Here is a 55383-nt window from a genome sequence, read left to right on the forward strand (position 1 = left end):
GGCACACGGTTGAAGTCTTTACCGGGCAACCTAATTACCCGGACGGTGAGACTTATCAAGACTATGATCAATCGGCTTGCAGCGAGCAGGTGTACAAGGACAGTATAAAAATACACCGTGTTCCGTTGAGGCCGCGAAAGTCAGGCGGTGCCCGGAACCTGCTTCTCAACTATCTCTCCTTTGTGAAAAATGGAATCAGGTATTTTCCCAAGCAGAGTGCCGGTAAGCAGTTCGACGCGATTATTGTCTTTGCGGTCTCGCCGATTACCGCCGCTATTCCAGCCATCGTATTGAAGCGTTCCAGCAACGCTCATTTGATGGTTTGGGTGCAGGATTTATGGCCCGAGACGCTTAAGGCGACGGGGTTCATCACTAATTCGCTGCTGTTGAAGGCCATCGGCGTTTTAGTCCGTTTTATTTACGCCAAGGCCGACACGGTGCTGGTGCAGTCCGAGGCGTTTATTTCCTCGGCATCCAAATATGTGGCAAAAGACAAGCTGGTCTACTACCCCAACTCTTACCGTGTTCCTGCCGCTCAGACAGACCCTTGCGACCGTCTGCCGCTGGAGGTCAGCCGATTATTGTCGTCCAATTTTTGTGTGGTCTTCGCCGGGAACCTCGGGTTTGCGCAGTCCTTGGAAACGATAGTCGATGCCGCAAAAGCACTGCTTCATTTGGACTGCAAGATTGTCGTGGTGGGCAGTGGCAGCCGTTTGGATTGGATGCATGAGCAGAAGCGTCAACACAACCTGCATAATCTTGAGCTCGTAGGGCGTTTGCCTTCCTCGGTCATGCCTGAACTGTTTTCAAAAAGTGAGGCGCTACTGGTCACACTCAAGCGCGAGGAAATATTCGCGTTGACCATACCCAGTAAGATCCAGGCGTATATGGCAGCGGGCAAGCCTATCCTGGCCGCCCTGGATGGAGAGGGCGCGAGAATAGTGGAGCAGGCAGGTGCCGGGTTGTGTTCTCAGGCAGAGGACGCAGCAGCGCTTGCCAGGAACATCGAGTCGCTCTACGAGGCTTCGCCGGAAAAAAGAGCCGCCTACGGGGCGGCGTCGTTCAGCTTTTTCTGTAACAATTACGAAATGAAAACGCAGTGCCGTCGATTGGTACAGATTATTAAAGAACGAATTGGCAACCTTTAGAGATAAACCATGAAAATATTAGTGTTGGGCGTGACGGGAATGCTTGGTAGTGCGGTGTTCAAGTATCTTTCCAATCACACATCACATAGTGTTTTCGGCACTATGCGTGGGCAAAGCGGGGCAGCGTATTTTGAAGAAAGGCATCGCGGCAGCTTTTATTCAAATGTTGACGTTCTGGATTACGAGTCGCTGGTCTCGGTGTTTGAAGACAATCGTCCGGACGTGGTGATCAACTGCGTCGGCTTGATCAAGCAATTAGCCCACGCCAACGACCCGCTGTCGACGTTGCCGCTCAACTCTATGTTGCCCCATCGGTTGTCCAAATTATGCAAGCTGGCCAACGCGCGGCTGATTCATATCAGTACCGATTGTGTATTTACCGGCTCGAAGGGCATGTACCTCGAGTCGGATATTTCCGATGCCGTCGACTTGTATGGGAAGTCCAAGTTTATTGGCGAGTTGAATGATCAGCCTCACGCGATCACCTTGCGCACCTCTATCATCGGCCATGAGTTAGCGAGCACGGCGTCTCTGGTTGATTGGTTTCTGTCCCAGGAAGGGTCGGTAAAGGGGTTCACGAAAGCTATTTTTTCGGGCGTGCCTACTGCAGAACTGGCGCGCATCATTGTTGAGTATGTGCTGCCGAACGAGCAGTTGTTCGGCCTCTATCACGTCTCGGTTAACCCTATTGATAAGTTCACGCTGCTGAATGAAATCGCCAAGGTCTATCAAAAGGAAATTGATATTATTCCCGATGATAAATTGGCGATTGATCGTTCCCTTGACTCGACACGCTTCCGTGAGGCCGTGGGTTACCTCCCACCGTCATGGCCGGACTTGATTCAGTTTATGCGTGCACAGCGATAGTTAGGAGTTTGTATGTTTGATAATAAAGTATTGATGATCACCGGTGGCACCGGTTCTTTTGGTAATACCGTGCTGAAGCGTTTTCTCGACACGCAAGTCAAAGAAATTCGTGTGTTCAGTCGCGACGAGAAAAAACAGGAAGATATGCGCATTGCGCTCGGCAATGACAAAGTCAAATTCTATATTGGTGATGTGCGCGATTACGCCAGCATTTCCCAAGCCATGGTCGGTGTGAACTATATCTTTCACGCGGCGGCACTCAAGCAGGTGCCGTCGTGTGAGTTCTACCCGATGGAAGCGGTTAAAACCAACGTTCTGGGTACGGAAAATGTGCTCAATGCAGCCATTGCCAACAACGTAGAACGTGTCGTGGTGTTGAGCACCGACAAGGCGGTATACCCGATCAATGCCATGGGGATTTCCAAGGCCATGGCGGAAAAGTTGGTGGTGGCCAAATCCCGGATGATCCCGCAAGGCGGCCCGGTTATTTGCTCCACGCGGTACGGCAATGTGATGGCTTCACGGGGCTCGGTGATCCCGTTGTTCATCAATCAATTGAAACAGGGCAGTGAACTCACGGTCACCGACCCGAATATGACCCGCTTCCTGATGTCGCTGGAAGACTCCGTTGACCTGGTGCTGCATGCGTTCGAATTCGCCCAGCAGGGTGATATTTTCGTGCAAAAAGCACCGGCGTCGACCGTGGCGGATCTGGCGCAGGCACTCAAGGAACTCTTCAACCGCTTAAACGCAATTAAAGTCATTGGCACGCGTCATGGCGAGAAGCTCTACGAGTCGCTGATTTCTCGCGAAGAGATGGCCAAGTCCGAAGACATGGGCCGCTACTACCGTATTCCGGCGGATAACCGCGACTTGAACTATGAAAAGTATTTTGTCGAAGGTGAAACGCACATCTCCGAGCTGGATGATTACACCTCGCATAACACCGAGCGCCTGGACGTCGAGGGCGTTAAAGCGCTGCTGTTGAAGTTGGAATTTATCCAGGAGCAGCTCAATGCTTAAGGTTATGACGCTGGTCGGCACGCGCCCGGAACTCATCAAGATGAGCCGCGTGATCGCTGAGCTCGATAAGCAAACTCATCATATTCTGGTTCACTCGGGGCAGAATTATGACTATGAGCTTAATCAGGTCTTCTTTGACGACTTGGACATTCGCAAACCCGATCATTTCCTGGGCGCCGTGGGCGACACTGCAGCGCAGACAATTGCACAGGTCATCGCCAAATCCGACGAGCTTTTCGAATTGGAAAAGCCGGATGCCCTGCTGCTTTACGGTGATACGAATACTTGCCTGGCGGTCATTTCCGCCAAGCGGCGCAAAATCCCGGTTTTCCATATGGAAGCGGGAAATCGCTGTTTTGATCAGCGTGTGCCTGAAGAGCTCAATCGCAAGGTGCTTGACCATTTGAGCGACATCAATATGGTGCTGACCGAGCATGCTCGTCGTTATCTGCTTGATGAAGGCGTGCGTCCTGAAACAATCATCAAGACCGGCTCGCATATGGCCGAAGTCCTGGATCACTACATGCCGAAGATTCAAGCCTCGGATGTTCTCGCACGGGAAGGCCTGGCAGCAGGGGAGTATTTTGTTGTCAGTGCGCACCGCGAGGAAAACGTTGATACGCCCGACAACCTGAGAGACTTGCTGGCGTCGCTGAAGGCCTTGGTCGACAAATACCAATACCCGGTCATCGTGTCGACTCACCCGCGCACCCGTAAACGCCTCGAGGCACTGGGCGAGTCGCTGGATCATCCTTTGATTCGCTTCGTTAAACCGTTTGGCTTGCTCGACTACATCAAGTTGCAGATGGAAGCGTTTTGCGTGCTGTCCGACAGCGGCACTATCACCGAAGAGGCTTCGCTGCTGAACCTGCCCGCGGTCACCATCAGGAACGCGCATGAGCGCCCGGAGGGCATGGATGAAGGCACGCTGATCATGTGCGGGCTGAAAGCTGAGCGCGTGCTTGATGCGGTGCGTGTCGTCACGACACAACACGTGCGTGGCGAGCGGGTAATGTCGGTGGTCGGTGATTATCTTGGCGGTGCCGTCTCCAAGAAAGTCGTGCGTATTGTGCACAGCTACACCGATTACATTAACCGCACCGTCTGGTCCAAATCGTAAGCAAGGAGCTTTGCGTGCACATATTCGTGACTGGGGCTTCGGGATTCGTGGGAAGCCGGTTGGTCCAAGTGTCAGCCGCCCGCAATGATGTTCGCGTCACTGTTGCAGCAAGAGGCAGCCGTTTTACCTGTGCAACGGCTGCGCGCGTGGTTCGATTCGATGACCTCTGCACTGCAGACTTTTCCGCTGGACTTGCCGGCGTGGACGCGGTGGTTCATTGCGCCGCTCGCGTGCACGTCATGAACGAGCTGGACGCAGACCCGCTACAGGCCTTCCGCCATGTCAACGTCGAGGGCACGCTTAACCTGGCTCGCCAGGCCGCAGCGGCCGGGGTGCGCCGATTTGTGTTTCTCAGCTCGATCAAGGTCAACGGCGAAGGCACAGAGCCCGGCGTACCGTTCACAGCGGATCAGCCAGCCAACCCCGCAGATCCTTACGGCGTTTCAAAGATGGAAGCCGAGCAGGGCCTTCGGGAACTGGCCGTGGCCACCGGTATGGAAGTCGTGATCATTCGGCCCGTACTTGTTTATGGGCCAGGGGTAAAAGCCAATTTCCTCAGCATGATGCGTTGGCTGCACAAAGGTGTACCGTTGCCTTTCGGCGCCATTCATAACGCTCGTAGCCTTGTGGCCCTGGACAACCTGGTTGACCTGGCCCTGCTGTGCACGAGCCATCCAGCCGCAGCCAATCAGACCTTTATGGTCAGCGATGGCGAAGATTTGTCGACCACCGTTCTGCTACGCAAGATGGCGTCAGCGTTGGGCAAGCCGGCACGTCTTCTGCCTGTCCCGGCGGTTTTGCTGAGCGCCGCTGCAAGGCTGCTGGGCAAGCGCAGCCTTTCTCAACGTTTGTGTGGCTCATTGCAGGTTGATATCGCCAAGACGCGCGCTGTTTTGGATTGGACGCCGCCGCTGTCAGTGGACCAGGCGCTGAAAGTGACAGCCTCCGATTACATGGAAAATGAAAAGACATGAGTGAGTGGTGGATCGTTCTTGCTGTTGCATTGATTTCATTTTTGATGACTGCTGTATTAAGACGCTATGCGCTTTCGCGCAGCATAATTGACATCCCGAATGCACGCAGTTCCCATTCGGTGCCCACCCCGCGAGGCGGTGGTGTCGCGATTGTCCTGGCGTTTCTGGTGATGATCCCTGTGTTGGGGTGGCAGGGGCTGGTGGGTGGCGACATGTTGATCGCAGTGGGAGGCGCGGGTGCGCTGGTGGCCGTCCTGGGTTTTATGGACGATCATGGTCATATTGCTGCCCGCTGGCGCCTGGCAGGCCATTTTGCAGCGGCGGCATGGGCGTTGTTCTGGATGAACGGGCTTGCGCCGCTGACGGTATTTGGCTGGGACCTGCACCTGGGGCTGATCGGGAATATCCTGGCTGCGATCTATCTGGTCTGGATGCTCAACCTCTACAATTTCATGGATGGAATTGATGGGATCGCCAGTGTAGAAGCGATCTGCGCCTGCCTTGGCGGCTGTCTACTTTATGCGCTGAGTGGTCAGCAGGGCATGATTTGGCTGCCGCTGCTGTTGGCCGCGGCGGTAGGTGCGTTCCTGGTGTGGAATTTCCCGCCTGCCAAAATCTTCATGGGCGATGCCGGCAGTGGGTTCCTGGGCGTTGTCCTGGGCTGTTTCTCTATTCAGGCCGCCTGGGTTCATTCTTCTTTTTTCTGGGCGTGGTTGATTTTGCTGGGCATATTCGTGGTCGACGCTACGTTTACGCTTGTGCGCCGCCTGCTACGGGGCGATAAGGTCTATGAAGCGCATCGCAGTCATGCCTATCAGTTTGCTTCACGCAAGTTCGGTAAACACCTGCCGGTGACGTTGGCAGTGGCGGCCATTAACCTCGTTTGGTTATTGCCCATTGCACTCGGTGTTGTTCTGTATGGATGGGATGGAGCGTGGGCACTGGTTCTCGCTTACGTGCCGCTGATCCTCCTGGCAATCAAGTTTCACGCTGGCGAGCTTGAGCGGTAACGGTAGCAACTGAGTCGCAGGTGCAGCCAGCCTTAAAGCCTTCAGAGGGTTCATGGATGGCCTTACAAAGGCAAAGTAATAGGATGTTAAGAGGTGTTTGAAACCGCTATGGATAAGTTACGGGCCTATTTGGTCGCTTTGCCCAGACGAAAAAAACGACTGATTCAGGTCGGCACGGATGTGTTTGTCGTTTGGGCTGCCTTGTGGCTTGCGTTCGTTGTACGCCTGGGCATTGATGAATTGGTCAACCCGGTTCGTCTTCACCTCTGGTTGTTCATTGCCGCTCCAGTGATTGCCATTCCGCTGTTCATCCGCTTCGGCATGTACCGGGCAGTGATGCGCTACTTCGGCAACGACGCATTGATCGCGATTATCAAGGCGGTCAGCTTGTCCTCGCTCATCCTTGGCGTGGTGGTTTACTGGTACAGCAACCATCAAAATGTGGTGCCGCGCTCCATTATCTTCAACTACTGGTGGCTCAGCCTGATCATGGTGGGCGGCGTGCGGTTGGCCATGCGCCAATATTTCATGGGCGACTGGTTCTCCGCGGCACAACATGTGCCGTTTACCAACCGCGAGGATGGCCTGCCGCGTGTCGCCATCTACGGCGCAGGTTCTGCCGGCAATCAGCTGGTAGCAGCCTTGCGAATGGGCCGTGTGATGCGGCCGGTGGCATTTATTGACGATGATTCAAGTATTTCCGAGCGCGTGATTTCCGGGCTGCAAGTGTATAAGCCCAAGCACATCCAACGCATGATCGACGCGACGGGCGCGCAGGAAATATTGCTGGCGATTCCTTCCTCCAACCGCGGGCGTCGCCGTGAGATCCTCGGGTTTCTTGAAGGTTTCCCTCTGCATGTGCGCAGTGTTCCCGGGTTCATGGACCTGGCCAGTGGCAGGGTGAAGGTCGACGATATCCAGGAAGTCGATATTGCAGACCTTTTGGGCCGGGACACGGTGCCTGCCCAGCACGAATTGCTCGAACGCTGTATCAAAGGGCAGAACGTGATGGTAACGGGGGCGGGCGGCTCAATTGGTTCAGAACTGTGCCGGCAGATCCTGACACTGCGCCCGACATCGTTGCTGCTGTTCGAACACAGTGAGTTCAATCTATACAGCATCCTGTGCGAGCTGGAAGAGCGTATAAATCGCGAGTCGTTACCGGTCAAAATCTTGCCCATCCTGGGTTCGGTGCGCAATCAATCCAAGTTGCTGGATGTGATGAAAGCCTGGCACGTCAGCACGGTTTATCACGCTGCCGCGTACAAACACGTGCCGATGGTCGAGCACAACATCGCCGAAGGTGTGTTGAACAATGTCATGGGCACACTGAACACTGCGCAAGCTGCATTGCAGGCAGGCGTGGCCAATTTCGTGCTGATCTCTACCGACAAGGCGGTGCGCCCGACCAATGTCATGGGCAGTACCAAGCGCCTCGCCGAATTGACCCTGCAAGCCCTTAGCCGCGAAGTAGCCCCGGTATTGTTTGGCGACAAATCGAACGTCTCGCGCGTTAACAAGACCCGATTCACCATGGTGCGTTTCGGCAATGTTCTCGGCTCCTCCGGTTCGGTGATTCCGCTGTTTCATAAGCAAATCAAGTCGGGTGGCCCGGTGACGGTCACTCACCCGAAGATAACCCGCTACTTCATGACCATCCCGGAAGCTGCGCAGCTGGTGATTCAGGCCGGTTCAATGGGCCTGGGCGGTGACGTATTCGTGCTGGACATGGGCGAGCCGGTGAAGATCGTCGAACTCGCTGAGAAGATGATTCACTTGTCTGGCCTGAGTGTGCGCTCGGATAAAAACCCGCATGGCGATATCGCCATCGAGTTTTCAGGCCTGCGCCCTGGTGAAAAGCTTTACGAAGAGTTACTCATTGGCGACAACGTAGTTGCCACTCAGCACCCGATGATCATGAGTGCCAATGAAGACCACCTGGCCTGGGATCTGCTCAAGGTCAAGTTGAATGAACTGCTGGGGGCCGTGGATCAGGACGATTACTCCCGCGTTCGACAGCTGCTGCGCGACACCGTAAGTGGCTACTCGCCGGACGGTGAAATCGTCGATCTGATTTTCCAGCAGCGCCGTTTGGAGCCTTAAACTCACACTCTGTAACCCCTGCGTTTTTGACTCCTTCCAGACATCGCCTAAGTTTGAAAAGCAGCTTCGGAAAGCTGCTTTTCTTCTACCGATGTCATGGAGCGTCACCAATGCAAAACACTTACATCTCTTCCCTGATCTTTGCCTTCCTCACCACGTTCTCAGTTGCCGCCAACGCAGCGCCCTCTATCAAACCCGAAGCCCCAACCCCCATCGCCGCGCAGATGAACAAGGCCGAGCAATCCGCCAAGGTCAACCTGAACGCCGCCGACGCGGAAACCCTGCGTCGCGACCTCTTCGGCATCGGCGCGGCCAAAGCCAAGGCGATCATCGCTTATCGCGAAAGCAATGGCCCGTTCACGGCAGTGGATGAGTTGTTGGAAGTTAAAGGCATCGGCAAGGCGTTGCTGGAGAAGAACCGCGACAGGCTGGCGATCAATTGAGGATGTGAACGTTGCCAGGGAGGCCGGTCATTGACCGGCCTTTTCAGCCTCTGCAACCTGCGCCTTCAAACTGGCGCGTACCACGTCCAGGATGCGCGTCGCCAACTGCGTACTTTCGACACTGCGGGCCAGTACCAGCGCGCCCACGAGCGTAGACATCAACACCAGGCTTTGTTCATCGGCATTCGCGCTGCCAAGCGCCGCCTCGACTTGTTTCAACCGAGCCCCAAGTACCGCATCCGTGGTCGGACTATGTTGGCCTTTGAGGCCAAGTTCCGAAGACATGGTCGTTAGCGGGCAGCCCTGATCCGGCGAGGTCTGGTGCCATTCGGACAGGTAGCTGTCGATAAACGCATCCAGCGGCCGTTCCTGGCTGAACAGCATTTCGCAATGTGCATCCAGTTCTGCAGCGGCTGCCTGCAGGGCTTTTTCCACCAACTCGTGTTTGGATTTGAAATGGGCATAAAACCCGCCGTGCGTCAGGTCCAGCGCTTTCATCAACGGCTGCAGGCCAGTAGCGTCAATGCCGTCGCGGCGAAAGCGCACCGAGGCTTCCTTGATGATGCGTTGGTGAGTCTGGGCTTTATGGTCTGACGAATAACGCATAGGACTGCCTCGTGAACAAGCGCGCATTTTAACGGGTAACGCTGTTTTAAACATCCAGAGAAGCCCGAGCGCGTTGGCATGAAAAGTGATTACATCTTACCCAGTGATTGTTCAACAATCGTGAGGTAGTCATGACGCTCAGCTTGTCTTTAGCCGATCAGATAGCGCTTGAATTGCGTGCCGACATCATTGGCGGGCGGCTGTTACCTGGCATGGCGTTGGTCGAGGCGGACCTGGTCAAGGCCTATAACGCCTCGCGCAATACCATCCGCGAGGCCCTGCATCGCCTGGGGCAGGAGGGGCTGACACGCTACGTGCGTAACAAAGGTGTGATGGTGCGACGGTTAGAGCGAGACGAGGTGCGTGATCTGTTCGTCGTGCGTCGTACCCTCGAATTACAGGCCATCACCCAGAGCGGCGCGCTCACCGACGCTCAGTCCGAGCACATGCAAAACGCCATTGAGGCCACCACGCTGGCCCGCGACCGTGAAGACTGGCGCGCCGTGGCGACGCACAGCCTGGTGTTTCACCAGCAGATTGTCGGCCTGATGCGCAGCCGATTATTCGATGAGTTCTTCGCCCAGGTCATTGCCCAACTGCGCCTGGTGTTTTGTTCCGCCATTGATGAACAACGCTTCCAGTCGCCCTGGTTGGAGCGAGACCGCGAGATTTACGCGTTATTGGTGCAAGGGGACAAACCGGCGGCAGGTCAAGCGATGAGCTTGTACCTGGATGATTCGGAGCGCCTGACATTGGCCCTGTTTACTCAACCTGATCGAGGATCGCAGCATGTACAAAGACTATCCGGCCGCTTACCAGGTCAGTAAAGGTTCGGCCCTGCAGGTGGACACGGCGTTCTACGAGCGCATTCGTGACCAGGCGGATAAACGCACGTTGGTCGAGCAGTTCGAAGTGCCGATTCGCACGGGCAGGGCATGGAAAGTGCCGGCCGGGCATGTGTTCCGTGTCACCACGCCGGTGGGGCCGCAGGTCGGCGACTTTAATGTGTGGAACGCCAACGACCCGCGCGAACGCTTGTGGGCGGCGCGCACCCGGCAGTTGCAAGGCGCGCATGTCAGCACCCATGACCGGCTGTGGTCGAACCTGCCGTTTCTGCGGCCTTTGGTCACCATCACCGATGACAGCCTGGCGAGCTACGGCATCGATGAGCATGGCGGGCGCCTGCATGATTTGCTTGGTACGCGTTGCGACCCGTATGTGAACCGCATGCTCACTGGCGAAGACTTTCACCACCATTGCCATTCAAACCTGACGCGCGCTGTACTGCCCCATGGCCTGACCGAATTTGATGTACATGACGTACTGAACATCTTCCAGTGCACGGGCCTCAACCACGACGACATGTACTTCATGAAGGCCTGCCCGGCGCAGAAGGGCGACTACCTGGAGTTTTTTGCCGAAATTGATTTGTTGTGCGCGCTGTCGACGTGCCCCGGCGGGGATCTGTCGCTGCCGATGTGGGGGCCGGACGCGCAAGACCCGCTGACGGTATGTCGCCCGCTGGGTGTGGAGATTTATCGGTTGGAGGATGAGTTGCTCAAGGGCTGGAGCCAACCCGAGCGTGCGGCCTATAAAGGCCAGCACGGGTTGCATATCGCCAAGGCGGCGTGGGAGTAGCGGCAGGTTCAGCGGTCCTGGGCGTCCTTTGAGTCCGCTTGGGCGTTGCGCTCGGCCACGCGTTTGCGTTGTTCGTCGGTGAGTTCCACCTTGTTGGCGCTGTCACGCAGCATCAATAAACCACCGACGATCGAACCGATCGCGACCACTAAAATCAACCAGGCATACCACGGCATAGGGCTCTCCTTGAGGCAGCAAACCGTGGGGGAATTTCCCACGGTAATAGCTGCTTTGAGTAACGGGCTTTCTTAGTAGTTCATTGTAGGCCCGTTCTGCTCCAGTAGCCTCACAACCCGGTCAACATCGCATCCGCCGGTGCATCGGCGCGGTCCTGTGCGGTCAGTTGGAAGTACACAAACCCCACCACCATGAAGCCCAGGAAAATCAGCCCGATCAGCGCGTTGAACCAGGCCATGGCCACCAGGCACACCAGCGCCAGTACCAGCGCAATGCCCGGCACAATCGGGTAGCCCGGCGCACGGAAGGTACGCTCCAGCAGCGGTTCGGTCTTACGCAGCTTGAACAGGCTGAGCATGCTCATGATGTACATCACGATGGCCCCGAACACTGCCATGGTGATCATCGCCGCCGTCAGTGTCATGCCGCCCAGGTTGATCAGACCGTCGCTGTAGATGGCCGCGATACCGACCACGCCACCGGCGATGATTGCCCGGTGCGGTGTCTGAAAGCGCGACAGTTTGGCCAGGAAAGACGGCAGGTAACCGGCGCGGGCCAGGGCGAAGAACTGGCGCGAGTAACCGAGGATGATGCCGTGGAAGCTCGCCACCAGGCCGAACAGGCCGATCCACACCAGCATGTGCAGCCAGCCGGAGCTGTCGCCCACCACGGTTTTCATGGCTTGCGGCAACGGGTCATTGATGTTCGACAGGGTGCGCCAGTCGCCCACGCCGCCGGCGAAGAACATCACGCCCATGGCCAGGATCACCAGCGTCAGGATGCCGCTGATGTAGGCTTTTGGAATGGTGCGTTTAGGGTCTTTTGCCTCCTCGGCCGCCATGGCTGCGCCTTCGATGGCGAGGAAGAACCAGATGGCAAAGGGAATGGCGGCGAACATCCCGGCAATGGCCGGGGCGCTGAAGGTGTCAGAACCGGCCCAGCCATTCAGGGCAAAGTTACTGAAGCTGAACGCGGGCGCGACCACGCCCATGAACACCAGCAACTCGGCGACGGCCAGCACGCACACCACCAGTTCGAAGGTGGCGGCGAGCTTCACGCCGAGAATATTCAAGCCCATGAATACGATGTAGGCGCCGACCGCCGCGTGTTTGGGGTCGAGTGCCGGAAACTGCACATTCAGATAGGCGCCGATAGCCAAGGCAATGGCGGGCGGGGCGAAGACGAATTCGATCAATGTGGCGAGGCCGGCGATCAGGCCGCCTTTTTCGCCGAAGGCACGACGGCTGTAGGCAAACGGTCCGCCTGCGTGGGGAATCGCCGTAGTCAGCTCGGTGAAACTGAAGATAAAGCAGGTGTACATGGCGGCGACCATCAGCGAGGTCACCAGAAAGCCCAACGTACCGGCCACGCCCCAGCCATAGCTCCAGCCGAAGTATTCGCCGGAAATCACCAGCCCCACGGCAATGCCCCACAAGTGCAGAGTGCCCAAGGTGGGTTTGAGTTGTGTGTTCATCGTGTTGCGCTCCCTGAACGGTTTGGAATGATTCAGGGTGTTGCAGCGGCCATGCCAGTGCGCCATTCATTGTCGTAAAGACGCCGAACTGTCGCCGAGGAGACGGTTTGGCGTTTGAAATCTTCTGTCATTGCACCAGTTAAGTGCGTGGGTGTTTGAACTGCCGTCATCGCGGGCAAGCCCGGCTCCCACAGGGGGTTGCGGTTACCTGTGGGAGCCGGGCTTGCCCGCGATGAGGCCCCAACAGCCACCACCGACCTCTGTAAACCCCGCATAAACCCACTCTTTACGCCGTCTTTACGCCCGGCCCCCACCGTCGCTCTCGTTCCTTTACGCCACTCCTGCGGACAATTGCCCCACACGCGGCAATCGCCGCAAAACGGAGAGACTTCCATGAGCGTTCTGGACGGGGTGTCACTGCTATTGGCCGTGGCGCTGTTCATTTATCTGCTGGTTGCGCTGTTACGCGCGGATCGGAACTAGGAGCAGGCTATGCACAGTTATGACTATTGGCTGATCATCGCCTTCTTTGCCGTGGTGCTGGTGCCGGCGCCGTTCCTGGGGCGGTTCTACTACAAGGTGATGGAAGGCCAGCGCACCTGGCTCTCGCCGGTGCTGGGCCCTGTCGAGCGCGCGTGTTATCGCTTGTCGGGCGTGGATGAACATCAGGAACAGAGCTGGCAGAAGTACACGCTGGCGCTGCTGGCGTTCAACCTGGCGGGTTTTGTGTTGCTGTTCTCGATCCTGCTGTTCCAGGACTATCTCCCACTGAACCCGCAGAAATTGCCGGGGCAGGAATGGACCTTGGCCTTCAACACTGCGGTCAGTTTCATGACCAACACCAACTGGCAGAACTACAGCGGTGAAGCCTCCCTGAGCTACCTCAGCCAGATGGTCGGCCTGACCGTGCAGAACTTCGTCAGCGCCGCTACTGGCTTGGCGGTACTGGTTGCGCTCTGCCGTGGCATCGGTCGCAAATCCACCAAAACCTTGGGCAACTTCTGGGTCGACATGACCCGCGCCACCCTCTACGGCCTGTTGCCGTTGTGCCTGGTGTTCGCGTTGTTCCTGGTGTGGCAGGGCGTGCCGCAGACCTTCGCTCACTATGTAAACGCCGTGACCCTGCAAGGCGTTGACCAGGTGATCCCACTCGGCCCGGCAGCCAGCCAGATTGCGATCAAGCAACTGGGCACCAACGGCGGCGGCTTCTTCGGCGTCAACTCGGCGCACCCGTTTGAAGACCCGACCGCATGGGCCAACTTGTTCGAGCTGTCGGCGATCATTCTGATCCCGGTGGCGCTGGTGTTCACCTTCGGCCATTACGTGAAGGACCTGCGTCAGAGCCGTGCGATCCTCGGCTGCATGCTGGCCCTGTTCCTGATCGGCGGCGCAACTTCGCTGTGGGCCGAATACCAGCCCAACCCGACCCTGAACAACCCGGCCGTCGAGCAAACCGCACCGCTGGAAGGTAAAGAGGCACGCTTCGGCACCACCGGCACCGTGTTGTGGTCGGTGGCCACGACCGCTGCGTCCAACGGTTCAGTCAATGGCATGCAAGACAGCCTTAACCCGCTGAGCGGGATGGTGGCACTGATCAACATGATGGTCGGCGAAGTGATCTTCGGCGGCGTCGGCGCCGGCATGTACGGCATGTTGCTCAACGTGTTGATCGCGGTGTTCCTCGCCGGCTTGATGATCGGCCGCACACCGGAATACCTCGGCAAGAAGTTGCAGGCCAAGGAAGTGCAGTTGCTGGTGGTGACCCTGCTGGTAATGCCGGTAGGCACATTGGTGCTGGGCGCCATCGCCGCCAGCCTGCCTGGCCCGGCGGGCGCCATCAGTAACCCTGGCCCGCACGGTTTCAGCCAGTTGCTGTACGCCTACACCTCGGCCAGTGCCAACAACGGTTCGGCGTTCGGCGGCTTCAGTGCCAACACCACGTTCCACAACCTGATGATGAGCCTGTCGATGTTGCTTGGCCGCTTCGGCTACATCCTTCCGGTACTGGCCCTGGCCGGCAGCCTGGCGATGAAAAAGACCGCACCAATCGGCCAGAACAGCTTCCCCACCCATGGCGCGCTGTTCGTGACCCTGTTGACCGTGACCATTTTGCTGGTGGGCGGCCTGACCTTCCTGCCGACACTGGCGCTGGGCCCAATTGCTGAACACCTGAGCATGGCTGCTTCTAGATGAAGAGCCGAGGGATATGAAAATGAATATGCCTGCAAAAAACGCCGCCCCTGTGACCACTCAGGAGTCGCCAAAAACCGCCATCTCTGCGCTATGGCGCCCGGCGCTGGGCCAGGCGTTCGTCAAGCTCGACCCACGCCAGCTGCAACGCTCGCCGGTGATGCTGGTGGTCGAACTGACCGCCATCCTCACCACCGTGTTGTGCTTTGTGCCCGACACCAACGTGCCGACCTTCGTCGCCGTGCAAATCGCCGTGTGGCTGTGGTTCACCGTGCTGTTCGCCAACTTCGCCGAAGCCTTGGCCGAAGGCCGCGGCAAGGCCCGCGCCGACAGCCTCAAGGCCGGCAGCGAAGGCCTCAGTGCACGCCGCAAAGAGGCTGACGGCAGCTTCAAGGTCGTGCCGGCCACCAGCCTGCGTAAAGGTGACGTGGTACGTGTTGCCGCCGGGGAAATGATCCCCGGCGACGGCGAGGTCATCGAAGGTATCGCGGCGGTCAACGAAGCGGCGATTACCGGCGAATCCGCGCCGGTCATCCGCGAATCCGGTGGCGACCGTTCCGCCGTCACCGGCAACACCCGCCTGGTGTCGGACTGGCTGCTGATCCGCATCACCGTCAACCCCGGCGAGTCGACCCTGGACCGCATGATCGCACTGGTGGAAGGCGCCAAACGCCAGAAAACCCCCAACGAAGTCGCGCTGGATATCCTGCTGATCGGCCTGACGCTGATCTTCCTGCTGGTGGTGGTGACCCTGCAGCCATTCGCCCACTTCGCCAATGGCAGCTTGCCGCTGGTGTTCCTGGTCGCACTGCTGGTGACGCTGATTCCAACCACCATCGGCGGCCTGTTATCGGCCATCGGTATCGCCGGCATGGACCGTCTGGTGCGCCTCAACGTGATCGCCAAATCCGGGCGTGCGGTGGAAGCCGCGGGTGACGTGCATGTATTGCTGCTGGATAAAACCGGCACCATCACCTTCGGTAACCGTCGCTGTGCCGCAGTGATCGCCGCGCCGGGTGTCAGTGGCCGTGATTTGGCCGAAGGCGCGCTGCTGGCCTCGCTGGCGGACGACACGGCGGAAGGTAAATCCATCGTCGAATACCTGCGTGCCTTGCACCCACAGGCCGAGCCGACCCTGGACCAACTGACCTCGGTGCCGTTCAGTGCTGAAACGCGCTTGTCCGGTGTCGACTACCAAGGCCGTGTGTTCCGTAAAGGCGCCGTGGATTCGCTGCTGGCGTTTATCGGCCAACAACGTCGCGACCTGCAACCGGCACTCTCGCGGGAAATCGACAAGATCGCCCAAAGCGGCGGCACACCACTGCTGGTGTGCGCTGACGGCAAATTGCTCGGTGCGATCCATCTCAAAGACGTGGTCAAGCCCGGCATCCGCGAACGTTTCGCCGAGCTGCGCAAACTGGGGATTCGCACCGTGATGGTGACGGGCGACAACCCACTGACCGCCGCGGCGATTGCTGCCGAGGCGGGCGTGGATGACGTGCTGGCCGAAGCCACACCGGAGAAAAAACTCGCGCGCATTCGGCATGAACAGAATGACGGTCGCCTGGTGGCAATGTGTGGCGACGGCGCCAACGACGCCCCGGCACTGGCCCAGGCCGACGTCGGCATGGCGATGAACGACGGCACCCAAGCCGCCCGCGAAGCCGCCAACATGGTCGACCTCGACAGCGACCCGACCAAGCTGCTGGACGTGGTGCAGATCGGCAAGGAACTGCTGGTCACGCGCGGCGCCTTGACGACGTTCTCCATCGCCAACGACGTGGCCAAGTACTTCGCGATCCTGCCGGCGCTGTTCGCCTCGATCTACCCGCAACTGGGCGTACTCAACGTGATGCACTTGCAGAGCCCGCAAAGCGCGATTCTCTCGGCCATCGTGTTTAACGCACTGATCATCGTGGTGCTGATTCCGCTGGCGCTGCGCGGTGTGCGCGTGCAGGCGGCGAGTGCGGCGGCGTTGCTGCGGCGCAACCTGCTGATCTATGGGCTGGGCGGGATTCTGGTGCCGTTCGTGGGCATCAAGGCGATCGACATGCTGCTGACGGCGCTGCACCTGGTGTAACCCGGATCGTTCCCACGCTCCGCGTGGGAATGCTGCCCTGGACGCTCCGCGTCCCGCGCTGATAAACGAATTGAGGAATCTGAAATGTCCAACATGATCCGCCCGGCCCTGAGCCTGCTGGTACTCATGACCCTGATCACCGGCGTCGCCTACCCACTGGTGGTTACCGGTGTCGCCCAAGTCGCCTTTCCGGCCCAGGCCAACGGCAGCCTGGTGCGCGATGCCGACGGCAAAGTGCGCGGCTCCAGCCTGATCGCCCAGGATTTCACCGGTGACAGCTGGTTCCACCCGCGCCCCTCGGCCGGCGCGTTTGCGACGGTTTCCAGCAGCGCGAGTAACCTTGGCCCAAGCAACCCGGCGTTGGCCACGCGCATTTTCGATGACGCGAACAAACAGTTGGTGCCCGGCCAAGGGCCGGTGCCTCTGGCCTCGTTGACTACCTCCGGCAGCGGTCTTGATCCACACTTGCCACCGCAGGCGATTGCCTATCAACTGGCGCGGGTGGCAGCGGCGCGGAATGTGCCGGTGTCTACACTGCAGCGCTTGCTGGATGAGCACATCGAAAGCCCGCTGGTGGGCCCGCCGGTGGTGAATGTGTTGGCGCTGAACATGGCGCTGGAAAGTTTGTAAGCAGTGGTGCCGCCATCGCGGGCAAGCCCGCTCCCACAGGGGAATGCATTCCAACTGTGGGAGCGGGCTTGCCCGCGATGGCGGCCTGAAGGACTCCAAATAAACACCTGAAGGAACCGCAAAGCATGAGCGACTCCGGCCGCGCCGATGCCCTGTTAGCCGATCTGCCACGGGACGGCCGTGGCCGGCTCAAAGTCTTCCTCGGCGCCGCGCCGGGTGTGGGCAAGACCTACGCCATGCTCCAGGCCGCCCACACCCAGCTGCGCCAGGGCGTGCGCCTGCTCGCCGGCGTGGTCGAAACCCACGGCCGCGCCGAGACCGAAGCCTTGCTCAGCGGCCTGCCGCAGCAACCATTGCTGCGCAGCGAATACCGTGGCGTGATGCTCGAAGAAATGGACCTCGACGGCCTGCTCGCCGCCAAGCCCAAGCTGGTGCTGGTGGACGAATTGGCCCACAGCAACGCGCCCGGCAGCCGCCATGAAAAGCGCTGGCAAGACATTCAGGAACTGCTTGCCGCCGGCATCAACGTGTTCACCACGGTCAACGTCCAGCACCTGGAAAGCCTCAATGACCAAGTGCGCGGCATCACCGGCGTGCAGGTGCGCGAAACCCTGCCGGATTGGGTGCTGCAAGAGGCTGACGAACTCCTGCTGATCGACCTGCCATCGCGCGAGCTGCTGGAGCGCCTGCGCGACGGCAAGGTGTATGTGCCGGAACAGGCTCGCGCGGCCATCGACGCGTTTTTCACCCAGACTAACCTGATGGCCCTGCGCGAGTTGGCGATGCAGACCGCCGCCGCCCACGTCGATGACGACCTGGCTCAAGGTTATCGCCAACTCGGCCAGGCCGCGCCGGCGGTACGCGGGCGCTTGTTGGTCGGCGTGGACGGTGATGCGCAGGCCGAACGCCTGGTGCGGCATGCCAGCCGTGTGGCCCAGCGTCGGCATTTGCCCTGGAGCCTGGTGCATATCGATAACGGCCGCGCGCGCGATGAGCAATCGCGCCTGCGCCTGCAAAATGCCCAACAGCTGGCTGAGCGCCTGGGCGGCGAAGTGGTGTTGCTGCGGGCCGGGGAAGTGGCGAAAACGCTGATCCAGCACGCCGCCGAGCGCCGCGCCAGTCTGCTGCTGGTGGGGCAGTCGCGCATGCGCTGGCGGCGTCGTTTGTTCGGCGGCGGGCTGGCGGCGCGCTTGTTGCGCAATGCGCGCGGTTTGGAAATCAACGTCCTCGACAGTGACGACATGCCCGCACCGCCGCGCCTGCCGGATGTGCGCGGGCTGGTGTGGTTCGATTATGGCCTGGCGGTGGTCGCGACCTTCGTGGCGGCTGCTTTGGCCTGGGCGGTGGCCAGCGTGTTGCCGCTGCCGAATATCTCCCTGGTGTTTCTCGCGGCGGTGTTGCTGGTCGGCGTGCGCAGCAGCCTGGGGCCGTCACTGGTGTGTGCGGCGCTGTCGTTCCTGACCTACGACTTTCTGTTTATCCCGCCGAGTTTCTCCTTCGCCATCCAGCGTGAAGAAGATGTATTGACGCTGTTGTTCTTTCTGTTGATGGCGGCGCTGACCGGCAACCTGGCGGCACGCCAGCGGCGGCAGCTGCAGGCCTTGCGCGACACCCAGGAAGAAACCAGCGAACTGCTCGACCTGTCGCGCAAACTCACCGCCGCCACCGATCGCCAGGCGGTGATCAGCGCGGCGGCGCATCACCTCGAAGGCTGGAGCGACCTGGACCTGTGCCTGGTCAACCGTGACAGCCAGGGCGACTGGAAGGTCGAGACCGGTTCACCGCTGAACCTCACTGAAGCCGAACGCGCCGCCGCCGATTGGGCCTGGCAGCATGATCAACCGGCCGGGATGGGCACCGGCACCTTGCCGTTCGGGCGCTGGTGGTGGTGGCCGCTGTCGGGCGAGGAGGGGCCGCTGGGCTTGCTCGGCGTCAGCCCCAAACCGGGCCTGGAATTGAGCGGCCAGCGTCGTCGCCTGCTTACCGCTTTGAGCCAGCCGCTGGCCCAGGCCTTGGCGCGGGCACAGCTGGCACAGGAGCTGGAATCTGCACGCCTGCACGGCGAGACCGAACAACTGCGCAGCGCCTTGCTGGCGTCGGTGTCCCATGATTTACGCACGCCGCTGACGTCCATGCGCGGCAGCATCGACAGCCTGCTGGCACTCGGCGAGGCGATTCCTTTGGAGGATCGCCGCGAATTGCTCGAAGGCACTCGCGATGAGGCCGAGCGCCTCGACCGTTATATCCAGAACCTGCTCGACATGACGCGCCTGGGCCACGGTGCCCTGAAGCTGGCGCGCGATTGGGTTTCGCCGGGTGATATCGTCGGCAGTGCCCTGGGCCGTTTGCGCGCGGTGTTGGCGCCGTTGCAGGTGAAGACCGACGTGCCTGCCGAGTTGCCGTTGCTGTATGTCCATGCCGCGCTGATCGAGCAAGCGCTGGTTAATGTGCTGGAAAACGCCGCGCGATTCTCACCCGCCCAAGGCCGTTTGGAAGTGAGTGCGGGCGTGGCGGATGACCAGCTGTTTTTCGCGGTGGCCGATGAAGGGCCGGGGATTCCCGAAGATGAGCGCGCGAAGATTTTCGATATGTTCTACACCGCCGCCCGGGGTGATCGCGGCGGGCAGGGCACGGGCCTCGGCCTGGCGATCTGCCAAGGTATGGTCGGCGCCCACGGCGGGTGTATCAGCGTCGCCGACGGCATTGACGGGCGGGGTACGTGCATCACTTTGTTTCTGCCATTGCCGACTCAACCTGGCCTGGAACGCGAGGCTTGAGCTACCCTCTTTTTTTCACGGATTTTGATTGGACACCATGAGCCAGACCGCGACGATTTTAGTCATTGATGACGAACCGCAGATCCGCAAATTCCTGCGCATCAGCCTGGCCTCCCAGGGCTACAAAGTGATCGAGGCCGGCACCGGTAACGAAGGCCTGGCCCAGGCGGCATTGAGCAAACCGGATTTGCTGGTGCTCGACCTCGGCCTGCCCGACATGGACGGCCAGCAAGTGCTGCGCGAGTTTCGCGAGTGGTCGACGGTGCCGGTGCTGGTGTTGTCGGTGCGGGCGAGTGAAGTGCAAAAGGTCGAAGCCCTGGATGGTGGCGCCAATGACTACGTGACCAAGCCCTTTGGCATCCAGGAGTTTCTCGCCCGCGTTCGCGCATTGCTGCGCCAGGCGCCGGCAGGAGAGGCCCAGGAAGCCGCCTTGAGTTTTGGCCCGCTGACCGTTGACCTGGCTTATCGGCGCGTGCTGCTGGATGGCGCCGAGGTGGCGCTGACCCGCAAGGAGTACGCGGTGCTGGCGCAATTGGCGCGGCATCCGGGGCGGGTGATTACCCAGCAACAACTGCTCAAGGATATTTGGGGGCCGACCCACACCGAAGACAGTCACTACCTGCGTATCGTGGTGGGGCATTTGCGCCAGAAGCTGGCGGATGACCCGACGCAGCCGAGGTTTATTGTGACTGAGGCGGGGGTGGGGTATCGGTTGTTGAATGGCTGAGATTATCGGTGCTTGAACTGGCCTCATCGCAGGCAAGCCAGCTCCCACCTTCGATATGTGAATACATTCAAAATGTGGGAGCTGGCTTGCCTGCGATGGAGCGCTCAGCCCCACCCAAAATTTCAGCTTTGCTCACTCTCATATTTGTCCAGCGTATCCCTGGCAATTTCCCGCCCCAGCGCGATCAACTCCGGCGCCTTGTAGAACTCGAAAAACCGGCACACGCGCTTGGGCACGTTGATCAGCACATCCGGCGGATACCCGGCGATCTTGTATTGCGCCAGCGATGTCTGCATCACCTCGAAACTCTGGTTGATCAAGTCCAGCAGCGACGCCGGCCCGACGTTGTCGATGATGAATGAACCGGTCGCCGACTTCGGTGCCCCGGCTTTTTCCGGCGCGGCGGCGGGTTGCTGGGATTCGGGCTCGGCCGATTCCAGCCAGGGGTTAATCTCCGCCGTCTGGGCGTGCAGTGCCTCCTGCTCGAGCTTCATCAACTGCTCGGCTTGTTTTCGTCGAAACGGCAAATGTGAGCCCAATGACTTGGCCAAACTGTTAAAGCGGCTCTTGAACGCAGGCGGGCGCTGGATCACCGGCAGTTGGTAGTGTTTTTGATTGGTGGCGTTGAGGTTGACGGCGATGATCAAGTCGCAGTGGCTCGACACCACCGGCACGATCGGCAGCGGGTTGAGCAGGCCGCCGTCGACCAGCATGCGGTTGCCCTGCATCACCGGCGTGAACAGGCTCGGGATCGCCGCCGACGCGCGCATGGCCTGGTGCAGGCAGCCTTCCTGAAACCAGATTTCCTGCTGGTTGGTCAGGTCGGTGGCGACGGCGGTGTAGGGAATACGCAGCTCTTCGATATTGATCTCGCCGACGATCTTGCGGATTTGCCCGAAGACTTTTTCGCCGCGAATGGCGCCCAGGCGAAAACTCACGTCGACCAGGCGCAGCACGTCCAGGTAGTCGAGGCTTTCGATCCAGTTGCGATACTCATCCAGTTTGCCGGCGGCATAGATTCCGCCGACCACCGCGCCCATGGAGCAACCGGCGATACAGGCGATGTCATAACCGCGCCGTTCGATCTCCTCAATCACACCGATATGGGCGTAGCCCCTCGCCCCACCGGAGCCGAGCACCAAGGCAACACGCTTATTCATGGTCCATGTCCTTCCCAAGTCAGGTGCCCACAATGCACCCATTGAGGGGGCGGCTTCAATCTTCGCCGAGCCTTGTAATATTTTTCCAGAATAGTGAGCAGGCTCGGGTATGCTCTGACGATAGGCGCTTCTGATTTCAGGCGGCAAACAAGGCACTTTTCCTTGTGGGCAACGTCTACACCGTACGACTGTTTTTCTTTATTTGAGGTGTCATTGATGAAAGCCTGGATGTGTGTACCTGTGATCGTGTTGGCCCTGGCCGGTTGTGCCGGGAAAACCGCATACCGCGATAGCTGTGGCACGCAATTGGATGCGGCGTGGCATGAACTGGACTTGGCCAAGGCCGAAGGTTTTGCCGGCACCGTGAGCTACTCCAAAGCCTTGTCTTTGCTGACGGGCGCCAAGACCCAGCAGCAGTTCGAAGCGTTTGAAGGCTGCTCCAACAAGGCCGAAAAAGCGCGGTTCTATATTCGTGAGTCGCGCGCCGGGCGTTAACCTGTAGCACCCACCAGGATTTTTCATCGTCAAGGGAGCAAGGAATGTCAGCTTTGGTCGATCAGTTAGTCGCTCAGGTCATTGGCCTGGAAGTAGGGTTACTGAGCTGCCAGGCTCGCCTTGCCGCCGTCACCGACGATGAAGCCTTGCACGACTTGCGCACTACCGTGCGGCGCCTGCGCAGTTTGTTGCGCCCATTGCGTGGTTTGCCGGGTGTGGAACAGCTCGAGTTGGCTGCCAGCACGGTCGGCCAATTAACGACGCCGCTACGCGACCGCGAGGTCCTGGCGGCGTATTTGCATCAGCACGGTTATCACGACGCGGCTGATCGGCGCCTGCGCCTGCAGCCCGATGCCTATCGCCAAGTGGCGCAAAGCCCGGAGCTGGCGCACCTGCTGCTGATCCTTGATGCATTCCCTCGCTTCATCCGCGCCTCCCAACACCAGAAGTTACTCAAGGGCCTGCGCCCGCGCATCGAAAAACGCTTGGCCAAACAATGGCAGAAACTGGGTGAAGCGCTCAAAGACCCGAACCACGATCGCCATCGTCTGCGCCTGCTGATCAAGCGCGTGCGCTACGCCGCCGAGGCTTATCCCGAACTGGACAAGCTGCCTGCCAAAGCCGTGTCGCGGCTCAAGCAAGCCCAAGGCGCCCTGGGTGATTGGCACGACTGCTGGCAGTGGCTGGCCCAGGCCGGGCACCAAGCGGATTTGCAGCCCTGCGTGCCGGTGTGGCATCGCACCATGACCAAGGCGGAAAGCCAGGCCGATCGAGTGCTGGACAAACTCAGCGCGGATTGTTTCTAAGCCGGTCCGGCTTTTGGCCGGAATAGGCGCTGTACCTCACCGGCGCGATGGTTAAGATCCCTTATCGGTTTTCTTGATGTGAGGTCGCCATGCGCTTTAGTGATTTGCTCGACGCTGCCCGTAGCAACCCGTTGGACGTCACCATCCCCGCCGAATGGGCCCAAGGCCGCGCGACCTTTGGTGGCCTGGTGGCCGCGCTGCAATATGAAGCTCTGCGCACTCAGGTGCCGACAGATCGCCCTTTGCGCTCACTGGCCGTGACCTTTGTCGGCCCGGTCGCGCCGGATGTACCTGCCAGTTATCAAGTCGAAGTGCTGCGCGAAGGCAAGGCTGTCAGCCAGTTGCTGGGCCGCGTGGTGCAAAACGGCGAAGTGGCGACACTGGTACAGGCCAGCTTTGGCGCGTCTCGCGAGTCAGTGATTGAGGTCGCAAGCGAACCAGCGCCTGCGTTCAAACACTGGGATGAATGCCAGGAGCTGCCCTATATCAAGGGCGTGACCCCCGAATTCATGCGCCATCTGGCCATGCGCTGGAGCGTCGGCGGGCTGCCGTTCACCGGCAATAAATCGCGCGACATGGGCGGCTGGGTGCGCCTGCGTGGTGATGTGAAGGAAGAGCCGCTGACCGAGTCGCACATCCTCGCCCTGGTCGACGCCTGGCCCCCGGCTTTACTCCCGCACCTGACCCGACCGGCACCCGGCAGCACGCTGACTTGGACCATCGAATTTATCCAGCCACTGCAAGACCTGACCACGCTGGATTGGTGCCAGTACTACGTCAATATCGAACACGCCCGCGACGGCTACGGCCATGCCGCCGCCGCACTCTGGAGCCCGAGCGGGGAACTGATCGCCATCAGCCGCCAGACCGTGGTGGTCTTTGCCTGAGCCTCAGAACCGCTGGCTGCCTTGAGCTTCCAGCTTACGACCGTGGCGCTGAAGCGCCACGCCGGCCAACACGCCGATCACGCCGACGGCAAAACTGGCCAGGCTCAGGCTGAACACACCGGACGCCATCAACAGAAAACCGATGATCAGCAGCGGAACGGCAATTAACTGCAGCCCCAGGTTGGTCGGGTGCTGATGGGTTTCTGGGTGAATGCGCCATTGCCAGGCGGGGAAGTTGGGGTGACGTTTGCCCATGATGGTGAATCCTCTGTCCGTTGAAACAACTTGAACAAAGTTTAGATCGCAGGCGGGCGGGGCGGCGAATCAAGGCTCGCTATGGGGGCCATAGCCAGCCTTGTTTGGATTACAACTTCAACTGCCCAATCGCCTTGCTCAACTCCCCGGCCAACGTCGCCAGTTCATTGCTGGTCGTCGCTGAATCCACGGTTTGCTGCACCGTGTTTTCGGTCACATCACGAATGCTCACTACCGCGCGGTTCATCTCTTCGGCGACGTGGCTTTGCTGTTCGGCCGCCACGGCGATCTGGGTGTTGCTCTCGCGCATCTGCGCCACGGCGCCGGTTATTTCGGCGAGGGCCGCGCCGGCTTCCTGGGCTTGCTGTACGCAGTCGTCGGCCTTGAAGGAGCTTTCCTGCATGAAGTCCACCGCGTCGCGGGTGCCGGCCTGAAGCGCCGAGACCATGCGGGTGATTTCGTCGGTGGAGCTTTGCACGCGTTTGGCCAGGTTGCGTACTTCGTCGGCGACCACGGCAAAACCACGGCCCATTTCGCCGGCACGGGCGGCTTCGATTGCGGCGTTGAGGGCGAGCAGGTTGGTCTGTTCGGCGATGCTGTGGATTACGCCGACCACGCCGTTGATTTTCTGGCTGTCCTCGGCGAGTTTCTGGATCATTTCGGCGGTCTGTTGCACGCCGGTGGACAGCCCGGCAATCGAACGCTGCACCCGGCTGACCACTTCCCGGCCGCTGCCGGCGAGGGTGTCGGCGGTTTGGGACAGGTCGCGGGTGGCGCCGGCGTGCTGGGCGATGTGGTAGACGGTGGCGGTCATCTCATTGATCGCGGTGGCGGCCTGATCGGTTTCGCTTTGCTGGCCGAGCATGCCGTGTTGCACCTCGTTCATGCTGCTGGCCAGGCGCGCGGCACCGTCATCGAGCTGCTGCGCGGTGCGCGCCACCGTGCCGACCACCCGCTGGTAGCCGGCTTGCATGGCGTTGAACGCGCTGGCCATCTGGCCGACTTCGTCCTTGCAGGCCAACGGCACGCGGGCCGACAGGTCGCCGGTCTTCTCCACGTGCAGCATCACATCCTTGAGGGTGTTGAGCTGGCTGAGCAGGAAGCGGATCAGCAGTTGCGAGGCACCGAGCATCGCCAGCATCAGGATCAGCACCGCCACGGCGTAGTTGGCGAAGCGTTCGCCGAAGACTTGGCTTAGGCTGCGCCCGTAGGCCAGCACGGCGATCTGTTGACCGTCGGCCCGCGCGACGACATCGGCACCAAGCAGTGGGTTTTCGCCGAAAAGCGGCATGTGATTGAGCTCGACCCAACCACTGGCGGTGCTCAGGGCTGACAGATCCTGATCGGCCAGCTGTGGGACTTGGCCACGGGCAAACGTCAGCCAATGCTCATCTTTGGGCAGTGTCTTATCGGCCGGCCACGCACCGAGCAATCGCGCCTGCGCCTGCGCCGAGGCCTGGGACGCATCGCTGCGTGCCTGTTGTTCGAGCTGCACGGCGTACAGCACCAGCAGCAAGGTGGTGATGAAGGCGACCGCGTTGACGGCCCAGAATTTGTATTTCAGCGAGATATTGCTAAGCCAGGCACCCATGGAAGGTTTTCTCTGATAGCGGAAACAACATTGGCAAGGTGCCATTATTGTGCCGCTACTCTGGGAACCGGTTTTGACATGGGTCAATGCGCCGCATTAATCCACGGCAGGCAAGCCAAAAAACGCGCGCGAGCAGGCGGTGCTGTGTTCGGCCAGGTCTTGCACCGTTTCATTGCGGTGCAGGGCAACTTCGCGCAGTACTTCCGGCAGGTAGGCCGGTTCATTGCGGCCATTTTTCGGCTTCGGTCGCAGTGTGCGCGGCAGCAAGTAGGGCGCATCGCTTTCCAGCATCAGGCGACCACGGGGAATTTCCCTGACCAGTGGATGCAGGTGTGTCCCACGGCGTTCATCGCAGATCCACCCGGTGATGCCGATATGCAAGTCGAGGTCGAGGTAGCTGAACAGGGCTTGCTGTTCGCCGGTGAAGCAATGCACCACGGCGGCGGTCAGGTGGTCGCGGTAGTCCTTGAGGATTTCCAGCAGGCGCTGGTTGGCGTCGCGTTCGTGGAGAAACACCGGCAATTTCAGCTCGACGGCCAGGGCCAGGTGTTCTTCGAGGACTTTTTCCTGCTGTGGGCGCGGGGAAAAATCGCGGTTGAAATCCAGCCCGCATTCGCCCACTGCACGCACGCGGCTTTCGTTGAGTAAACCGCGCAATTGCCGTGCGCTGTCGCCGTTCCAGTCACTGGCGGAGTGCGGGTGGATGCCCGCGGTGCTGAACAGGCGCTGGCCGCTTTCATCGAGTTTTACACAGAGCTCCAGTGCCTGTTCGCTGCCTTCGACACTGGTGCCGGTGAGCACCAATTGCTGCACGCCGGCGGCATAGGCGCGGTCGAGAACGGCCGGGTGCCTCTCGTCGAAACTGGGGTTGGTCAGGTTGACGCCGATATCAATGAGTTGCATGGTGCTATCTCCGCCTGCGGCCGGAAAGCATATCAGAGCTGTAGATTTATAAGAAAAACTAAGAACTACAACGAGTTATAGCTGTCTTTGAACGTCGCAAGTGACATTGTGGTCGGCCGTACGCCTTCCTCCATGCCACCGTTGCGCGCCTTGCCAGCGCATAAAGCGCTCTGTTTCTGACCTCCAGCCCTTTGTCTTTCACGAAGGTGCTGGCCAGTATTCTTTCCGGAGAGCGGATGATCCGACCCTCGGCGTTGCTTGTGTTGTGCTTGACGTTACTGCTGCCCACGGCGGCGGTCGCACGTCTGGACGGGCCGCTGGAAGTGACCAAGCCCGGCAAGGTGCGTGACCTGGCGCAGATTCGCTCCAGTCGCACGCTGCGCGTGCTGGTCAACCAGAGCCGCAACAGTTCCGGTGAAGTCCAGGGCCAGGCCATCGGTGTCGAATACCACCGCCTGCGCGCTTTCGAGCAATACCTCAATGGTCACGCCCGTGACGGTGAGGAAATCAACCTCAAGATTATTCCCAAGGCCAAGGACCAATTGCTCGGCGCATTGGCGCGTGGCGAGGGCGACCTGGTGGCGCCCGGTGAATTACTTGATGTGAAGGCCGTGCACAAGATCAGCACCAGTGACCCGATTGCCAGTGATGTGCCGTTGTGGCTGGTGGGCGTCAAGGGTGAACGACGCTTTACCAAGTTGGAGCAGCTGTCCGGGCGCACCCTGGCGTTGACCACCGGCAGTGCTGCGGCGGATGCGATCAATCAGTTCAATCAGCAGTTGGCCCTGCATAAGCGGCCGCCGGTGAAGGTGGAGTGGGTCGATCCGACACTGGCGGTGGAAGACGTGCTGGAGATGGTCCAGGCCGGGATCTTCCACCTCACCATCGTCGAGAAGCCGATTGCCGAGCGCTGGTCGAAAATCCTGCCCAAGTTACGCTTTGACCGGCAGGTGGCTATCAGCGAGCCGGGGGATGAATACTGGTTCGTGCGCCAGGATGCCTCGATGCTGCGGGCCAGTATTGACCGTTTTCTCAAGACCTACCGAACCCCGTCCGATCAGGACGTGGCCTTCCAACGTATCTACCGTCGCCTCTATCAAGTGCGCAACCCGCTGGCCCGCGCCGACCGCCAGCGCCTTGAAAAACTGCGACCGGTCCTGCAAAAGCATGCTCGCGAGCAGGGCATGGACTGGTTGAACCTGGCGGCGCTGGCGTTCAAGGAGTCCGCTCTTGACCCCGGTGCACGTAGCAGTGGCGGCCCGACCGGCTTGATGCAGATCACGCCGTCGGCGGCGCAGCGCGTCGGCGTCAACAATATCGAGAGTCTGGACAGCAATGTGCAGGCCGGGGCCCGCTACCTGGCGATGATCCGTCGCAAGTTCTTTGCCAGCCCCAAACTCAACGAGCGTGAACGCATGGCCTTTGTACTGGCGGCCTACAACATGGGGCCTGAGCGGGTGCAGGGTATGCGCGCGGAGGCGCGTCGGCGGGGGCTCAACCCCAATCAGTGGTTCTTCCAGGTCGAGCGCATTGCCATGGAGCAGGTGGGAATGGGCGGCGTCAGCTATGTTAATAGCGTGAACAAGTACTATTTGGCGTTTGATCGGGAGCGGGAGTCCCTGGAGCCGGCGACGCCAAAAATTGCCTCACGCAAATGATCGGGTTTATAGATAAGTATTAGGCATTATTTGCGCTTTTATCATTGCTTTATCCGATTAATATAGCGGCCAACCCACCCCTACTTTGAAAAGGATTAGCACCATGAGCCCACTGATCACCCGTATTCTGTCTACCCGCGCTGGTTACGGCCTGACCATCCTGCGAATCTTTGTCGGCATCATCTTCGCAGCCCACGGCTCGCAAAAACTCTTCGGCTGGTTTGGTGGCTACGGCTTGGCGGGTACTGCGCAGTATATGGAAAGCCTCGGCCTGACCCCTGGCACCTTGATGGCGGTGCTGTCGGGCGGTACGGAGTTCTTCGCCGGCCTGGCCTTGATCATCGGTTTATTGGCGCGCCCTGCGGCACTGGGGCTGACCTTCCTGTCGCTGGTGGCAATCTTTTCGGTGCATATCCATAACGGTCTGTTTATGGCTAACAACGGGTATGAATTCGCACTGGCCTTGCTCGGTGGCTCGCTGGCGGTGCTGCTGGAAGGGGCTGGCAAATTGTCCGTCGACCGCGCCATTGCCCACTGACACTCACATAACACCGGTAAAAAGCCCGCCATGAGCGGGCTTTTTCATTGCTCGGGATTCTTGACACTGCCCCACCGGCTTCTCTAGGATGCTGCTCATGCGCCGATTTAAACAGCTAATTGCGGGGCGCCACTGGGTTCAATGCAGCCCGACAGAAGCATGCACTCGTACAGAGTCAGGTTTCGAAATTCCGCTAAAGCGCTGGTTCGGTGTTGCCTCTCACCTGCCCGCAGACTTTTGAGGCAGAGACACGACACGATGAATGCACTACGCCCCCTCATACGCCTGGCCCCGATCACCGCGGACCTGACCCAACGCAACCCCAAAATCCTGCTGGGCGGCAAGCACCAGCCGACGCTATTACGTTATCTGGACGGCTGGCCGCGTCGCACGGGGCGCCCGTCGGCGTTCCTGATCCAATTCGTGGAAGATGGCGAATCCCTGGCCCGTTTTGCCAGCAACAGCTTTGATCTTGCGGTTATCCAGGCGCCCAGTGCCGACCACGCCGAAGAGGTGATTCGTCAACTGACGCGCATTGCGCGACAAGGGCTGATTGCTCGTCGTTGACGCTCTGGTGTTGAGCGTTCAGCGAGGCCAGGTGGCAGCAGATGATCGACGCCGGCGCTGGTAGATAAAAACGGCCCAGGCGATCAGGCATAACAGCAGGGGCACCGCCGCAATCATCAACAGCTTCAGGTGGCGTTCTGTTTGCTGCACCTGTTGGTAAGCCTCGACTTTGAGGGCATGCAGCTCCATGGGGAGTCGCAGGCGTTCCTTGTTCAACGCTTGCAACTGGGTATTGCTGTCCACCGCTTGAGTGCCGACGCTTGAGTTCGGTGGGTTCAAGCGTTGCCACTCCTGTTCTGTTCGTTCAAGTCGTCGCTCAAGTTCAGCCGACTTTTGCGCATAGGTCTGTGCGGCCACCTCGCGCATGTGCTCGAGCGGGTTTGAAGATTGGTCAGCCATTGCACGGGGTCTAATGCTCGCGAGCGCTTCGGGAGCAGCCAGGTTGTCCAGGGTATTCAACACAAACGACACGTTGCTGTTGGGGGCCGAATCGATGACGGCATCCGTGAGCAGGTCCGTGTCGGCGACCACGACTACCTGGATGTTTGCAGCCTTCTGCAAACCAGCCGCACCGCTTTTTATGCCGTCGGGGAATGTGGAGTAGGCCGGCCCATCGAGGCGAGCAGCGATCACCTGGCGCTGCCCGAGCGTGGACGTCTCATCAATCAGTGAATCGAACGCGGTCGCTGCTGCAAAGCGCTTGGTGTCCAGCAGTGCTGACTGCCTGGAACTTTGGAGTAGCGGGGTGAAGTTTGTGCGGCTTTTTCTTGGTCGAGAAAGTGCGCCACTGCTTGAGACAATCACCGAGTTCAATTTCCAGGCACTGGCATCATTTTCTGTCATTGCTTGGCGTGGCAGGATTAACCGGGCCGGATGCACTACGGTCGCCTGTCCTGTACCCAATGAGGCCGATGAGGCGTAGAGGTTGTCGACCAGTAGTTTGTCCGTTGGCATCTGTAGGCCCCAGGCTGACAGCAGCCCGTCCAACTTGTTGTTTGTAGGGGCCACGTTTGTATCCATCTCGCTCATTGGGTCAATAAACAGCATCGCCTTGGCGCCGCTCAGTACAAACTGTTCAACCGCATACAAGGTTGCCTCCGGCAGCGCGCCCGGATGCACCACCATCAGCGCGCCGACTGATTGAGGGATTTGATCGGTGTTTGCTGCCAGTTCAACAAGGTTGAAATGCCGCTGCAGTTGCTCCAATACCTTTGCACCAGGCTGATCTAATGAAAGCCCTGATAGAAGGCCGACGGTAGGGCGCTCAGGGTGCACCAACTTGTAGATCAGGTGGCTGATCTCGTACTCAAGCAACGAATCGTCGTCAAGACGGAATGCGTTGATACGTTGAGCGGCCTGGCCTGCACGAGTGCCTATAAGGCCGAGAAACCCTTGCGAGTCGTCAAGGCCGAACAAGCCGGCTTTGTAGGCATCTTCTGAGTAAGGTGCAGGATCAATAACGTGCAGGTTAATCATGCCCTTTGCCGCTTTTTCGAACTCTTTAAGCAGGTCTTCCACATGTTCGCCATGGCGTTCCAGCGCTGGGCTTTTCTTCGGGTCATTGCTCGAATTGAAGTAATAAAGATCCAGGGGGTGTTCCAGCGTCGAGAGTAATTGGCGGACAGGGGGCGATAGCGTGTGGATTTTTTGTTGTGAAAAGTCCCAGCGCACATTGGGCAGATGGTTTACCCACGTTAGATTAAATGCCAGGAAAATCAGGAGTATGACCGTAAGTGTCATACCGGTACCAAGAATGGATCGCATGCGTTGCTTTCCTTTTCAACTGGTTTTGTAGTTCACAGTGACAATCGTTGCCGACAGAAAGGCAAAGATCATGCTGATGAAGTACAAACTGTCATGGAGTGTCAGCTTGCCGTTGTCGATAGCGCTGAAACGCGAGATTGGGTTAAGGGCGATCAGGCTGTCGATCACCCAAATGGGGGCCTGACGTTCAAGTGCATCCAGCACCGAAGAAAGTGCACTGGCAGTAAGCAGCAAACCCAGGGTCAATAGGAAAGTCACCATGCGCCGGTGCGTCAGTGCGCAAATGAAGCAGCCGACAGATAAATAGCTTCCGGCGAGCAACCAGCTGGCCAAAAATTGTGAGCTGATAACGAGATTGTCCGCGGCGCCCAAGTAATTGGCGATGACCACTATGGGAAATGTAAGGGTCAGGGCGATACCGCATACGAGCCAGGCGGCTAGAAACTTCCCGAGCACGCGTTCGGTTACCGTGAGGGGCAGGGTGTTCATCACGTCGCGTAAACCGGGGTTGCGTTCGTCCGACCAAAGTTGCGTCGATACAGCGGGAATCAGCAGTAAGTAGAGCCAGGGATGTAACTGGAAAAAGACCTGTAAGTCGCCACTGTCCTGTTCCAGCCATGGGCTCGTGTACAACCCCAGTGTTGCGCACAACCCCAGAAACGCAGCTACACTCAGGTACGTGCCGGGTGTGCTGGCGTAACTGGCGAACTGACGTTTGAAAATGACGGGCAGCTGTTTCAAGGGCTTACCTCTTGGCTCAGATGGTGCACAACTTCGTTCAGGCGCCCTGGCTCCAGATTCAGCGAAGTTATGTTCCAACCGCGGCTGGCAATGAGTGCATTGATGGGTGGGTAGATGTTGTGCCCTGGCATGGCGAGAACCGTCACCTTGCCCGGTGCATGCCGGTCTTCTTCGATGCCAGCGACACCGGGTAGTACTGCCAGTGCAAGTAAGTCCAAAGGCGTTTCTGCGGCCAGGGTTACGGCGCGAAAATGCCGAGAGTTACGTTGCAGATCGAGCAGCGGGGCGTCAGCCATCAGTCGGCCTCCCGCGATAACCAGCGCACGCGTGCAGATGCTGGATAGCTCATTGCAATGTCGAGAGGCGATGACGACCGTCATTTCGTCGGTCAAGGAGTGGATAAGTGTCCTGAACTTAAGCAGTTGATCCGTCGCCATGCCTTCAGTGGGTTCATCCAGCAGGAGCAGGCTGGGTGTATGCAGGATCGCCTGGGCGATAGCGACTCTGCGCTTCAAACCGCTGGAGAGCGTAGCGAGCGGGGCGTTGAGCACACGTGACAACTCCAGACGCATGGCCGCCCGATCTACCCGGCTGCGCTTTTCAGCGCCGCTGAAGCCTCGGATGGCAGCAATGAAGTTGAGCATGTCTTTTACCGACATTGTGTGATGGTTGAGACCCTCCTGAAGTTGGTAACCCAGTGCTTTGCGTGCTTGAAGTGGATGGGTTTGGGTGTCGAACCCTTGGATGTTGATATGCCCTCCGGAAGGTTTCACCAATCCGGATATCAAGTTCAGCAGTATGGTTTTACCCGCGCCATGTTCCCCGAACAGGCCTATGCATTCTTGGCGTTGAGCGCAAAACGAGAGGTTGTTGATAACGTTTCTTTTGCCCAAGTGCTTCGTCAGGCTGCTTATCTCGAGCATTTTTTTACCGAATAAGTTTTGCAGGACGTGAAATAGGCTTGCCATTTTGGTTGAACGCCGAAAAGGTTACGTTCAATCATTGCAGTTGGGAACGTGGGGGTGGCGATATCAGAAAAGTCCTACGTCAGGCCGGATAACTTGCTGTAACAATTACGTTGTTACGAGGCTTATTAGTGGTCGGGTGTAAATCCGACATTTATATAAGGTTTGTTCTTTTGTAATGAGGCCTGATTATCATGATGCTTTTACGTACGCTTGTTCTTGAACGCAACGGTCAGGACACCCCGGTCAACGGTGCGCTGCTCTGCGGGTTTGCGATTGCACAAACCGATTCCAACTTTCTCGTTTATAGCCTGGATGAAGAGACCGAGCCTGGTAACTCCAGGGTCTACATCGCGGCGTTACGTAAAAAGCTCGATCGGTATTTTCTCAGCGGTGTCGAGTCCAAGGAAGACCTGCAGGTGGCCATGCAAGTCTTCAAGCAAATCCTCACGACGGCCGCCGCTGGCGGTACTAAGGCAACTACCGATATCGAGGCAGGAGTGCCCTTTCATTTCATCGATTTGAAAGGCTGCAAGTTGCCGCCTGCCAGGCCAGAGGATCATCATTCAATGATCATCAAGAAGGCATTGGTGATGAAAGTGATCACGTTGGGTATGTCTGCTCCCTCGTTGCCGGCCATCGAGAGTGCTTCATTGATCGTGCCGTCCATTCGCTTCTCGTCGCAAATGGTCTCGCCGGCTGCCAGAGCCTCGAACCAGCCCAAGCTCGTGGAGGTGCCTGCACTCGAGCCTGTTGTTGAAGAAGCGTTGAACCCGGCCATTGCAATAACGCAGCCAGCGCAGGTGAGTGAGGTCCCCCAGGTCCCCCAGGCCGCGCAGAAAGTAGAGTTCACTGCGCCGCCCGCTCAAGCTCGATTTGAGCCTGAGGAACCCGCGCCGTCGAAACGCCCGGCCCCGATGGAACACGCAGCGATGCTCGAGGTTGACAGCACGCTGACCAGCCTCGCCAAGGTCGCCCAGGAGCTGACGCAACAAAAGCTCGCGGTCATCGAACGTGAGGAGGCGCTTGAGCAGTGGCAGGCTGGGCTGCAGCAGGCACAGGAAGAGCTCGACCAGAAACTCGGTGAGCTGGAGCAACGTGATACCCAGCTGCAACGCCAGCGGGTGGAGGTTAGCCAAAAGAGCCGTGAGTTGGAGCAGCGTGAAGCACAGTTGCTGAGCCAACAAGCGGACGTCAGCGAGAAGACCGAACAGTTGACGTTGGCGATGTCGCACTTGTCGACTATGCGCCAGCGCTTGCAGGGCGTGCTCCTTGAACTGGATCAAACTTTGGATGGCCACGCGTGAATTGATGCGTTTTGCGACCTGGCTACTTTGCCGGGTTCATTTATCATCAACCCCTGCCAGCCGACGCCAACGCTTGAGACCGCGGTGTAACGGCATTATTGGACATTGCCTGGGGATGCATGCGTTTGAGTACCAAGCTGATAACCAAAGAAGGTCATGAAGCGCTGAAAAAAGAGCTGGATTACCTGTGGCGTGAAAAGCGTCCGGACACCACCCGTAAGGTGACCTGGGCGGCTTCCCTGGGGGATCGTAGCGAGAACGCGGATTACCAGTACAACAAGAAGCTGCTGCGTGAGATTGATCGGCGGGTGCGCTATTTGCGCAAGCGGCTGGAAGATATGCGGGTGGTGGAGTACATGCCCGAGCAGGAAGGGAAGGTGTTCTTCGGTGCCTGGGTCGATATCGAAAACGAGCAGGGCGAAACCAAGCGGTTCCGAATCGTCGGCTATGACGAAATTTATGAGCGCATGGACTACATCTCCATCGATTCGCCCATGGCCCGTGCATTGCTGCGTAAGGAGGTTGACGATGAAGCGATCGTGCAAACCCCGAACGGCGATGTGTGTTGGTGGATTACCGGTATCGAGTATGTGAAGTAGACGATGGCCGGCACGCAGCAGCGCGTGCTGGCCATCGGCCTTTTCAGCCTTCGCGCAACACCGTCAACGGGCTTGCATTCAATGCACGGCGTGTACCGAATACTCCGGCACCACCGATCAGCAAGGCGCCGATCACCGGCAAGAGTATCAGCCACGGGTGAGGGTGCCAGGCCAGGTCAAACGCGTAACGGTACAGTACCCAGGTCACCAGCTCGGTACCCAGCGCTGCCAGCAGGCCGCTGACCGCGCCCAGCAAGCCGAACTCTATACGTCGCGCCTTGACCAGCAACTTACGCTCCGCTCCCAGCGCACGTAACAGCGCGCCTTGGCGAATCCGCTCATCCAGGGTGGCCTGCAAGCCGGAAAACAGCACTGCCATGCCCGCTGCCAATACAAATAACAGCACGTATTCCACCGCCAGGGTCACTTGGGCGAGGATGCTGCGCAACTGCTCAAGCAACGCCTCAACCTGCAGGATCGTAACAGCTGGAAACGCGCGGGACAGGTCGACGATCTGCTGGTCATGACCCGGCGCGAGGTAGAAGCTGGTCAGGTAGGTCGCGGGTAGATCCTTCAAGGTGCCCGGCTGGAAGATCATGAAGAAGTTGGGCTGGAAGTTGTCCCAGTTGATCGTCCGCAGGCTGGTGACACGCGCTTCGCGGTTCTCCCCACCGATGGTGAACACCAGAAGATCGTTCAGCTTGAGCTTCAGGCTTTCAGCGACTTTGGCCTCCACTGACACCCCGGGAATTTCATCACTCGGTTGCCGCGTCCACCAGGAACCTGCGGTCAAGACGTTGCCCGGTGGCAGGTCGGCTGCCCACGTCAGGCTCAAGTCACGTTGCACGGCACGGTCACCGCTGGAGTCCTTGCTGACGATCTGCTGCACCGGCTCGCCATTGATGCTGATCAAGCGCCCCGGTATCACCGGATACAACGGCGCCGCTTGAGCCTGCACCTCCAGCAGACGCGCGCCAAAGGCCTCCTTGTCGGCCGGCAGGATGTTCAGGGCGAAATAATTGGGCGCGTCCTTGGGCAACTGGTTTTGCCAGGTGTCGAGCAGCTCGCCGCGCAACAGCGCGATCAAGCCCATGGACAACAGGATCAAGCCAAACGCCAGGGATTGCCCGGCCGCTGCCAATGGATGACGCAGCAATTGGCCCAGGCCCAGGCGCCAGGGCAGGGTGGCGCGTGCCAATAAACGCCGCAGGCTTTGCAGCAACAACAGCAGCAAGCCGCCGAGGATCAGCGCAGCTACGACACCGCCGCCCAGTAACGCGAAGGTCAATACCAGGTCGAGGCTCAGTCGCCACATGATCAGGCCAAGCGCGAACAGCGCCGCGCCATACACCATCCAGGTACTGGAAGGGATCGGCAGCAAGTCACGGCGTAACACCCGCAACGGTGGCACGCGACCCAGCGCCGCCAGGGGCGGCAGGGCGAAGCCGGCGAGGGCGACCAGGCCAGTGCCGATGCCCGCAACCGCCGGCAGCAACCCGCCGGGCGGTACGTCTGCCGGCAGCAGGTCGTGCAGGAAGTAGAACAGGCCAAACTGCGCCAGCCAGCCGAGCAGGGCACCGGCCAGGCTCGCTGCCAGGCCCAGTACGCTCAGTTGCAGGCTGAACAGCAACATCGCTTCGCGTCGTGACAAACCCAGGCAACGCAGCAGTGCACTGGCGTCGAAACGGCGGCTGGCAAAACGGTTGGCCGACAGCGCCACCGCCACACCGGCCAGCAGCACTGCGACGAGGCTGGCCATGTTCAGGTAGCGTTCGGCCTTGCCCAGGGCGCCGCCGATTTGCTGGTTACCGTCTCGCGAATCCTGCAAGCGCTGGTTGGCGGCAAGCCCTGGCTTGACCAGGTCGCGGTAGGTCTGCAGCGCCGTACTGCCTTGAGGCGCGCGCCACAGTTCGCGGTAGCTGACGCGGCTGCCGGGCTGGACCACGCCGGTAGCGTCCAGGTCCGCCAGGTTGATCATCACCCGTGGCGTCAGGCTGTAGAAGTTGCCGGCGCGGTCGGGCTCATACGTCAGGATGTGCGTCAGGCGCAGGGTCTTGTTACCGACATCAATGTCATCGCCGACTTTCAGGTCCAGTGCTGTCAGCAGTCGTGCTTCCACCCAGGCCTCGCCGGGCTTGGGGCCGCCACCCGCTGTTTCAGCGCCGAAGGGCTGCGTGGCACTTTTGAGCTCGCCACGCAGCGGGTATTGCTCGTTGACCGCCTTGATACTGGAGAGCTGGATGCCGTTGTCCGTGGCGATGACGCTGGAGAACTCGACGATGCGTGCGTGATCCAGGCCTAGCTCAAGGCCGGATTTGATTTGCTCGGGCCGGGCCGGCGAGCTGCCTTCGAGCACCAGGTCTGCACCGAGGAACTCGGTGGCACGCAACAGCATGGCACCGTTGAGGCGCGCGCCGAAGTAGCCGATGGCGGTGCTGGCCGCCACCGCCACCACGAGGGCGAAAAACAACACGCGCAACTCGCCGGCGCGGGCATCGCGCAGCAATTGACGCATGGCAAGGCTGAACAGGCGCAACAGCGGCAAACGTGCCATCAAGGCTCCAGGGGCGCGACCATCAGGCCGGCTTCAAGGCGGATCAGGCGTCGGCAACGGTGGGCCAGGCGCTCATCGTGGGTCACCAGCACCAGGGTCGTGCCGCTCTCTTTATTGAGTTCGAACAGCAGGTCGCTGATACGCTCGCCGGTGTGGCTGTCGAGGTTGCCGGTGGGTTCATCGGCAAACAGCACGTCCGGCTCGGCGGCAAATGCGCGGGCAATGGCGACCCGTTGTTGTTCGCCGCCGGACAGCTGGCGCGGCGAGTGGGTGAGGCGCTGGCCCAGGCCGACGCGCTCCAGCAGGTGCCGGGCGCGCTCGCGGGCGTCTTTGCGGCCGTCCAACTCCAGCGGCAGCATGACGTTTTCCAGCGCGTTGAGGCTGTCGAGCAGTTGGAATGACTGGAAGACGAAGCCCACGTGCTCGGCGCGGATGCGCGCCCGCTGGTCTTCGTCGAGGGTGCTCAAGGCTTGCCCGGCGAGCGTGACTTCACCGCTGCTGGGCAGGTCGAGGCCGGCCAGCAGGCCGAGGAGGGTGGATTTACCGGAACCTGAGCTGCCGACGATAGCCAGGCTATCGCCCTTGTTCAGTTCCAGGCTCAGTTCGTGCAGGATAGTCAGTTCACCTTCCGCGCTGGGAACCACTTTGCTAAGGTTCCGCGCGGTGAGAATGCTTGCGCCCATGGAGAATCCGATGCGAATGTGGTTTTTGAGTGCTGGCCTGGCCTTGATGTGCATGGCCCAGAACGCAGCGGCGGGTACAGTCCTGATCGTTGGCGATAGTATCAGTGCCGGTTTCGGCCTGGATACCAGCAAAGGGTGGGTGGCGTTGCTGGAACAACGGCTCAAGCAGGAAGGTTTCGACGATAAAGTGGTCAACGCGTCCATCAGCGGTGACACCAGCGCCGGAGGGCTCGCGCGGCTGCCGGCGGCGCTTGCAGAGCATAAACCCGAGGTCGTGATCCTCGAGTTGGGCGGTAACGATGGCCTGCGCGGGCAGCCGCCAGCGCAATTGAAACAAAATCTTGCGTCGATGATCGACCAGTCCAAGGCCAGTGGTGCCAAGGTGCTGTTGTTGGGCATGCAATTGCCGCCCAATTACGGGCCGAAATACACCACGGCGTTCGCCGAGGTCTACGGGGCCCTGGCCAAGGAAAAAAGCATCCCGCTGGTGCCGTTTTTCCTTGAAGGCGTGGGCGGTCATCCGGAGTTGATGCAGGCAGATCAACTGCACCCGGCGGTCGGCGCGCAGGGCAAGTTGCTGGAAAATGTCTGGCCGACGCTAAAACCGCTGCTATGACGCTTTTCTACCGGCAGGCTTTCGGCTAAGGTGGCGCCCCCCCGATCTGGAGCCCCCGATGTCGCGCCCTGCCTGGTCCCTGTTCAACTACCAACTGATCGAGCCTGACGAGCAGCTGGATCTGTTCGCCTGCCAGGAAGTCCGGGTGCATCTGGTTGCGCGTCAACTGGAGCTGGGTGGCTCGATCGACCGCACGCTCTGCGGCACGTTGCTGCCGGCGCAACCGCGCTGGTCGTCGGTGGATCGCGCGATCTTCCAGGACCAGCGGCTGTGCCCACTGTGCCGGGCCATTCTCGAATCGCAAAAGCGCGGCACACCGCTGATCTGGCCGGAGCTGCGCTTCGAATAGCAGCGGGGCGCACTGATGCTTGAAGCGTGCTTCACGTATACAATCAGTTTTTCCCTACCCGTCGTTCTGCGAAGGATTTTCCGGATGTTGTCGCGCCTCTCCGTCGTTACCTGCTGCCTGTCTCTCGCTGCCGTCTGCGCAGCCGGTTCGGCGTCAGCCTTGCAGTTGCCCCTGCCGCCGCCGGGCGAAGACATCGTTGGCCAGGTCCAGGTGATCAAGGCCAAGTACGAAGACACCTTTGCTGACCTCGGCACCACCTATGACCTGGGCTATTCGGAAATGGTCGCGGCCAACCCTGGCGTTGATGCCTGGCTGCCCGGTGCAGGCACCGAGATCGTGCTGCCCACCCGGTTTATCCTGCCGCCCGGCCCCCGCGAAGGCATTGTGATCAACTTGGCCGAATACCGGCTTTATTACTATCCCAAGGGGCAGAACGTGGTTTACACGTTCCCGTTGGGCATTGGTCGTGAAGGCTGGGGTTCGCCGGTTGCGCACACCACCATCACCGGCAAAATCCCCAACCCGACCTGGACGCCACCCGCATCGATCAAGGCCGAGCATGCCGCCAATGGCGATCCACTGCCTAACGTAGTGCCTGCCGGGCCGGACAACCCACTGGGGCCGTTCAAATTCACCTTGGGTACGCCGGGTTACCTGATCCACGGTTCCAACATGAAATTTGGTATCGGTACGCGTACAAGCCACGGCTGCTTCCGCATGTTTAACAACAATGTGCTGGAAATGGCCGACATGGTGCCGGTCGGCACGTCGGTGCGCATCATCAACGATGCCTACAAGTTCGGCAGCAGTGGCGGCAAGGTCTACCTCGAAGCCCATACGCCACTCAATGATGACGGCACACCGTCGGTGGTCGACAAACACACCGCGGTCATCAATGCCTTGCTCAAGCGCGAAGACCTGGCTAACAACCTGCGGGTCAATTGGGACCAGGTGCGTGACGTGGTGGCGGCCGAAGATGGTTTGCCGACAGAGATCGGTGTACCGGGCGCCAATGCGCCGGTGGCGTCGAGCACGCCGGTCGATCTGCAGCAGTAGCCTGCTCGATCAAAGCCCGCCACAGCCTTGTGCTGCGGCGGGCTTTTTTATTGCCTGAGTTTCAGGCCTGAATCCCAGGCATAAAAAAGCCGACCCAAGAATGGATCGGCTTGATAACAACCCCGGAGGATTATTACTTGCGGCTTGCTTTTTCAAGCATGCGCAGAGCGCGCTCGTTAGCTTCGTCAGCAGTCTGTTGTGCTTTTTGAGCAGCAGCCAGAGCTTCATCAGCTTTACGGTAGGCTTCGTCTGCACGAGCCTGGGAGCGAGCTGCTGCGTCTTCAGTTGCAGTCAGACGAGCTTCGGTTTCTTTGGAGACGCTGCTGCAACCGGTAGCCAGAACTGCGGCCAGAGCCAGAGCAGAGAATTTCAGAACGTTGTTCATCGTGTTCCCCTTCAAGGACTTTCTATTAAATGGCTACTTTCTCAGAGTGAGCTGATAGCCGGCGTACATACTACTCATTACTTGTAGTAAGTAAACTGACGTAGCGCAAGAAGCAAAAAAAATTCTTGTGCCGAATCTATTTTGGCTAGTCTTTAGGAGGATTGTATAAAAACTGTCCAGTTTTTTTCAGCGCGGTGGGAACTGGATCCAAGCTGAGAGGTCCGGCCTGCATGTGTCGGGCCGGGTAAACAGGTAAAGATTTATATATCGACGCCGACACTTTTTTTCATTTGGCCTTTACCGCTCCCGGCATCTTTTGCGCATGTAGAGGTGACTTTAAGAGCGGCAGTTCGTCTCATGCTTCAACTGCCGGCAATGTTCAGGCTATCGATCACTGATTGATCGAAGCCCTGTCTGTAACCTCCAGCGGCAGGGGATGACGAGTGTGCCTTGAGCTATCACAGGATTGGTGCCTACTATTCCCTACGTGCTGGTTGTGAGCGCTATAGGTTTTCTCGTTGTCGAAACCGGCACGGGGTGGCGTAGATGTTCCTTCGCCGGAAAAACATCGGTAAGGTAGGGGTCGAATTCCAAGACCCGCGAGGAGTAGTGATGAGCGAGGCGTTGTCCATCCACCATGACCAGGCTGGTCATCAGTTCGAGACCAATGTGGACGGTCATCGTGCCTATCTGACCTATATGGACCTCGGGAAGCAGACCCTGGATATCTATCGCACCTTCGTGCCCAATGCACTGCGCGGTCGCGGCATTGCTGCTGCGTTGACCGAGGAAGCATTGAAGTTCGCCGAAGAGGCCGGGTACACCGTGATTCCATCGTGCTCCTATGTAGAGCGCTACATGGAACGCCATCAGCGCCACGCCGCCAAGCTGAATATTGAGTAAGGCGGGACGCAGAGCGTCCCAGGCTGCATTCCCACGCAGAGCGGGGGAACAATCAACCATAAATGACAACATAAAAAACGCCGGGCTAAGCCCGGCGTTTTTGTGTGCGCAGTTTAAGGTCAGGTGCGTTTGCGTTTGGGTAATACGTCCTTGAGCTTGGCGTGCATGCTGCGCAGGGTGGTCTCGGTGGCGGACCAATCGATGCAGGCATCGGTGATCGACACGCCGTACTGCAAGTCGGCCAGGTCTTTTGGAATCGCCTGGCAACCCCAGTTCAGATGACTCTCGACCATCAAGCCGATAATCGACTGGTTGCCTTCGAGGATCTGGTTGGCGACGTTTTCCATTACCAGCGGCTGTAGCGCCGGATCTTTGTTGGAGTTGGCGTGGCTGCAGTCGACCATGATGTTCGGCTTGATCCTGGCCTTGTTCAGCGCCTGCTCGCACAGCGCAACGCTGACCGAATCATAGTTGGGCTTACCGTTGCCGCCACGCAATACCACGTGGCCATAGGCGTTGCCCTTGGTGGTGACGATGGACACGCCACCTTCCTGGTTGATACCCAGGAAGCGGTGCGGGCTGGACACCGATTGCAGCGCGTTGATCGCCACGGTCAGGCCGCCGTCGGTGCCGTTCTTGAAGCCCACGGCCGAAGACAGGCCGGACGCCATTTCGCGGTGGGTCTGGGATTCGGTGGTACGTGCGCCGATGGCCGACCAGCTGATCAGGTCCTGCAGGTACTGCGGGGAGATCGGGTCGAGGGCTTCGGTGGCGGTGGGCAGGCCCATTTCAGCCAGGTCCAGCAGCAATTGACGGCCGATGTGCAAGCCGTCCTGGATCTTGAACGAGTCGTCCAGGTACGGGTCGTTGATCAAGCCTTTCCAGCCGACGGTGGTGCGCGGTTTTTCGAAATAGACGCGCATCACCAGGTACAAGGTGTCGGATACTTCAGCCGCCAGCACCTTGAGGCGCTCGGCGTATTCGTGGGCAGCCTTGAGGTCGTGGATCGAGCACGGGCCGATCACCACAAAGAGGCGGTGGTCGGTGCCATCGAGAATGTCACGGATGACTTCGCGGCCCTTGGTCACGGTCTGCAAGGCAGCGTCACTCAGGGGGATTTCGCGCTTGAGCTGATCGGGAGTGATCAGGGTCTCGTTGGATTCGACGTTTAGGTCATTGATCGGTAAATCAGCCATCGTGTTACTCGCCAGGGTCACGGGTGCCGGCCGCCAGCCATCCCCGTGCGGCGGGCACAGCATGATTTGAATGCAGGGGGGAGGAACCTTAGCGCGTAATGCGGGCCCGCGACAATGGGCAAAGCCGGCTTTAATCCAGCGCTGGCGCCACAACAGCCTCGTGGGAGAACTCGCCGGCATGGCGTGAAACCCATTCGCGGGCCATGGCCTCGAGTTGCACCGGCGTCGGCTCGGTGTGTTCGTGCAGGCGGCAGTAGCGTTCGATCTGGCACACTTGCTCACCCATTCGCGCACCGAACAGCGCGTGTTCATCGGTAAAAGAAATACCGACGCGATAGCCCGTTTCGACCTTGCGGCACCAGGCTACATAGCCCGGATAACGGGCACTGGCGCCCAGGGACGGGATGCGCAGATCAACCGCCGTGCCCTGGCGCCAGGCACGCGGGCAATTGCAGGCGACGCCGCCCAGGCCGATAGTGTGCAGGCGTTGGCGGGGAATGGCAGGAGCGGGGCGTTGGATTAACTCGACAGCGACATCATCAGGGTGAGGTAAAAAACGACCCATGTACACGGACTCCGAGCACCGTCCAGTTGACGGCGGTGGCAGCAGTATAGTGAAGGAACTGGAATTGACCGACCTGGATATTGACCAGCAATTGCTGGGATTGCCAGGTATTTCGCTTGTGGTGTTTACCAGTGTCGGCTGTTCCAGTTGCCGCTGGGCACGCCAGCAACTGCCCGGCTGGCGCTTGCCCGTAGACCGCGTGTGCTGGGTGGATGCCGGGCACAACGGCGGTGCGGTCGAGCGCTACCAGATCTTTCATTTGCCCGCGTTGTTCCTCGTGTGCGAGGGTCAATTCCTTGGGCAGTTACAGAGCCGACTTACGCTTGGCGACCTGACTGAGGCCGTGAATCAAGCACTCACCCGTACACCAGAGGATTTGCCATGACCGCAGTTGCATCCCCGTCGCCACGCATAGGCATTATTGGCACCGGTGCTATCGGTGGGTTCTACGGCGTGATGCTCGCGCGTGCCGGTTTTGATGTGCACTTTCTGTTGCGCAGCGAATACGCAGCGGTCAGCGAGCACGGGCTGCACCTCAACAGTACATTGCATGGCAAGTTGCACCTGCACCCGGTGCAGGCCTATGCCCGCGCCGCCGATATGCCCGCGTGCGATTGGCTGTTGGTAGGCACCAAGTCCACCGGCAATGTGGACCTGGCGCCGACCATTGCCCAGGTCGCCGCGCCGGACGCCAAGGTGGTGCTGTTGCAAAACGGCCTCGACGTCGAAGACAGCCTGCGTGAACACCTACCGGCGTCGCTGCATCTGCTGGGCGGGTTGTGCTATATCGGCGTGCACCGCTCCGCGCCGGGCGTCGTCGAGCATCAGGCCTTGGGTCGAGTCAACCTGGGCTATCACAGTGGCACCGCGGCCAACGATGAGGCGAGCCAGCAGGCGATAGTCGAAGAGGGCGCCGCACTGTTTCATACAGCGGGTATCGAGTCCCAGGCCATGGCCAATGTGCACCTGGCCCGCTGGCACAAATTGGTGTGGAATGTGCCGTACAACGGCCTCTCCGTGTTGCTGGGCACCGGCACCACGGCAATGATGGCCGATGAATCCAGTCGTGAGTTGATCCAGGCATTGATGGCCGAAGTGGTGAAGGGCGCCCACGCCTGCGGCCATGAAATTCCAGCCAGCTACGCTGAGCAGATGTTCGCCATGACCGAAACCATGGACGACTATCTGCCCAGCATGTACCACGACCATGTGCACAAACGCCCGCTGGAGCTGGCGGCGATCTACGCCCGGCCATTGGCCGCCGCGAAGGCCGCAGGGTGCGAATTGCCACGCATGCAGGCGCTGTACCAGGCCTTGAGTTTTATTGATCGGCGCAATCGCTGATACGGGCGCTGATTCGGGGGGAACACCATGGCAAAGGGATTGGGCGACAAACTGGTGCTGGCGATTTCGTCGCGGGCACTGTTCGACCTGAGTGACAGCCACAAGGTCTACCTGGCCGAAGGGGTGGAGGCTTACCGCAAGTACCAGATCGAACACGAGGAAGAAACCCTCGAACCCGGTGATGCCTTCCCGCTGGTCAAGAAGCTCTTGAGCCTCAACGCCAGCCTGGGCCGTGCCCGCGTCGAGGTGGTGCTGGTGTCGCGCAACAGTGCCGACACCGGTTTGCGCGTGTTCAACTCGATCCAGCATTACGGCCTGGATATTTCCCGCGCCGCTTTCGTCGGCGGGCGCAGCCCTTATCCTTATCTGGCCGCGTTTGGTTGCCATCTGTTTTTGTCGACCCATGCGGACGATGTGCGCAGTGCCCTGGACGCCGGTTTTGCCGCGGCGACGATTCTGTCGGGCGGCCCGAATCGGGCGTCGAGTGAAGAGCTGCGGATTGCGTTCGATGGCGATGCGGTGCTGTTTTCCGATGAGTCCGAGCGTGTCTATCAGTCAGGCGGGTTGGAAGCCTTCCTGGCCAACGAACGCGAGTCGGCGCGCCAGCCGTTGCACGGTGGCCCGTTCAAGGGATTCCTGGCGGCGCTTAACGTGTTGCAGCGTGAGTTCGCAGACGAGGCGTGCCCGATCCGCACGGCGTTGGTGACTGCGCGTTCGGCGCCTTCCCATGAGCGGGTGATTCGCACCTTGCGCGAATGGGACATTCGCCTGGACGAGTCGCTGTTCCTCGGCGGCCTGGAAAAATCAGCGTTTCTGGAGGCGTTTGCCGCCGATGTATTTTTCGATGACCAGGCCGGTCATTGTGAGAAAGCCAGGGAGGTGGTCGCCACCGGGCATGTGCCCCATGGCATCAGTAATGAGTTGAAAACCCACACCGAGAGCTAATCAGTCGAACTCCCGCAGGCGCTGCTAAGCTCATTCAATCCTCGCCATCCTGGCAGTCCAGGAGGTTCTATGATTCGTTCGATGCTGTATGCCACGGACCTCGGTCTGTATGCGCCTTATGTCATGCAACATGCGCTGGCGCTGGCCCGAACGTTCAAGGCGGATTTGTATGTGATTCACGTGGTCGAGCCGATTGGGCTGTTCGCCGAATCGGTGTTGCAGAGCTACCTTGATGAGAAGGCCTTAAACGAATGGCAGAGCCAGGGGCTGACCACCGTCATGGCAACCATCGAGCAGCGCGTGCTGGACAGTTTTCGCGAGGAGTTGGGGGAAGGGGAGCAAGACTTGAAATTGATTCGCTCGGTGCGGGTGATCCAGGGGGACCCGTGCGAGGTGATTCTCGACCAACTGCGTAAACTTTCCGTCGACCTGCTGATCGTAGGAAGTCACAGCCACGCCACCGCGGCTGCCACGCCGCTTGGGCGCACCGCTGCGAGGGTGCTGCAACTGGCGACAGTGCCGGTTTATATGGTGCCGTCGTTGCAGCGTCGGCGCAGTGATGACAGTTGAAGGGTCAAAACGATAAAAAGTTCTAGATTTATCCGTCCTACCTTTAATATAGTTATATACCGTCGCTGATACCCGTGGCGTCTATCTGCTTTGAGGGACATATATGAAGCTTCAACAACTGCGCTACATCTGGGAAGTGGCGCACCACGACCTCAACGTTTCCGCTACCGCTCAAAGCCTCTACACCTCGCAACCCGGTATCAGCAAGCAGATCCGCCTGCTCGAAGACGAGCTGGGCGTTGAAGTGTTCGCGCGCAGCGGCAAGCACCTGACCCGCGTCACCCCGGCTGGCGAGCGCATCATCACCACCGCCGGTGAGATCCTGCGTAAAGTCGAAAGCATCAAGCAGATCGCCCAGGAATTCTCCAACGAGAAAAAAGGCACCCTGTCGATTGCCACCACCCACACCCAGGCGCGTTATGCCTTGCCGCCGGTGATCCGCGATTTCATCAAGCAATACCCGGACGTCGCCCTGCACATGCACCAGGGTTCGCCGATGCAGATCGCCGAGATGGCCGCTGACGGCACCGTCGATTTTGCCATCGCCACCGAAGCGCTGGAGCTGTTCGGCGACCTGGTGATGATGCCGTGCTACCGCTGGAACCGTTGCGTCGTCGTGCCCCAGGGCCACCCGTTGGCCAAGCTGCCGAAGCTGACCCTGGAAGCCCTGGCTGAATACCCGATCGTGACCTACGTATTCGGTTTTACCGGCCGTTCCAAGCTCGACGAAGCCTTCAGCCATCGCGGCCTCACGCCGAAAGTGGTGTTCACCGCCGCCGACGCCGACGTGATCAAGACATACGTGCGCCTGGGCCTGGGCGTGGGCATCGTCGCCAAGATGGCGGTCGACACTGCCCTCGACAAGGACCTGGTGGTGCTCGACGCCAGCGAGTTGTTCGAGTCCAGCGTGACCAAGATCGGCTTCCGCCGCGGTACATTCCTGCGTGGCTTCATGTGCGACTTCATCGAAAAGTTCGCGCCGCACCTGACCCGTGAAGTCATGGCCAAGGCGATCCAGTGCCACAACAAGCAGGAACTGGAAGAGCTGTTTGACGGCGTAGAACTGCCCGTCCACTGAGTGGTTTATTTGGCCTCGGTAACCGTAAAGTGTTGCCGGGCGCCTGCCACCAGAATCTCCACCTCATCACCTTCGAACTTGCCCAGCAGGCTTTTACCCAGGGGCGAGCGCGGGGTGATGACGGTCACCGGTTGCCCCACCACATCCACCTTCAAGCCTGCCGCGTCCGGCGCCAGAAACAGCCATTGCTGGCGAGCGTTTTCGTCTTCCAGGCCCACCAGTGCGCCGACTTCTATGCCACGCTGATCATCGTAAGCGCGTAGCTGCAAGTTCTGGCACAGCGCCAGTGACTGTTTGATTTCCTCGACCCGCTTGGCTTGCCCGGCCGCCAGGTAGGACGCTTCCAGGCCCAAGGTGTCGTATTTGTTTTCGGCGATATTTTCTTCGTGGGTCGCAGTTTCGTAGGCGGTCTGCGCGGCACGCTGGGCGATATCGAGGTCGACGCTGAGCTTTTCCAGGATCAACTGGAGAACGGCATGTTTATTCATGGTCATCAATCGCAGAATTGCAGGACATTTGCCTTGCTCTTTTCATTGGGCGCGTTCTGGTCCTGTTGCAGCCAGAACTGGCATTTGGGGTTGGCCAGGTTGCGCGCGTTGGTGCGTGCCTGATCCAGGGTCTGCTGCTGTTCCTGCTTGCGAAGGTTCTCTTGGTACTGCTCGAACATGCGATTCGGCAGTTCCGGCGCGGCCACGGCGGGTTTGCCCAATTGCTGCACCGCCTGGGCTACCGGCGCCAGGCTTTGCGGGAACAAGTAGCGCGAGGCCAGCCAGGTGCTCAGCACAATGGCGATAAACCCCAGCCACAGGCCGAACGCCACAGCAACACTGAGCTTGAACAGCGACAACGAACGATCAGACATGGTGGCCTCCTGGCAGGCATTTGCGGCGTGGCGGCGATTGTCGCACAGCCACTGTGCAGAATAATCGCGATCAAGCCTTCTGCATCGACGCATTTATGCGGACAATCGAGCCTTTGAGCGTTGGAGCCCGGAATGAAAGCCCGCTGGGATATTTTTTGCAGCGTCGTCGACAACTACGGCGACATCGGCGTGACCTGGCGCCTGGCCCGGCAATTGGTGGTGGAGCACGCGTGTGAGGTGCGTCTGTGGGTCGACGACCTGCGCGCCTTCGAACGCCTGTGCCCAGAGATTGATGTGCGGCTGGACCAGCAGTGGCAGGAAGGTGTGGAGGTGTGCCATTGGCCGGCGCAATGGCGCGACACGCCCTCGGCCGATGTGGTGATCGCCGCGTTCGCCTGCCAGTTGCCGCCAGACTATATGGAAGCCATGGCCGCGTGCGAACGCACACCCTTGTGGATGAACCTGGATTACCTCAGTGCTGAGGACTGGGTGGTGGGTTGCCATCGCCTGCCGTCGGTGAAGTTCAAGGGCGTGCAGAAGTACTTCTTTTTTCCGGGCTTTCGTCCGGGGACTGGCGGGCTTTTGCGCGAAGGCGGGTTGCTGGAGCAGCGTCAGGCGTTTCAGCAGGACCCGGCAGTACAGCAACAATTCCTACAGGCGCTCGGCGTATTTCCAGCAGCGGGTGTGCGTTTGATGTCGTTGTTCGCCTACGAAAATGCCGGGCTCGCCAGTTGGCTCGACGTGCTGGCGACGGACGGGCGTGCCACTCATCTGTTGGTGCCGGAAGGGCGCATCCTCGGCGATGTGCAGCGCTGGCTCGGTGTAGACGGGCTGGCCGTGGGAGATCTGCATCAGCGCGACGCCCTGACCGTGCAGGTGCTGCCGTTCGTGCGCCAGGAACAATATGACCGCCTGCTGTGGTGCTGCGAATTCAATGCGGTGCGCGGTGAAGACTCGTTCGTGCGCGCGCAATGGGCGGGACGCCCGTTGCTGTGGCACATCTATCGCCAGGACGAAGACATCCACCTGGACAAGCTCGATGCCTTCCTGGAGCTGTACACCGCCGCCTTATCGCCAGCCGCCAAAGCGGCAGTGGTTGCACTCTGGCAGGCCTGGAACGCTGATGGCGATATGGCACAACCGTGGAAAATGCTGCTGGAGCACTGGCCAGAGGTGTGCCGCAACGCCGATTCGTGGTGTCTGGAACAAGGCTTGCAGGCGGATCTTGCGACGGCGCTGGTGAAGTTTTATGAAAGTTGGATATGATACGCCACCTTGAATTTTGTAAATCCCATCCAAATTTCGGATATATGCAATGAAAACTGGTAAAGAACTGAAACCCGGTACAGTGATCCGTCTCGAAAACGACCCTTGGCTGGTTCAGAAAGCTGAGTTCACCAAGTCTGGTCGTAACAGCGCAATCATGAAGACCAAGCTGAAGAACCTGCTGACCGGTTACAAGACCGAGATCGTCTACAGCGCCGATGACAAACTGGACGACGTGATCCTCGACCGCAAAGAAGCGACCCTGTCCTTCATCAGCGGCGACACCTACACGTTCATGGACACCACCGACTACACCATGTACGAGCTGAACGCTGAAGACATCGAAGCCGTTCTGCCGTTCGTTGAAGAAGGCATGGAAGACGTCTGCGAAGCGATCTTCTTCGAAGATCGCCTGGTTTCCGTAGAGCTGCCGACCACCATCGTGCGTAAGGTTGCCTACACCGAAGGTTCCGCTCGCGGCGACACTTCCGGCAAAGTCATGAAGCCTGCCAAGCTGGCTAACGGTACCGAACTGCAAGTGGCCGATTTCATCGAAATCGACGACCTGATCGAGATCGACACCCGCGAAGGCGGTTCGTACAAAGGTCGCGCCAAGAAGTAATTCTGGCCTCGCCGATACGAAAAAAAGCCCGACCTTGCGTCGGGCTTTTTTGTGGGCGTTTGTTAATCAGACCGTCACGTGCAGGCGCACATCGACGTTGCCACGGGTGGCGTTGGAGTACGGGCAAACTTGGTGGGCGGCGTCGACCAGGCTTTGCGCGTCGTCTTGATCCAGGCCCGGCAAGTTGATGTTCAGGTCGATATCCAGGCCGAAACCACCGGGGATTTGACCGATGCCGACGTGGGCAGTGATCGAAGCGTCATCCGGGATTTTGCGTTTGGTCTGGCTGGCGACGAATTTCAGTGCGCCGATAAAGCAGGCCGAGTAGCCAGCAGCAAACAGTTGTTCAGGGTTGGTGGCCTGGCCACCGGCACCACCCAATTCTTTAGGGGTGGAGAGTTTGACGTCGAGGATGTTGTCGCTGGAAACAGCACGACCATCACGGCCGCCGGTGGCGGTAGCTACTGCGGTATAGAGCGTTTGCATGGGGTCTTCCTCTTGGTTTGCTAGCGCTAAATGTTTGTGCGCTAAGTAGTTGGTGGGATGAATGTATAGCGCTAATGTTTAGCGCGCAAGATAAATTTATAAAAATGTTTCCCAAAGAGAATTCCCTGACACACCACACAAACAAATGTGGGAGCTGGCTTGCCTGCGATGGCGGTATGTCAGCCACTCTATTCATGACTGATGGACCGCGATCGCAGGCAAGCCCGCTCCCACATTTATACTGCGTAAATGCCTTCAAATTGCGTTTTGCAGATTGCCCCGCAAGGCAATCAAATCCCCCTGCAATTTGCGCAACTGCTCCAGTTGCAGCCCGCTGGCGCCGAGGATGCACTGCGGAATGCCCATGGCTTTTTCCTGCAGCGCACGGCCTGCCTGGGTCAATTCCACCACCACCACACGCTCATCCTCGCGGCTGCGGGTGCGGCTGAGCAGACCTTCGGCTTCCAGGCGCTTGAGCAGCGGCGTCAGTGAGCCCGGGTCGGTCAGCAGGCGGCTGCTGATTTCGCCGACGGTCAAGCCATCCTCTTCCCACAACACCATCATGGCCAGGTACTGCGGATAGGTCAGGCCGAGGGCTTGCAGCAGTGGCTTGTAGACCTTGGTCATCAGCAGCGAAGTGGAGTGCAGGGCGAAACACAGCTGGTTATCCAGCATCAAGGATTCGCAAGGATCGGGGTTTTTGCTCATGACGGTGCCTCGAAAAAGCGTGTATGGGCTGGAATCTAGCGGTCAAACCTTTAATGCGCCAGATAATTCTGTCTGCGCGGTCAGACCAAACCGCTTTGCAGCGCCAGATCCCACGGCGGCACCGGGCTGAAACGTGACTTCAAGTATTCCAGCAACAACCGACTACGCGCATTTGCCTGTTGCTCCAGGCGCAACGCGTAGATGCCGCTGGTTTCCGGGCTGGGTAGCCCATCTTCGCAAAACAGCGGCAACAGTTCGCCGCGCACCAGGTATTCACTGGCAAGCCAGGTGGGCAGGTGCGCGATACCCAGCCCGGCGAGTGCGCCCGAGAGCAGCGCTTCGGCGTTATTGGCACTCATGCGAATGCGCTGCGGGCGATAGGTGGCGCGGCGCCCATCCAGCTCGAAGCGCCAGGCGAACATTGGCGCCAGGCCGTCCCAGTCGAGGCCGTCGTGTTCGCTCAACTCGCGCGGATGCGTCGGCGTGCCTCGGCTTTTGAGATAGGCCGGGCTGGCGCAAGCGATTCGCACGATGCTGGCCAGCGGCGTGGCAATCAACCGCGTGTCGACGATATGCCCGGCGCGCAGCACCAGGTCGACCTTGCCCAAGTGCGCGCCCTGCATATCGACAAAGCTGTCGATCAGGTGCAGGTGCACGTCCAGCCCCGGGTACACATTCAGAAAATCGGCGATCACCGGCGCCAGATGCCGTCGACCAAACGCCGCCGGCGCGTCCACGCGAATCAAGCCCTCCGGCGCATGGCTCAACGACACCGCCTCGGCCCGTGCCAGTTGCAACTCGCCGACAATGCGCCGCGCCCGCTCGGCGAAGGCCAGGCCTGCCGGTGTCGGCACCACCGCGTGGGTGCTGCGCTGGAACAGGCGGCTGCCGACCGAACTTTCCAGGCTGTCGATCCGCCGCGCCACTGCCGAAGGCGTCAGCGGATGACGGCGGGCGGCGGCGGAAAAACTGCCGGTCTCCAGCACATCCAGAAACAGGCTCAGTTGATCGGTCAGGGTATTGGGGTTCATAGGCGCGCTTATGCGAGATTGGCACAGCCATTGTGCGTTGCTGTGCGTTTCCGCGCCAGAGCCGACTGCGTAGCATGCAAGGCCTGGGGTTTTGGAGTGAGAGCGGTGTTGGATTTAGCGATGTATCTGTTATTAGGCGCGGCCTTGGGCACGGTCGGCGGCCTGTTCGGCATTGGCGGCGGGCTGATTGCAATCCCGGTGCTGGGCGTGTTGTTCGGCCTCGATCAGCAACTCGCTCAAGGCACCGCTCTGGTGATGGTGGTGCCTAATGTGATGCTGGCGCTGTGGCGTTATCACCAGCGCAATCGCATCGAACTGCGCCACGCGTTGCCATTGGGCGTCATGGGCTTCAGCTTCGCCTGGCTCGGTTCGATCTGGGCGGTCGGCCTGGATGCCGGCGCCATGCGCGTGGGCTTTATCGCGTTTTTGCTGACGCTTTCGGCGTACAACCTGGTGCGCATGTTCACCCGCAACGCGCCGCCGACGGCCGAGATGCGCTATTCCTGGCCATGGCTCGGGGTGCTGGGCGCGGCGTCCGGCTCCATGGGCGGTTTGTTTGGCGTAGGCGGCGCGGTGGTCGCCACGCCGGTGCTGACCAGCCTTTTCGGCACCACCCAAGTGGTCGCGCAAGGTTTGTCGTTGGCCTTGGCGTTGCCCAGCACCAGCGTGACATTGGTCACCTATGCCTGGCACCACGAAGTCGACTGGATGATCGGCGTGCCCCTGGCCGTTGGCGGCCTGCTGAGTATCAGCTGGGGTGTAAAAGTCGCCCACGCCTTGCCCGAGCGCGTGTTGCGCGGCCTGTTCTGCGCTTTCCTGGCGATCTGCGCGGTGATGCTGACGTTTAAAGTCTGAAGCCTTCGAGGATGTACTCCGCCAGGCAATCGGTGATGGGCGAGTTCATGGACGGGTTACGCAGCAGCCGCAGGCTCATCGACGGCAACGCCGGAAAGCCTTCGTCGCTGCCCAGTACTCGCAGGTCTTCAGTGACCAGGCTTTCCATGCTGATCATGACGGCAAGGCCTGCGTTGACCACCGCCTGAATCGCTGCCACGTTGGAGCTGTGATACGCCAGGCGGTATTCGCGCCCGGCTGCGTCCAGGGCCGCCCGCGCCCAATTCGTGTAAAGGCAGTCAGCGCCGGAAACCGCCAGAGGCAAGGCTTCATGCTCGTCCACGCAGAAGCACGACGAGGCGACCCACACCATACGATCAGTGCGCAATAACTCGCCGATTTCACTGCCGGGTTCACGGCTGATAACCGTTAATGCCAAGTCCCGCCGCTGCATCAACACGGTGGATGCCTCGCAGTGCATTTCGATCTGGATCAGCGGGTAGGCCTTGGAAAACCGCTTGAGAATCCCCGGCAGAAAGCGCATCACGTAGTCATCCGGCGTGCCGATGCGCACCAATCCGACCATGTGCGGTTCGCGCAGGGTGTTGAACACCTCGCTGTGCAGTTTCAGGATGCGCCGCGCATAACCGAGCAACACCTGGCCTTCCGGCGTCAGCCGCACCTGGCGCCCGTCGCGCTCGAACAGCTTGCGTTGCAGCACGTCTTCTTCCAGGCGCTTCATCTGCATGCTCACCGCCGATTGCGTGCGGTTGACCAGTTCACCGGCGCGGGTAAAGCCGCCCTGATCGGCGATGGCGACGAAGGTGCGCAGCACTTCAGTGTCGATGCTGGGGTAGCCGGACAATTGATCAATCTCCGAGATGTATTGCATAAGAAACATTCGTTGGATTGATCATAAGGCCAGGCACACACTCTCGTCATCCCCACTGGAGGGCGAGAAGATGAAAGGTCAGAAAGGTTTTGTGTTGATGGCGAAACGTCCGTTTTCCGGGCTGTTTCACACGATTGCGCGCTGGCAGGCGTTGCATGAGGAGCGTCAGACACTGGCGAGCTTGAGCGATGAGGCGCTCAAGGACATCGGGCTGAATCGCGGCGATGTCGAGCAGGATCGTCACCTGCATTTCTGGCAAGACCCGCTGCGAAAATGACCCAGGATGCAGTAGGGTGGTCGGCGAGCCCATCCGGAGAGACCCATGCCCGCCGACCTGTCTTTTTCACTCAAGCAAGCGCGACGCCTGGCGCTGTCGGCCCAGGGGTTCTCCGGGCGCCAGGCGCCGGCACAGGTCAAGGCCGCGCACCTCAACCGGCTGATTGAGCGTTTGGGTGTGTTGCAGATCGACTCCGTCAATGCGGTGGTGCGCTCGCATTACCTGCCGCTGTTTTCGCGCCTTGGCCATTACTCCCCGTTGATTCTTGAGCAAGCCGCCTGGAGCCAGGGGCGACGGCGCTCGCTGTTTGAGTATTGGGGCCATGAGGCTTCACTGCTGCCTATGGCGTTGTACCCGTTGATGCGCTGGCGCATGGAACGGGCGAAACTGGGGCAGGGGATTTATTCGCAGATGGCGCGTTTTGGCCGTGAGCAGCAGGCCACTATTGAGCGCGTATTGCAGACCGTCGAGGCGCGCGGCGCATTGGGCGCAGGCAGTTTGTCGACCCGTGAGGAGCGCGCGGGCCCGTGGTGGGATTGGAGTGACGAAAAGCACGCGCTGGAGTGGCTGTTTGCCGCCGGGTTGGTCACCGTGGCGGGGCGGCGTGGGTTTGAGCGGCTTTATGACTTACCCGAGCGAGTGATTCCCGGCGAGATCCTTCAACAACCCTTGTTAAGTGAAGCCGAGGCCCAGCGTGGCTTGCTGCTGCACAGTGCGACCGCGCTGGGCGTGGGGACGGAAAAAGACCTGCGTGACTACTTCCGCCTTGACCCCGCCGACAGCCGCAGCCGCTTGGCCGAACTGGTCGAGGACGGTCAATTGCTGGCCTGCCAGGTGCAGGGCTGGAAAGCGCCGGCATTCTGCCTGCCCGATCCGAAAGTACCGCGCAAGGTGCCGGCCAGCGCCTTGCTGTCGCCGTTCGACTCGCTGATCTGGGA

At 59.6% G+C, this 55383-nt stretch carries 58 protein-coding genes and 1 pseudogene (2 of these 59 only partly in view); 38 read left to right on the top strand and 21 right to left on the bottom strand.

The window, feature by feature from the left end:
* The 8 genes from L8I05_RS11440 to L8I05_RS11475 form a co-directional block, all read left to right on the top strand.
* Positions 1-1148, top strand: the 3' portion of a protein-coding gene (locus L8I05_RS11440) for a glycosyltransferase family 4 protein (protein ID WP_242169008.1). It extends 88 nt beyond the left edge of the window; 1148 of the gene's 1236 nt are visible here — the last part of the coding sequence; its start codon lies beyond the left edge, outside the window; it ends in the stop codon at positions 1146-1148.
* A 9-nt stretch (positions 1149-1157) separates the two neighbouring features.
* Positions 1158-2015: an SDR family oxidoreductase gene (locus L8I05_RS11445; RefSeq protein WP_242169010.1), complete on the top strand. Its 858-nt coding sequence runs from the start codon at positions 1158-1160 to the stop codon at positions 2013-2015.
* Between the two features lie 12 nt (positions 2016-2027).
* Entirely contained in the window at positions 2028-3038 is a 1011-nt protein-coding gene (locus L8I05_RS11450) for a polysaccharide biosynthesis protein (RefSeq protein ID WP_242169011.1), read from the top strand.
* Positions 3031-4158: a UDP-N-acetylglucosamine 2-epimerase (non-hydrolyzing) gene (wecB, locus tag L8I05_RS11455; RefSeq protein WP_159954974.1), complete on the top strand. Its 1128-nt coding sequence runs from the start codon at positions 3031-3033 to the stop codon at positions 4156-4158. Before L8I05_RS11450 ends, wecB begins: the two co-directional genes overlap by 8 nt.
* A gap of 14 nt (positions 4159-4172) precedes the next feature.
* On the top strand, positions 4173-5132 hold the full coding sequence (locus tag L8I05_RS11460) for an SDR family oxidoreductase (RefSeq protein ID WP_242169012.1): 960 nt from the start codon (positions 4173-4175) through the stop codon (positions 5130-5132).
* On the top strand, positions 5129-6142 hold the full coding sequence (locus L8I05_RS11465) for a glycosyltransferase family 4 protein (RefSeq protein ID WP_242169013.1): 1014 nt from the start codon (positions 5129-5131) through the stop codon (positions 6140-6142). The genes L8I05_RS11460 and L8I05_RS11465 overlap by 4 nt, the downstream gene beginning before the upstream one ends.
* A 108-nt stretch (positions 6143-6250) precedes the next feature.
* Positions 6251-8245: a nucleoside-diphosphate sugar epimerase/dehydratase gene (locus L8I05_RS11470; RefSeq protein WP_177016025.1), complete on the top strand. Its 1995-nt coding sequence runs from the start codon at positions 6251-6253 to the stop codon at positions 8243-8245.
* A gap of 110 nt (positions 8246-8355) precedes the next feature.
* Positions 8356-8688, top strand: coding sequence for a helix-hairpin-helix domain-containing protein (locus tag L8I05_RS11475; protein ID WP_159954978.1), 333 nt, complete (start codon positions 8356-8358; stop codon positions 8686-8688).
* 27 nt (positions 8689-8715) lie between these two features.
* Here L8I05_RS11475 and L8I05_RS11480 read toward each other — a convergent pair whose 3' ends face one another.
* Positions 8716-9294: a TetR/AcrR family transcriptional regulator gene (locus L8I05_RS11480; RefSeq protein WP_242169014.1), complete on the bottom strand. Its 579-nt coding sequence runs from the start codon at positions 9292-9294 to the stop codon at positions 8716-8718.
* A gap of 131 nt (positions 9295-9425) precedes the next feature.
* On the opposite strand from L8I05_RS11480, the gene L8I05_RS11485 reads away from it, so the two are divergent.
* Positions 9426-10121 (top strand): GntR family transcriptional regulator, encoded by a 696-nt coding sequence (locus L8I05_RS11485; protein WP_242169015.1) that lies wholly within the window; start codon positions 9426-9428, stop codon positions 10119-10121.
* Positions 10084-10932, top strand: a complete 849-nt coding sequence (locus L8I05_RS11490) for a DUF1989 domain-containing protein (RefSeq protein ID WP_242169016.1) — start codon at positions 10084-10086, stop codon at positions 10930-10932. Before L8I05_RS11485 ends, L8I05_RS11490 begins: the two co-directional genes overlap by 38 nt.
* Before the next feature lie 8 nt (positions 10933-10940).
* Here the strand turns inward: L8I05_RS11490 and L8I05_RS11495 are convergent, their stop codons facing one another.
* Both L8I05_RS11495 and eat read right to left on the bottom strand, forming a co-directional pair.
* On the bottom strand, positions 10941-11108 hold the full coding sequence (locus L8I05_RS11495; protein ID WP_083359476.1) for a DUF2897 family protein: 168 nt from the start codon (positions 11106-11108) through the stop codon (positions 10941-10943).
* 110 nt (positions 11109-11218) lie between these two features.
* Positions 11219-12583, bottom strand: a complete 1365-nt coding sequence (gene eat / locus L8I05_RS11500) for an ethanolamine permease (RefSeq protein ID WP_177016021.1) — start codon at positions 12581-12583, stop codon at positions 11219-11221.
* A gap of 393 nt (positions 12584-12976) precedes the next feature.
* Here eat and kdpF point away from each other — a divergent pair, with 393 nt between their 5' ends.
* From kdpF to L8I05_RS11530, 6 genes are all read left to right on the top strand, one after another.
* On the top strand, positions 12977-13066 hold the full coding sequence (gene kdpF, locus L8I05_RS11505) for a K(+)-transporting ATPase subunit F (protein ID WP_003218754.1): 90 nt from the start codon (positions 12977-12979) through the stop codon (positions 13064-13066).
* A gap of 9 nt (positions 13067-13075) precedes the next feature.
* Positions 13076-14776, top strand: a complete 1701-nt coding sequence (gene kdpA, locus L8I05_RS11510; RefSeq protein ID WP_242169017.1) for a potassium-transporting ATPase subunit KdpA — start codon at positions 13076-13078, stop codon at positions 14774-14776.
* Between the two features lie 13 nt (positions 14777-14789).
* Entirely contained in the window at positions 14790-16853 is a 2064-nt protein-coding gene (gene kdpB, locus L8I05_RS11515) for a potassium-transporting ATPase subunit KdpB (RefSeq protein ID WP_242169018.1), read from the top strand.
* Between the two features lie 84 nt (positions 16854-16937).
* Positions 16938-17483 (top strand): potassium-transporting ATPase subunit KdpC, encoded by a 546-nt coding sequence (gene kdpC, locus L8I05_RS11520; RefSeq protein WP_242169019.1) that lies wholly within the window; start codon positions 16938-16940, stop codon positions 17481-17483.
* A gap of 125 nt (positions 17484-17608) precedes the next feature.
* Positions 17609-20260 (top strand): sensor histidine kinase KdpD, encoded by a 2652-nt coding sequence (locus L8I05_RS11525; RefSeq protein ID WP_242169020.1) that lies wholly within the window; start codon positions 17609-17611, stop codon positions 20258-20260.
* A 37-nt stretch (positions 20261-20297) separates the two neighbouring features.
* Positions 20298-20987, top strand: coding sequence for a response regulator (locus L8I05_RS11530; RefSeq protein WP_159954985.1), 690 nt, complete (start codon positions 20298-20300; stop codon positions 20985-20987).
* 122 nt (positions 20988-21109) lie between these two features.
* On the opposite strand, the gene L8I05_RS11535 is transcribed toward L8I05_RS11530, so the two are convergent.
* A complete protein-coding gene (locus L8I05_RS11535) occupies positions 21110-22147 on the bottom strand; it encodes a patatin-like phospholipase family protein (RefSeq protein ID WP_242169021.1) in 1038 nt (345 codons plus the stop codon).
* A 216-nt stretch (positions 22148-22363) separates the two neighbouring features.
* On the opposite strand from L8I05_RS11535, the gene L8I05_RS11540 reads away from it, so the two are divergent.
* The 3 genes from L8I05_RS11540 (at position 22364) to L8I05_RS11550 (ending at position 24335) form a co-directional block, all read left to right on the top strand.
* On the top strand, positions 22364-22642 hold the full coding sequence (locus tag L8I05_RS11540) for a hypothetical protein (RefSeq protein WP_010176194.1): 279 nt from the start codon (positions 22364-22366) through the stop codon (positions 22640-22642).
* Between the two features lie 44 nt (positions 22643-22686).
* Positions 22687-23448 carry a CHAD domain-containing protein gene (locus L8I05_RS11545; protein ID WP_197623583.1) on the top strand — a complete coding sequence of 254 codons (762 nt, stop codon included), beginning with the start codon at positions 22687-22689 and terminating at the stop codon, positions 23446-23448.
* A gap of 89 nt (positions 23449-23537) precedes the next feature.
* A complete protein-coding gene (locus L8I05_RS11550) occupies positions 23538-24335 on the top strand; it encodes a thioesterase family protein (RefSeq protein ID WP_242169022.1) in 798 nt (265 codons plus the stop codon).
* A 6-nt stretch (positions 24336-24341) separates the two neighbouring features.
* On the opposite strand, the pseudogene L8I05_RS11555 reads toward L8I05_RS11550, so the two are convergent.
* From L8I05_RS11555 to L8I05_RS11565, 3 genes and pseudogenes are all read right to left on the bottom strand, one after another.
* Positions 24342-24590 (bottom strand): annotated as a pseudogene (locus L8I05_RS11555) (terminase); the annotation flags it as partial.
* A 109-nt stretch (positions 24591-24699) separates the two neighbouring features.
* Positions 24700-26181 carry a methyl-accepting chemotaxis protein gene (locus L8I05_RS11560; RefSeq protein WP_242169023.1) on the bottom strand — a complete coding sequence of 494 codons (1482 nt, stop codon included), beginning with the start codon at positions 26179-26181 and terminating at the stop codon, positions 24700-24702.
* A 96-nt stretch (positions 26182-26277) separates the two neighbouring features.
* Positions 26278-27084 (bottom strand): TatD family hydrolase, encoded by an 807-nt coding sequence (locus L8I05_RS11565; RefSeq protein WP_242169024.1) that lies wholly within the window; start codon positions 27082-27084, stop codon positions 26278-26280.
* Positions 27085-27320: 236 nt separating this feature from the next.
* Here L8I05_RS11565 and L8I05_RS11570 point away from each other — a divergent pair, with 236 nt between their 5' ends.
* From L8I05_RS11570 to L8I05_RS11580, 3 genes are all read left to right on the top strand, one after another.
* The gene (locus tag L8I05_RS11570) at positions 27321-28742 is read left to right on the top strand and encodes a transglycosylase SLT domain-containing protein (RefSeq protein WP_242169025.1); all 1422 of its coding nucleotides are present in this window, start codon (positions 27321-27323) and stop codon (positions 28740-28742) included.
* A 103-nt stretch (positions 28743-28845) separates the two neighbouring features.
* Positions 28846-29280, top strand: coding sequence for a DoxX family protein (locus L8I05_RS11575; RefSeq protein ID WP_242169026.1), 435 nt, complete (start codon positions 28846-28848; stop codon positions 29278-29280).
* Positions 29281-29538: 258 nt separating this feature from the next.
* Positions 29539-29847, top strand: coding sequence for a class I SAM-dependent methyltransferase (locus L8I05_RS11580; protein ID WP_159954997.1), 309 nt, complete (start codon positions 29539-29541; stop codon positions 29845-29847).
* 18 nt (positions 29848-29865) lie between these two features.
* Here L8I05_RS11580 and L8I05_RS11585 read toward each other — a convergent pair whose 3' ends face one another.
* Genes L8I05_RS11585 through L8I05_RS11595 form a run of 3 tightly spaced genes read right to left on the bottom strand, consistent with a single transcriptional unit; the run spans position 29866 to position 33275 of the window.
* Positions 29866-31611 carry a Gldg family protein gene (locus L8I05_RS11585; protein ID WP_242169027.1) on the bottom strand — a complete coding sequence of 582 codons (1746 nt, stop codon included), beginning with the start codon at positions 31609-31611 and terminating at the stop codon, positions 29866-29868.
* A 15-nt stretch (positions 31612-31626) separates the two neighbouring features.
* The gene (locus L8I05_RS11590) at positions 31627-32352 is read right to left on the bottom strand and encodes an ABC transporter permease (RefSeq protein WP_242169028.1); all 726 of its coding nucleotides are present in this window, start codon (positions 32350-32352) and stop codon (positions 31627-31629) included.
* On the bottom strand, positions 32349-33275 hold the full coding sequence (locus L8I05_RS11595; RefSeq protein WP_242169358.1) for an ABC transporter ATP-binding protein: 927 nt from the start codon (positions 33273-33275) through the stop codon (positions 32349-32351). The genes L8I05_RS11590 and L8I05_RS11595 overlap by 4 nt, the downstream gene beginning before the upstream one ends.
* Before the next feature lie 236 nt (positions 33276-33511).
* Here L8I05_RS11595 and L8I05_RS11600 point away from each other — a divergent pair, with 236 nt between their 5' ends.
* Complete coding sequence (locus tag L8I05_RS11600; protein ID WP_242169029.1) at positions 33512-34624, top strand: hypothetical protein; 1113 nt, start codon at positions 33512-33514, stop codon at positions 34622-34624.
* Positions 34625-34749: 125 nt separating this feature from the next.
* Positions 34750-35223: a transcription elongation factor GreB gene (gene greB / locus L8I05_RS11605; protein ID WP_242169030.1), complete on the top strand. Its 474-nt coding sequence runs from the start codon at positions 34750-34752 to the stop codon at positions 35221-35223.
* Between the two features lie 43 nt (positions 35224-35266).
* Here the strand turns inward: greB and L8I05_RS11610 are convergent, their stop codons facing one another.
* Both L8I05_RS11610 and L8I05_RS11615 read right to left on the bottom strand, forming a co-directional pair.
* The gene (locus L8I05_RS11610; RefSeq protein ID WP_242169031.1) at positions 35267-37777 is read right to left on the bottom strand and encodes an ABC transporter permease; all 2511 of its coding nucleotides are present in this window, start codon (positions 37775-37777) and stop codon (positions 35267-35269) included.
* Positions 37777-38460 (bottom strand): ABC transporter ATP-binding protein, encoded by a 684-nt coding sequence (locus L8I05_RS11615; RefSeq protein ID WP_005786391.1) that lies wholly within the window; start codon positions 38458-38460, stop codon positions 37777-37779. The genes L8I05_RS11610 and L8I05_RS11615 overlap by 1 nt, the downstream gene beginning before the upstream one ends.
* Positions 38461-38470: 10 nt before the next feature.
* Between L8I05_RS11615 and L8I05_RS11620 the strand changes: the two genes are divergently transcribed.
* The 3 genes from L8I05_RS11620 to L8I05_RS11630 all read left to right on the top strand — a co-directional run bounded on the left by L8I05_RS11620 (position 38471) and on the right by L8I05_RS11630 (position 40481).
* Positions 38471-39076 (top strand): arylesterase, encoded by a 606-nt coding sequence (locus tag L8I05_RS11620; protein ID WP_177016005.1) that lies wholly within the window; start codon positions 38471-38473, stop codon positions 39074-39076.
* A 58-nt stretch (positions 39077-39134) separates the two neighbouring features.
* Entirely contained in the window at positions 39135-39425 is a 291-nt protein-coding gene (locus L8I05_RS11625) for a hypothetical protein (protein ID WP_017136142.1), read from the top strand.
* A gap of 84 nt (positions 39426-39509) precedes the next feature.
* Complete coding sequence (locus L8I05_RS11630) at positions 39510-40481, top strand: L,D-transpeptidase family protein (RefSeq protein ID WP_159955004.1); 972 nt, start codon at positions 39510-39512, stop codon at positions 40479-40481.
* Positions 40482-40614: 133 nt separating this feature from the next.
* On the opposite strand, the gene oprI is transcribed toward L8I05_RS11630, so the two are convergent.
* Positions 40615-40866: an outer membrane lipoprotei OprI gene (oprI, locus tag L8I05_RS11635; RefSeq protein ID WP_003172710.1), complete on the bottom strand. Its 252-nt coding sequence runs from the start codon at positions 40864-40866 to the stop codon at positions 40615-40617.
* A gap of 612 nt (positions 40867-41478) precedes the next feature.
* On the opposite strand from oprI, the gene L8I05_RS11640 reads away from it, so the two are divergent.
* A complete protein-coding gene (locus L8I05_RS11640; RefSeq protein WP_159955005.1) occupies positions 41479-41769 on the top strand; it encodes a GNAT family N-acetyltransferase in 291 nt (96 codons plus the stop codon).
* Between the two features lie 119 nt (positions 41770-41888).
* Here L8I05_RS11640 and L8I05_RS11645 read toward each other — a convergent pair whose 3' ends face one another.
* Positions 41889-42965, bottom strand: coding sequence for a 3-deoxy-7-phosphoheptulonate synthase (locus tag L8I05_RS11645; RefSeq protein WP_177016004.1), 1077 nt, complete (start codon positions 42963-42965; stop codon positions 41889-41891).
* Between the two features lie 130 nt (positions 42966-43095).
* Positions 43096-43530: a PilZ domain-containing protein gene (locus L8I05_RS11650; protein ID WP_242169049.1), complete on the bottom strand. Its 435-nt coding sequence runs from the start codon at positions 43528-43530 to the stop codon at positions 43096-43098.
* On the opposite strand from L8I05_RS11650, the gene L8I05_RS11655 reads away from it, so the two are divergent.
* The 5 genes from L8I05_RS11655 to cysB all read left to right on the top strand — a co-directional run bounded on the left by L8I05_RS11655 (position 43529) and on the right by cysB (position 47467).
* Positions 43529-43915: a thioredoxin gene (locus L8I05_RS11655; RefSeq protein WP_242169051.1), complete on the top strand. Its 387-nt coding sequence runs from the start codon at positions 43529-43531 to the stop codon at positions 43913-43915. The genes L8I05_RS11650 and L8I05_RS11655 overlap by 2 nt on opposite strands.
* Complete coding sequence (locus L8I05_RS11660; RefSeq protein WP_242169053.1) at positions 43912-44874, top strand: putative 2-dehydropantoate 2-reductase; 963 nt, start codon at positions 43912-43914, stop codon at positions 44872-44874. The genes L8I05_RS11655 and L8I05_RS11660 overlap by 4 nt, the downstream gene beginning before the upstream one ends.
* Positions 44875-44901: 27 nt before the next feature.
* Positions 44902-45819, top strand: a complete 918-nt coding sequence (locus L8I05_RS11665) for a 5'-nucleotidase (RefSeq protein ID WP_242169054.1) — start codon at positions 44902-44904, stop codon at positions 45817-45819.
* A gap of 69 nt (positions 45820-45888) precedes the next feature.
* Complete coding sequence (locus tag L8I05_RS11670; RefSeq protein ID WP_159955011.1) at positions 45889-46389, top strand: universal stress protein; 501 nt, start codon at positions 45889-45891, stop codon at positions 46387-46389.
* Positions 46390-46492: 103 nt separating this feature from the next.
* A complete protein-coding gene (cysB, locus tag L8I05_RS11675; RefSeq protein ID WP_012722988.1) occupies positions 46493-47467 on the top strand; it encodes an HTH-type transcriptional regulator CysB in 975 nt (324 codons plus the stop codon).
* A gap of 5 nt (positions 47468-47472) precedes the next feature.
* Here cysB and L8I05_RS11680 read toward each other — a convergent pair whose 3' ends face one another.
* Together L8I05_RS11680 and L8I05_RS11685 are read right to left on the bottom strand one after the other, a co-directional pair.
* Positions 47473-47955 (bottom strand): GreA/GreB family elongation factor, encoded by a 483-nt coding sequence (locus tag L8I05_RS11680; RefSeq protein WP_242169056.1) that lies wholly within the window; start codon positions 47953-47955, stop codon positions 47473-47475.
* 5 nt (positions 47956-47960) lie between these two features.
* The gene (locus L8I05_RS11685; RefSeq protein ID WP_242169059.1) at positions 47961-48329 is read right to left on the bottom strand and encodes a hypothetical protein; all 369 of its coding nucleotides are present in this window, start codon (positions 48327-48329) and stop codon (positions 47961-47963) included.
* 132 nt (positions 48330-48461) lie between these two features.
* On the opposite strand from L8I05_RS11685, the gene earP reads away from it, so the two are divergent.
* Complete coding sequence (gene earP / locus L8I05_RS11690; RefSeq protein ID WP_242169061.1) at positions 48462-49595, top strand: elongation factor P maturation arginine rhamnosyltransferase EarP; 1134 nt, start codon at positions 48462-48464, stop codon at positions 49593-49595.
* A 49-nt stretch (positions 49596-49644) separates the two neighbouring features.
* The gene (locus L8I05_RS11695; RefSeq protein ID WP_003218698.1) at positions 49645-50217 is read left to right on the top strand and encodes an elongation factor P; all 573 of its coding nucleotides are present in this window, start codon (positions 49645-49647) and stop codon (positions 50215-50217) included.
* A gap of 66 nt (positions 50218-50283) precedes the next feature.
* Here the strand turns inward: L8I05_RS11695 and L8I05_RS11700 are convergent, their stop codons facing one another.
* The 3 genes from L8I05_RS11700 to L8I05_RS11710 all read right to left on the bottom strand — a co-directional run bounded on the left by L8I05_RS11700 (position 50284) and on the right by L8I05_RS11710 (position 52442).
* On the bottom strand, positions 50284-50703 hold the full coding sequence (locus L8I05_RS11700; protein WP_159955016.1) for an organic hydroperoxide resistance protein: 420 nt from the start codon (positions 50701-50703) through the stop codon (positions 50284-50286).
* A gap of 255 nt (positions 50704-50958) precedes the next feature.
* The gene (locus L8I05_RS11705; RefSeq protein ID WP_177015998.1) at positions 50959-51411 is read right to left on the bottom strand and encodes a MarR family transcriptional regulator; all 453 of its coding nucleotides are present in this window, start codon (positions 51409-51411) and stop codon (positions 50959-50961) included.
* A gap of 80 nt (positions 51412-51491) precedes the next feature.
* Positions 51492-52442, bottom strand: coding sequence for a LysR family transcriptional regulator (locus tag L8I05_RS11710; RefSeq protein ID WP_159955018.1), 951 nt, complete (start codon positions 52440-52442; stop codon positions 51492-51494).
* A 105-nt stretch (positions 52443-52547) separates the two neighbouring features.
* Between L8I05_RS11710 and L8I05_RS11715 the strand changes: the two genes are divergently transcribed.
* Positions 52548-53297 (top strand): sulfite exporter TauE/SafE family protein, encoded by a 750-nt coding sequence (locus tag L8I05_RS11715; protein ID WP_242169063.1) that lies wholly within the window; start codon positions 52548-52550, stop codon positions 53295-53297.
* Here L8I05_RS11715 and L8I05_RS11720 read toward each other — a convergent pair.
* Positions 53287-54168: a LysR family transcriptional regulator gene (locus tag L8I05_RS11720; protein ID WP_242169065.1), complete on the bottom strand. Its 882-nt coding sequence runs from the start codon at positions 54166-54168 to the stop codon at positions 53287-53289. The genes L8I05_RS11715 and L8I05_RS11720 overlap by 11 nt on opposite strands.
* Before the next feature lie 70 nt (positions 54169-54238).
* Here L8I05_RS11720 and L8I05_RS11725 point away from each other — a divergent pair, with 70 nt between their 5' ends.
* Together L8I05_RS11725 and L8I05_RS11730 are read left to right on the top strand one after the other, a co-directional pair.
* The gene (locus L8I05_RS11725) at positions 54239-54445 is read left to right on the top strand and encodes a DUF1127 domain-containing protein (RefSeq protein WP_242169067.1); all 207 of its coding nucleotides are present in this window, start codon (positions 54239-54241) and stop codon (positions 54443-54445) included.
* Positions 54446-54490: 45 nt separating this feature from the next.
* On the top strand, positions 54491-55383 hold the 5' portion of the coding sequence (locus L8I05_RS11730; protein ID WP_242169070.1) for a winged helix-turn-helix domain-containing protein. Its footprint extends 346 nt past the window's final position; 893 of the gene's 1239 nt are visible here — the first part of the coding sequence; the start codon lies at positions 54491-54493; its stop codon lies beyond the right edge, outside the window.

It is taken from the genome of Pseudomonas sp. MONT-RG-20F-20-E-7-02 (assembly GCF_022662395.1).
GTDB lineage: Bacteria > Pseudomonadota > Gammaproteobacteria > Pseudomonadales > Pseudomonadaceae > Aquipseudomonas.

Coding starts and splice junctions, on each gene's coding strand:
- L8I05_RS11640 (WP_159955005.1), top strand. CDS start 41,479: ATGAGCGAGGCGTTGTCCATCCACCATGACCAGGCTGGTCATCAGTTC.
- kdpB (WP_242169018.1), top strand. CDS start 14,790: ATGAAAATGAATATGCCTGCAAAAAACGCCGCCCCTGTGACCACTCAG.
- L8I05_RS11630 (WP_159955004.1), top strand. CDS start 39,510: ATGTTGTCGCGCCTCTCCGTCGTTACCTGCTGCCTGTCTCTCGCTGCC.
- L8I05_RS11670 (WP_159955011.1), top strand. CDS start 45,889: ATGATTCGTTCGATGCTGTATGCCACGGACCTCGGTCTGTATGCGCCT.
- L8I05_RS11720 (WP_242169065.1), bottom strand. CDS start 54,168: ATGCAATACATCTCGGAGATTGATCAATTGTCCGGCTACCCCAGCATC.
- kdpC (WP_242169019.1), top strand. CDS start 16,938: ATGTCCAACATGATCCGCCCGGCCCTGAGCCTGCTGGTACTCATGACC.
- L8I05_RS11580 (WP_159954997.1), top strand. CDS start 29,539: ATGAATGCACTACGCCCCCTCATACGCCTGGCCCCGATCACCGCGGAC.
- eat (WP_177016021.1), bottom strand. CDS start 12,583: ATGAACACACAACTCAAACCCACCTTGGGCACTCTGCACTTGTGGGGC.
- wecB (WP_159954974.1), top strand. CDS start 3,031: ATGCTTAAGGTTATGACGCTGGTCGGCACGCGCCCGGAACTCATCAAG.
- L8I05_RS11530 (WP_159954985.1), top strand. CDS start 20,298: ATGAGCCAGACCGCGACGATTTTAGTCATTGATGACGAACCGCAGATC.
- L8I05_RS11695 (WP_003218698.1), top strand. CDS start 49,645: ATGAAAACTGGTAAAGAACTGAAACCCGGTACAGTGATCCGTCTCGAA.
- L8I05_RS11575 (WP_242169026.1), top strand. CDS start 28,846: ATGAGCCCACTGATCACCCGTATTCTGTCTACCCGCGCTGGTTACGGC.
- kdpF (WP_003218754.1), top strand. CDS start 12,977: ATGAGCGTTCTGGACGGGGTGTCACTGCTATTGGCCGTGGCGCTGTTC.
- L8I05_RS11570 (WP_242169025.1), top strand. CDS start 27,321: ATGATCCGACCCTCGGCGTTGCTTGTGTTGTGCTTGACGTTACTGCTG.
- L8I05_RS11595 (WP_242169358.1), bottom strand. CDS start 33,275: ATGCTCGAGATAAGCAGCCTGACGAAGCACTTGGGCAAAAGAAACGTT.
- kdpA (WP_242169017.1), top strand. CDS start 13,076: ATGCACAGTTATGACTATTGGCTGATCATCGCCTTCTTTGCCGTGGTG.
- L8I05_RS11545 (WP_197623583.1), top strand. CDS start 22,687: ATGTCAGCTTTGGTCGATCAGTTAGTCGCTCAGGTCATTGGCCTGGAA.
- L8I05_RS11610 (WP_242169031.1), bottom strand. CDS start 37,777: ATGGCACGTTTGCCGCTGTTGCGCCTGTTCAGCCTTGCCATGCGTCAA.
- L8I05_RS11475 (WP_159954978.1), top strand. CDS start 8,356: ATGCAAAACACTTACATCTCTTCCCTGATCTTTGCCTTCCTCACCACG.
- L8I05_RS11565 (WP_242169024.1), bottom strand. CDS start 27,084: ATGCAACTCATTGATATCGGCGTCAACCTGACCAACCCCAGTTTCGAC.
- L8I05_RS11535 (WP_242169021.1), bottom strand. CDS start 22,147: ATGAATAAGCGTGTTGCCTTGGTGCTCGGCTCCGGTGGGGCGAGGGGC.
- L8I05_RS11665 (WP_242169054.1), top strand. CDS start 44,902: ATGGCAAAGGGATTGGGCGACAAACTGGTGCTGGCGATTTCGTCGCGG.
- L8I05_RS11450 (WP_242169011.1), top strand. CDS start 2,028: ATGTTTGATAATAAAGTATTGATGATCACCGGTGGCACCGGTTCTTTT.
- L8I05_RS11495 (WP_083359476.1), bottom strand. CDS start 11,108: ATGCCGTGGTATGCCTGGTTGATTTTAGTGGTCGCGATCGGTTCGATC.
- L8I05_RS11680 (WP_242169056.1), bottom strand. CDS start 47,955: ATGAATAAACATGCCGTTCTCCAGTTGATCCTGGAAAAGCTCAGCGTC.
- L8I05_RS11540 (WP_010176194.1), top strand. CDS start 22,364: ATGAAAGCCTGGATGTGTGTACCTGTGATCGTGTTGGCCCTGGCCGGT.
- L8I05_RS11470 (WP_177016025.1), top strand. CDS start 6,251: ATGGATAAGTTACGGGCCTATTTGGTCGCTTTGCCCAGACGAAAAAAA.
- L8I05_RS11700 (WP_159955016.1), bottom strand. CDS start 50,703: ATGCAAACGCTCTATACCGCAGTAGCTACCGCCACCGGCGGCCGTGAT.
- L8I05_RS11550 (WP_242169022.1), top strand. CDS start 23,538: ATGCGCTTTAGTGATTTGCTCGACGCTGCCCGTAGCAACCCGTTGGAC.
- L8I05_RS11685 (WP_242169059.1), bottom strand. CDS start 48,329: ATGTCTGATCGTTCGTTGTCGCTGTTCAAGCTCAGTGTTGCTGTGGCG.
- L8I05_RS11600 (WP_242169029.1), top strand. CDS start 33,512: ATGATGCTTTTACGTACGCTTGTTCTTGAACGCAACGGTCAGGACACC.
- oprI (WP_003172710.1), bottom strand. CDS start 40,866: ATGAACAACGTTCTGAAATTCTCTGCTCTGGCTCTGGCCGCAGTTCTG.
- L8I05_RS11445 (WP_242169010.1), top strand. CDS start 1,158: ATGAAAATATTAGTGTTGGGCGTGACGGGAATGCTTGGTAGTGCGGTG.
- L8I05_RS11620 (WP_177016005.1), top strand. CDS start 38,471: ATGCGAATGTGGTTTTTGAGTGCTGGCCTGGCCTTGATGTGCATGGCC.
- L8I05_RS11485 (WP_242169015.1), top strand. CDS start 9,426: ATGACGCTCAGCTTGTCTTTAGCCGATCAGATAGCGCTTGAATTGCGT.
- L8I05_RS11705 (WP_177015998.1), bottom strand. CDS start 51,411: ATGAGCAAAAACCCCGATCCTTGCGAATCCTTGATGCTGGATAACCAG.
- L8I05_RS11525 (WP_242169020.1), top strand. CDS start 17,609: ATGAGCGACTCCGGCCGCGCCGATGCCCTGTTAGCCGATCTGCCACGG.
- L8I05_RS11710 (WP_159955018.1), bottom strand. CDS start 52,442: ATGAACCCCAATACCCTGACCGATCAACTGAGCCTGTTTCTGGATGTG.
- cysB (WP_012722988.1), top strand. CDS start 46,493: ATGAAGCTTCAACAACTGCGCTACATCTGGGAAGTGGCGCACCACGAC.
- L8I05_RS11650 (WP_242169049.1), bottom strand. CDS start 43,530: ATGGGTCGTTTTTTACCTCACCCTGATGATGTCGCTGTCGAGTTAATC.
- L8I05_RS11560 (WP_242169023.1), bottom strand. CDS start 26,181: ATGGGTGCCTGGCTTAGCAATATCTCGCTGAAATACAAATTCTGGGCC.
- L8I05_RS11645 (WP_177016004.1), bottom strand. CDS start 42,965: ATGGCTGATTTACCGATCAATGACCTAAACGTCGAATCCAACGAGACC.
- L8I05_RS11655 (WP_242169051.1), top strand. CDS start 43,529: ATGTACACGGACTCCGAGCACCGTCCAGTTGACGGCGGTGGCAGCAGT.
- L8I05_RS11585 (WP_242169027.1), bottom strand. CDS start 31,611: ATGCGATCCATTCTTGGTACCGGTATGACACTTACGGTCATACTCCTG.
- earP (WP_242169061.1), top strand. CDS start 48,462: ATGAAAGCCCGCTGGGATATTTTTTGCAGCGTCGTCGACAACTACGGC.
- L8I05_RS11480 (WP_242169014.1), bottom strand. CDS start 9,294: ATGCGTTATTCGTCAGACCATAAAGCCCAGACTCACCAACGCATCATC.
- L8I05_RS11660 (WP_242169053.1), top strand. CDS start 43,912: ATGACCGCAGTTGCATCCCCGTCGCCACGCATAGGCATTATTGGCACC.
- L8I05_RS11490 (WP_242169016.1), top strand. CDS start 10,084: ATGTACAAAGACTATCCGGCCGCTTACCAGGTCAGTAAAGGTTCGGCC.
- L8I05_RS11625 (WP_017136142.1), top strand. CDS start 39,135: ATGTCGCGCCCTGCCTGGTCCCTGTTCAACTACCAACTGATCGAGCCT.
- L8I05_RS11725 (WP_242169067.1), top strand. CDS start 54,239: ATGAAAGGTCAGAAAGGTTTTGTGTTGATGGCGAAACGTCCGTTTTCC.
- L8I05_RS11615 (WP_005786391.1), bottom strand. CDS start 38,460: ATGGGCGCAAGCATTCTCACCGCGCGGAACCTTAGCAAAGTGGTTCCC.
- L8I05_RS11465 (WP_242169013.1), top strand. CDS start 5,129: ATGAGTGAGTGGTGGATCGTTCTTGCTGTTGCATTGATTTCATTTTTG.